This is a genomic window from Rhodococcus sp. SMB37 (assembly GCF_004345605.1).
In the GTDB taxonomy this organism is placed as follows: domain Bacteria; phylum Actinomycetota; class Actinomycetes; order Mycobacteriales; family Mycobacteriaceae; genus Rhodococcus.
The window spans coordinates 634,388-692,058 of record NZ_SLVY01000001.1; the positions used below are offsets into that span (position 1 = coordinate 634,388).

Sequence of the window (57,671 nt, forward strand, 5' to 3'; positions counted from 1 at the left end):
TCGTTACAGCGACAGAACCACAAATAAGCCCTGACCAGGCGATTTGGCGCGATCTTCCAAGGTGTGTAATCTTCTCTTCGTCGCCGGGACAACGGCCCGGAGACAGAAACACCAAGCGCCATTAGCTCAATTGGCAGAGCAGCTGACTCTTAATCAGCGGGTTCGGGGTTCGAGTCCCTGATGGCGCACAGCGAAGAGCCCCATACCCGGAAACACTACCGGGATGGGGCTCTTTCGGCATTGTCGAATGAATCACCCCTCCACGATCACCGGATCCCCGAGTTTGACGTTCCCGTAATACCAGCCGGCGTTCTCGGTGCTGAGATTGATGCAGCCGTGGCTGACGTTCGCGTACCCCTGGGAGTCCACCGACCACGGCGCAGCGTGCACGAAGATGCCGCCCCATGTGAGCCTCACCGCATATTCGGTGTCGATGCGGTACCCCTCGGGCGCGTCGATCGGCACGCCGTACGTCGACGAGTCCATCACCAGGTGCCGGAACTTCTCGAGCACCGTGAACGTGCCGACGGGCGTTTCGTAGCCCGGCTTACCCATCGACGTCGGCATCGTCCGCACGACCTCACCGTTCAGACTGACCGTGAACTGATGGGTCGAGCGATTCGCCACCGCGATGAACGAGTCTCCGGTCTGGAAGTGAGTCCGCGCCCCGCCGGCGAGGACGGTGACGTCAGTGTTCCCAGGCCAGAAACCGTCGGGCACCCATTGCAGCTCCTGATCGTTCACCCAGGAGAAGTGCCCGTCAACGGGCGTGGGGGTGGAGATCTGCACTGCGCTCTCTGCCGCTGCCCGGTCCGTGACGGGTGCGGTGAATCGCACGATCACCGGGTGCGCGACACCGACCACCGCCCCGACGGCCGGCTCCACCGCCGCGACGCCGACACCGCCGGGCGGCGCATCGGCGACCGTCCCCGCGGCGGCTGCAGCTCCGGATCCGAACCACACGACGGTGGCAAGAACCGTGGCCAGGAGCAGTCGTGCACTCCGCTGAAGATCCCGCATGACGGTCGCCTCCTTCGAACAAAGACAGACCCCGACCCATCCAGTGAAGCACGTCACAGTTATCGGCGCGGCACATGGCGGACGGTCGTGCACATACAGTGAGTGCCCGCGTCGAGAACGACGCGGGCACTCACCGGAACGCATGAATCAGCGCAGAACCTTGCGCAACACCAGCAGCCCCACCACTGCACCCACCGCGATGACCGCGTACTTCTTCACCTGAGGCTGGTTGACCTTCGCGACAAGAGTCTGCTTGGTGTTCGCCACCAGGTTCTTCGGATTCGCGCGGAGGCTCAGTTCGTCGAGCGTGCTCGCGAGCTGGTTGCGGGCCTTTTCGATGTCCCGCTCGATGTCGCCGGTGTCCCTAGCCACGTGATCCTCCAGAAAGTCGCTGCAGTGTGCTGCGACCACGGTAATGGACGAACGGTCTACTACTGTCGCGGACATGACGGAAAACAGCAGACTCTCTCCCGGTGACACCGCGCCCGACTTCACACTTGCCGACGCCGACGGCAACGAGGTGTCGCTGTCCGACTACCGCGGACGCAAGGTCATCGTCTATTTCTATCCCGCCGCGAGCACGCCCGGCTGCACTAAACAGGCCTGCGATTTCCGCGACAACCTCGCCGAACTGGGCGACGCCGGACTCGACGTGGTCGGCATCTCCCCCGACAAGCCCGCGAAACTGGCCAAATTCCGCGACAGCCAGGAGCTGAACTTCCCGCTGCTCTCCGACCCCGAGAAGACCACGCTCACCGCATGGGGCGCGTTCGGGGAGAAGAAGATGTATGGCAAGACCGTCACCGGCGTGATCCGTTCGACCTTCCTCATCGATGGGGAAGGCAAGATCGAGGTCGCCCAGTACAACGTCCGAGCGACCGGGCACGTCGCGAAACTGCGACGCGATCTGTCGGTCTGACCTACTCGGCCGGGCCGGACTGTGACCACTCGGCCGGGCCGGCCAGGGTGCACAGCAACACCGCCTCCGCAACGGCAAGGTTCTCGATCTCGGACGGATCGACACTCTCGTTCGGTGCGTGGATGACGCAGCGAGGCTCCTCGACCCCGATCAGCGCGATCTCCGCCGACGGCACCGCGCGTTGCAGTGCTGTGCACAACGGGATCGATCCGCCTTGGCCGGCGGTGCCCACCTCACGTCCGTACGCGGCTTCGAGCGCCGAGCGCAACGCGGTGTAGCCGGGCCCGTCGGTCACGGCGCGGAACGGTTCGCCGACGGCTTCGCGCTCGATCCGCAGGTGGGCACCCCACGGCACATGCGCTTCCAGGTGCGCGACGAGCGCGTCCTGCGCGGTGGTCGCGTCGATCCCGGGCGGCACCCGCAGGTTCAGTCGCGCAGACGCGCGGGGCACGATCGCTGCGGCCGAGCCGACGACCGGCGGCGCGTCGATTCCGAGCACGGTGAGTGCAGGACGTGCCCAGACGGCGTCGGCGACCGTCCCGGAGGTCGGCAGCGAGACTCCGTCGAGGACCCCGGCGTCGTCGCGGAATCTGTCTTCGGGGTACGGCACGCCGCCCCATGTCGCGGTGGTGTCGAGACCGTCGACGACCGTGTTTCCGTCGGCATCGCGCAGGGTGCCGAGAAGATGAACCAATGCGGCAAGAGCGTCGGGCGCTCCCCCGCCGTACATGCCGGAGTGCACTTCTCCCTTCAGCGTCTCGATATGGATGTCGACGTTCGCGATCCCGCGCAGCGTTGTGGTGAGTGTCGGTTTTCCCACTTCGGCGTTGCCACTGTCTCCGATGATGATGAGATCTGCCTGGAACAGCTCCGGTCGCTCCTCGACCAGGTGGTCGAGCCCCTCACCGCCCATTTCCTCGGATCCCTCGATCACGATCCGCACGCCCACCGGCAGGAGCCCGTCCGCGAGGACCGCCCGCAACGCGAGCAGGTGCATCATGATGTTGCCCTTGCAGTCGGCTGCGCCGCGCCCGTGCCAGCGGCCGTCGCGCTCCGTGAGCGTGAACGGCGGGCTGTCCCAGAGGTCTTCGTTGCCCGGGGGCTGCACGTCGTAGTGGCTGTAGAGCAGGATGGTGGGGGCGCCGGCCGGAGCGGGGGTGTACCCGAGTACGGCGAGCGACCCGTCGGAGGTCTCGATGAGTTCGACGTTGTCGATTCCGGCTGCGGCGAACGCGTCGCGCACCCACGTTGCGGCCCCGGAACATTCGTCGACGGGAAACTGCCGTGGGTCGGCGACCGAGCGGAAGGCGACCATGGTCGCGAGTTCGTCCCGGGCAGCCGGCATCGCTGCGCTGACGCGCTCGCGCATCCGTTGGACCAGATCTGTCACCGTTTCTCCTCCGAACGTCCGATGAGTACGTCGATTCCATCGAGCAGCCGCTCGAGTCCGAACCGGAAATCCTGTTCGTGCCATGCCGCGGGGTCGTCATCCTCGTCGTCGTCATCGAACGCTCCCGCGGCGACCGCAGCGAGAACCCACGGGTACTTCTCCGGGTCGAGAATGCGCGGCATCACCGTGGGGTAGTCCAGCCGGTGGTCCACGACGGTGGATTCGAGTTCCCAGGAGAACCGCGCACGGCTGATGACATACAGCGAGATCGTCAGGACGATCTGCACTTTCGCGTCCTCGTCCAGGGGTGTCTCGGAGAGGGCACCGAGACCGGCGTCGAGCCAGCGCATGTTGTTGGGCCAGTACGGAGCCGTACGGATCGGATGCTCGGTCAACCACCTGTAGGCGCGCAGGCCCCGATATTCGGCTGTTGCCCAGGCGTCGAGCCGTTCCCGCCAGGAGCCCTCGGATGGCAACTCGGGCGGCGGCCCGATCGCGCGGTCCCACGCGAGTTCGACGAGTTGATCCTTGCTGTCCACATAACGGTAGAGCGACATCGTGGTGAACCCGAGTTCCTTTGCGACCCGGCTCATCGAGAGTGCCTCGAACCCTTCCGTGTTGGCAACGGCGATCGCGGCGTCGAGCACCTGATCGAGCGTCAGGCCCCGGCGCGGCCCCCGGGTACCGGGGCCGCTCAGACCCCATGCCAGCCGCACGTTACGCGGTAGCTCGTCTTCGGATCCTGGACTACTCATACTTCTCCGTCTGTCGGGGTCTTGTCGCAATCCTAAAACTGTGTACTGTATAAACTTACGTATATTCCATACACAGTTAAGGACCGGCACATGTCCGATCTTCCAGCCGCTCTCCACGTGCAGTCACTGCACAAGACATTCGGTTCCATCGCGGTGCTCGACGGCATCGACCTCCGGGTCGAGCAGGGGTCCGTCTTCGCCCTGCTCGGCGCGAACGGCGCCGGAAAATCCACAACCGTGCGGATCCTCACGACACTCCTACCGTTCGACTCCGGCACCGTCGAGGTCACCGGACTCGCCCTACCCGCAGACGCGCGCGGTGTGCGAGAACGAATTGCTCTCACCGGCCAGTACGCTGCAATCGACGACGTCCTCACCTGCGCCGAGAACCTCCGTCTTGCGGCGCGGCTGGCCCACCTGCCCTCGGCGACGATCCCGGACCGCGTCCGCGAACTGATCGAGCGGTTCGATCTCGGACACGTCGTCGATCGGCGCGCAGGCTCCCTCTCCGGCGGCACAGCCCGTCGGCTCGATATCGCGATGAGCCTCATCGCGGCACCGCAACTGCTGTTCCTCGACGAACCCACCACCGGCCTCGACCCTCGAAGCCGGCTCGTCATGTGGGACGTGATCCGGGAGCTCGCTGCCGACGGAGTCACCGTCTTCCTCACCACGCAGTACCTCGAGGAAGCCGACCGCCTCGCCGATCGGGTTGCTGTCCTCGACGCCGGGCGCATCGTCGCCGAAGGCACTCCGGACGAGCTCAAGGCCTTGGTGCCGGGTGGTCACCTGGAACTGCGCTTCGGTACCGAACCCGACCTCGATCGGGCAGCCGCGGTCCTCGGCGGCGACAGCGATCGGGTCACTCTCACCCTCGAAGTCCCCACCGACGGCGATCTCCCCCACGTGGCCGCACTGCTCAACCGCCTCGCCGACGAAGCAGTTCCGATCGAGAAGTTCGGTCTGCACTCCCCCACGCTCGACGACGTCTTCCTCACCCTGACAGGCACGACCGACCGAAAGAAGGTCTCGCAGTGACACTCACCGACACATTCACCCGTCCGGTCGGCTACCTGCCCCGCGACTATGCGGCGGTGACCGGCAGAAACCTCAGACGCATGCTCCGCAGCCCCGACGCCCTACTCATGGGTCTCGCGCTTCCGGTGCTGCTGCTCGTGCTGTTCGTGTACGTGTTCGGTGGCGCCATCGACACGGGCACCGACTATCTCAACTACGTCGTCCCGGGCATCGTGCTGCTGTCGGCATCGTTCGGCGCCGCACAGACCGCAGTTGCCGTCGCATCCGACATGCAGCGCGGCATCGTCGACCGGTTCCGGTCCATGCCCATCGCACGTTCGGCAGTCCTCACCGGCCACGTCGTCGCGAGCCTGGTCCGCAATCTGGCCAGCACCGCCGTAGTGTTCGCCGTCGCCGCACTGATGGGATTCCGGCCCGATGCCGCCCTCGTCGAATGGGTTGCGGCCGTCGGGATCATCACACTGTTCGTCCTCGCGATCTCCGCGGTCTCGGCGGCGCTGGGCATGCTCGCCGGAAACGAGGAGGCTGCAAGCGGCTTCACGTTCTTTCTGCTCTTCCTTCCTTATGTGAGCAGCGCATTCGTACCGCCGGACACGATGCCTGCATGGTTGCGCGGATTCGCCGAACACCAGCCGGTGACGCCGGTCATCGAGACGGTACGCGGCCTGCTCACCGGCACGCCGGTCGGTAACTCCGCGGTTATCGCGGTGGGCTGGTGTGTGGCGTTCATCGCCGTCGGACTGGTCGCGGCAACGGCATTGTTCCGCCGTCGAACCGCGCGGTGAGCCCGCCGTGCCGATGGGCCATTCCCCGTTTGATGACACCCCATTTCACACTCATGTTCGGCTTTCGTACAGTGTGCCGCTAGCCTGGGCGCGTGGAGTCAGCAACGAACGGCCGCCGCGCCCCGCAACGGATCGACCCCGCACTCGAGGTCCAGGCGGAGCCGCAGGAACTCGTGCCCAGACGACGTCCGACGCAGGAACGCAGCCGACGCAAGTTCGACGCGCTGCTGGCAGCCTCCCGCGACCTGCTCACCGAGGTCGGGTTCGAGTCGTTCACGTGTGAAGAGGTCGCGTCCCGCGCCGACGTCCCCATCGGCACCCTCTACCAGTTCTTCGCCAACAAGTATGTGATCGTCTGCGAACTGAATCGGCAGGACCTGGTCGGCGTCCAGAACGAACTCGCCACCTTCAACGGCCGGATCCCGTCGGTCGACTGGCTACGTTTCCTCAACAGCTTCGTCGACCACATGGCGGGTCTGTGGACCACCGATCCGTCACGACGCGAGGTATGGCTCGCGATGCAGTCCACCCCATCGACTCGTGCCACCGGAGCCATCCACGAGAAGGAATTCGCCGAGCAGGTCGCGCGGATGCTGGCGCCACTCACCCCGGACACCCCGCGGGCGCGCCGCAAACTGATGGCCGAGGTGCTCGTACACATCGTGTATTCGATGTTGAACTTCTCGGTGCAGGACGATCAGACCCACGCCGACGCCGTGGCCGAACTCAAGCGGATCATGGTCGCGTACCTGCAGATTGCCGAACAGGAGTCGCGAGCGCAGGCGAAACGTCAGAAGCGACGTGCGGATTCCGAACGCGCACGTGCCGCCGCATCCGACCGTGGCGGTCCCGAAACGAACCAGGCCGAGGAAGCGTCCGCTCCCTCGGCCTGATCTCGTGTAGCTCCCCGCTGCTACCTGTCGTCCTCCCCGGACGAGGTCTTCTGGACGGCGTCTTCCAGCACCACGAACGCGCCGGCCATATCGCCGTCGTGTGTCAGCGACACATGGATCCGCCTGGTACCGAGATGCTCGGCAACCTCGCGATGCAGCCGGATACTCGGCCGGCCCCACGCGTCGGTCACCACCTCGATCTGCTGGTGGATCGTCTCCGGCAGCACCGGCGGACTCCCGAACAACGACGCCGACCACGCCTTGATCACGGCTTCCTTCGCCGCCCATCGGGCGGCGAAGTGCCGAGCAGGATCGGAGCTGCGGGTATTCGCGTCGCGACGCTCACCCGGTGTGAAGTTCGCCAGCATCGTCGTGCCCGGTCGGCGCAACTGCTCTGCGAACTCCGGCACCGACACGAGGTCGAACCCGATACCCGCAACTCCCATTCTGCTGTTACCTACTTGCAGCCGGGCAGACCCGAGCTGTACACGTCACCGTCGCCGAGGCGTGCCTCGTCGCTGAGCAGCACGTCCGCTTCGAGCTGACGCGCGGCTGCCGCCGGAACCGCATCTCCACCGAAGCGGCGATCCGCAGGACGCTCGTACAGTGCCGCACCACCGGTCATCGCCGACGCCAGGCGACGCTTACCCGCGACCGTGCGCTCCGCAGCCTGCGCGAGGTACGCCTCACGACGATCGGCCGGCAGCGACTCGACGAACGCCTGCGGGTGCACCACCGCGATCAGGCCGGACACGTGACCGAAGCCGAGGCTGGTGAGCAAGCCCGCCTTGAGCGAGTACTGCTCGCCGAAACGGATCGGCGTGCGCGCCCACACGAGGTGCTCGTACTCGGCCATCTTCTCGTCGACGCAGTCGAGGCTGCGGTTCGGCGGGACGACACCCTGGCTGAGCACCTGGCACAGGCCGACCAGCTGGAAGGCGGCAGCGCCGCCCTTGGCGTGTCCGGTCAGCGACTTCTGCGAGACCACGAACAGCGGGTTGCCCTCGCTGCGGCCGAGCGATCCGGCCAGACGCTCGTGCAGTTCCGACTCGTTCGGGTCGTTCGCCGCGGTCGACGTGTCGTGCTTGGACACCACCGCGATGTCGTCGGCCGTGACGCCGAGCTTGCGCAGTTCCTTCGCCAGAGCCGACTCGCGACCGCCGCGACCCGCACCGAGCGCACCGATGCCGGGAGCCGGGATCGAGGTGTGGACACCGTCCGCGAACGAACCGGCGTACGCCACGACACCGAGAACCGGCAGGCCCATCTCCAGCGCGAGATCACCGCGCGCCAACAGGATGGTGCCGCCGCCGGCCGACTCGACGAACCCGCCGCGACGGCGATCGTTGGCCCGCGAGAAGCGCCGATCGTCGATCCCCTTGGCGGTCATCTCGTCGGACTTCGCGGTGGCCGACATGTCGCCGAACCCGACGATGCCCTCGATACCGAGATCGTCGAAGCCACCGGCGACGACCAGCTCGGCCTTGCCCAGCTTGATCTTGTCGACGCCCTCTTCGACCGACACCGCAGCCGTGGCGCACGCCGCGACCGGGTGCACCATCGCACCGTAACCACCGACGTACGACTGGACGACATGCGCGGCGATGACGTTCGGCAGGGCCTCCTGCAGGATGTCGTTCGCGCGGTTCTCACCGAGCAGCGTGTCGATGTACAGCGACCTCATCGAGCTCATGCCGCCCATGCCGGTACCCTGCGTGTTCGCCACCATCGACGGGTGCACCCAGCGCAGCAGCTCGGACGGGGTGAAGCCGCCCGTGAGGAACGCATCGACCGTGGACACGATGTTCCACAGACCCACCCGGTCCACCGCATCCGCCATGTCGGCGGGGATACCCCAGCGGGTGACGTCGAACCCGGTCGGGATCTGGCCGCCGACCGTACGGGTCAGCTTCGCCTTGCGCGGCACGCGGATTTCGGTGCCCGCCTTGCGGGTGACCGTCCAGTCTCCGGACTCGGCGTCGACCGCCGCGACCGTGTTCTCCGGGTCGGAGTCCACGAACGCGCGGGCCTCTGCCTCGGACCCGACCACGAAGGACAGATCCTTGTCGAGGAACACCGAGGTCATCAGCGGAGCCGTGTTGTCGACCATCGCTCCGTCGTCGGCGTAGCGGCGGATGCCGCAGCGCTCGACCACGGCGTCGTTGTAGCGGTCGGCGATCTCCGACTCGGGCACGAATTCACCGGTCTCGGCGTCGTAGAAGCCGGGCTTCGGCTCGTTCTCCCACTCGATCAGGCCCGTGACCCACGCCAGTTCGAGCACACCGGCGGCTGACAGCTCCTCGTCGACCTCCATCTCGAACCGGGTACGCGACGAACCGTACGGGCCGAGCTCGCCGGCACCGACGATGACCACGAGGTCGGCCGGATCCGCGGTGACCTGGCTCCACTCGGGAGTCGGGGTCGCATCGAGGCGCGGTGCCGCAGGCAGCGCCGCGATGGTCGCGGAGTCGTCCTCATCCTGCTCGTCCGCGTCCTCGGCCGCGTCCTGCGCCTGCTTCGCGAGCGCGGGCAGATCGAGTCCTGCGTCGGCGAGTCCGCCGGTGAGGTCGGCGACGAGCGGCTTGTCGGTGGCGAGACGCTTGGCCTCGACACTGACCAGCTGCAGCAGCTCGGTCGCCATCTCCTGCGTCGACCACGTGCGGACACCGGCTGCTTCTGCGGCCTCGACCAGCGGATCGTTTCCGCCCATCAGACCCGTACCGCGCACCCAGCCGATCAGGGCGTGCGCCAAGGTGACGCGCTCGGCCCAGATTCGCTCGGCGCTCCAGCGGGTGACGATCGCGTCGAGCGCGGCCTTCGACTCGCCGTACGCACCGTCACCACCGAACATGCCGCGGTTGGGCGAACCCGGAAGCACCACATGCAGGTGGGTGTCGACGTCGTTGTCGGCTCCGATGCCGGACAGACCGGCGATCAGCCGCTCGACCGACCAGAGCAGAACCCGCATCTCCATCTCGGCGCGTGCACCGGCGTCGGCGAGCGAACCCGCCACACGGGGCGCGGCGAACGGGAACAGCAGCGTCGGGGTCAGTGCATCCTTGATGAGCTTCTTGGCGCCGCCCGCGTTCTCCACGGTCTCGGTGCCGAGCCACTCGATCAGGGCGTCGACATCGGAGTAGGACGCCATGTTCGCGGGCACGACCCACAGGGCCGCACCGGCGCGAGCGTGGCTCGCGTACATATCCTTGTAGAACCCGAGGCGCTTCGAATCGAGACGCGAGGTCGTGACGACGACCGTCGCGCCGCCCGCGAGCAGCTTGCCCGCGACCGCGGCACCGATACCGCCCTTGCTGGCACCCGTGACCACGGCGACCTCGCCCGCGTACTCGGCGTCGCCGGTGTTCGCGGCGGCCGCCGCGATGCGGCTGTAGGTCTCGGCGAGCACCGTGCGACCGGCGTCGGCGGCCTTGGCCTTCCAGAATGCAGCGTGCGCGGCGACCGTCCGGCCGGCACCCTCGAACCGCTCGACCTTCAGGTCTTCACCGAGCCAGACGCGAGCGAGATCCTCACGTGCCGTGGCCCAACGATCGTCGATCAGTACGGCCTTGCGAGCGTCGAACGACGGAGCCACCAGACGCGGCCAATCGGAGCCGAGTTCCGCCGAGACCAGGTCGACGAGTTCGTCATCGGCCTTGTCTGCAAGTCCGGAGACCTGCTCGTTCAGGCCCAGCTGCTCGAGCACCAGACGAGCGGCGCTGGCGAGCACCCCGTCGCGACCGGTGATCTGCTCGGTGAACTCACCGAGCGCAGCCGCGTCGACGGTCGCTCCCCCGCCACCACCGGCCGACGGCATCGACACGGTGATTCCGCGACGTGAGCCGACCGACTGCACGGCAGCGTCGATCAAGGCGTCGACCGCGGCGGTGTCGCCGAGCGCTCCATGCGACAGGCCACCCAGGTCGCCACCGCGGATCGACGATCCGTCGCGGCTACCGAGGGCGACCTCGGCGGTCACGTGCTGGGTCCAGCCTTCGCCCAGACCCCACACCTTGGTGACACGGTCGGCGACGTAGCCGGGACGCTTACCCGACGGGCCGAACACCTTGCGCAGGTGATCGTTGATCGAATCCGACAGCACCGGGCCGAACGGGCGGTAGGTGCGGGCAAGGCGGTCGACCGTGCCGGCCAGCGCGCCCATGTCGGCGTCGGCGGCACCGTCGATCGCGCCGAGCGACAACTCGGAACCGAGGTCGACGAGCAGCTGGTTCCGACGCGAGGACACGCCGTCGCACAGTGCCTCGATCGTGTCGACGGGACCGATCTGATCGGGACGCAGCTTGGTCCACAGTGCAATGAGCACCTGGGTTGCGTCGGCCGCCTTGAATGCGATGTCGTCCGGGGTCGGGCCACCGGTCGGCGCTGCCGGAGCAGCAGCCGGAGCCGCCGCAGCGGCAGGCGCGGCAGCATCGGCCGACGGAGCTTCCGGCTCGTCGTCCTCGACAGGAGCCGGATCCACATCGGTCGAGTACACGACCGACGCTTCACGCTCGATGTTGAGCACCTCGACCGGCTGACCGAAACGACCCGGCAACTTCAGGGTCTGCGACGCGAGGTTCGCGACGGTCGGGGCAGCACCGAGACCGACCTCGACGAAGCGCTCCACACCCAGGCCGCCGACGGCCTCGTCGGCGAACAGCAAGTCCTGCGTCTCGATCCAGCGGACCGGCGACGCGAACTGCCACGCGAGGAGTTCGGCGAGCACCACGCGGGTCAGCGCGACCGGCTTCGCGGCCCACGCATCGAAGTCCGCGAGGACCTCGGCGAGCGGCTGCGACGGCACCAGATCGGCGATCTCCTGGATGAAGTCACGGCCCAGGTTGAACGGCTTGGGCACCAGGTTCGGGATGTAGCGACCGATGAGGATGTTCGGGTCGATCTCCTCGGGCAGCAGGTTCAGCAGCCGCTCACGGAAGTCGTCCACGCCGCCACGCAGAACGGTCGAGTGGAAGGGCACGTCGATACCCGGAACCAGGATGAACGCACGCTTGCCACCGAACTCGGCGACCTTGCGCTCGATGACGGTCTCGAGGGCCTCGAGGCCCGCGACCGTGCCCGCGATCGCGTACTGCGAACCGCGCAGGTTCAGGTTGACGATCTCGAGGAATTCTCCAGCGTCTTCTCCGACTCGTGCGATGAAGTCCTGCAGATCCTCGTCGGCAACACCGAACTGCGACGGCCGGATTGCGGCCATGCGGTAGTTCGAGCGGCCCTGCTCGTCACGCGGCACGAGAGCATGCATCGCCGAGCCGCGCTGGAAGACGACCTCGAGCACGGCTTCGAGCGGGAGCACACCGGCAACCGCGGCGAGAGCGTTGTACTCACCGACCGAGTGGCCGGCCAGCAGCGAGCCCTCGACGAACGCGCCGGCCTCGCGGAGCTCCGCGATCTGCGCGACACCGAGCGTCGCCATCGCGACCTGGGTGAACTGGGTCAGGTGCAGCACACCGTCCGGGTGCTTGTGAGTGACACCGCGAGCCTTGAGGACCGTCGGGTTGTCGCGCACCACAGCGAGGATCGAGAAGCCGAGCGCCTCGCGGGTGTGCTTGTCGGCGCGCTCCCAGATCTCGCGGGCAGCCTTGCTGCGGGCCCGTGCGTCCAGGCCCATGCCGGGGCGCTGGATGCCCTGGCCCGGGAATGCGTAGATGGTCTTCGGGGCGGCGATACGGCCCGTTGCGACCATGACCAGGTCACCGTTGACACGGCAACCCACCTCGACGATCTCGGCGCCGCGATCGGTCGCGATGCGGTCGACGCGCACGTCGATCTTCGCGCCCGGGCGCACCATGCCGAGGAACCGCGTGGTCCACGCGGTCATCCGGCGGACAGGCAGCTTCGCATCGGACTCGATGGCCGTCGCGACCTGCTGCGCAGCGGCAGACAACCACATGCCGTGGACGATCGGGCTTCCCAGACCGGCCAGCAACGCGGCGTTGTCCGACGTGTGGATCGGGTTGTGATCGCCCGAAACGCGAGCAAACGCGCTCATGTCGGTCGGGGCAACGATCACGGCGTCGCGGCGACGGCGACGCGGAGTCTCGATGACATCGTCGCTCAGCGAACCACCCGCGCGGACCGGATCGGCCAGCTCGGCGGTACCGGTGCGGCCGCGGATCGCGAAACGCTCGATCAAGGTCGCAACCGTGTTGTCGCCCGAGCCGTCGCCGTTGTCGGCGGAGATGGTCACGTGGACCTCGACGACACGGCCCAGATCGGTATCCACGACGTTCTCGACCTGCGCCTTGACACCCAGGATCGACGGGTCGGTGGACAGACCGTTCTTCACGTCGATCGCGTGATCGAGGTGGACGAGATCGAGCATGCCCTCGATGACCGACAGGTTCTCGTCGGTTCGGGCAGCGCCCAGCGCGGCGAACACGGCCGGCCAGCAGGCGCCGACGAGGACATCGGGCACACCGTTGGTGCTCGGGCTCAGATTCTCGGGCAGACCCGCACCGGTGACACCGGCGTGGTCGGCGATCTTCTCCGGCAGCCAGCCGAGAGTGATACGCGCGGCGCCCTTCTTCACAGTCGGAAGTTCCTGGCCGGCAGCCACACCGAGCAGCGCCGACATGGCGGCGTCGGCGTCGGCCTCCGTGATGACAGGTGCGCCACCGGTGCTCACGGATGCGGGCACGGTGATGCGGATCTCGACGGCGCGATCGTTGCCGAGGGGCACCCGCAGGCCGACGTGCTCGTCGTCGAGAACGGTCAGGGTCGCACCGGTCGGAGCATGCGCGGCGGCAGTCTCCGACTCGACGGCCCACTCGTCGAGGTCGCCGAGGCGATCGATCGGGTTACGCGTCTGGCGGCCGGCCCACGCGACATCGGGCGACGACAGGACAGCATCGAGCAGACCGGTCGCGACGTCGCGGTGGCGGCGAGCGACCACCGGGGTGGGCTCGACTCCGGACTCGACCAGCTCGTCGACCGTGGCCTTCTCGAAACGGTCGAGCAGTTCACCGACCGGCTCGTCGACGCGGGTGATGCCCGCGACGGCGACGGTGCCCGGGATGACGCAGACCTGATCGGCGGTGTAGCGCGGATCGTGTGCCTGCCACAGCGAGTCGGACCGCCACCAGCGACGCACGTCCTGGTCGACGACCGGCACGAAGTTCACCGGCTTGCCGGGGGTCTTGCACAGGGAGACGAAGAACGGGACGTCCGCGGGGTGCAACACGACGTCGCCGGCGTCGGAGTACTGACCCGTGAGCGACTTGATCGCTGCGTACGGGCGCTCGAGCACCGCATCGTCGTCGAACAATGTCGGAATGGGACCGCGGTCCACCGGGTGCAGTCGAGCTTCGGCGCGCTGCAGCATCTCGCGGAAACGCTCACGCCACGACACGTCCAGCCACGGGCTGACATGTGCCTCGGCGACGGCGTCGCCCAGGTCGCTGCCGCAATCGAACTCGGTAGCGCAATCGGAACCGATGGCCAGCTCGAGGTAGCGGGACAGCCACTGCAAGTACGTCATCTCGGCGACGTCACCGAAGTACGGCTTCGCGGTGATGTCGAGCGCGGCAATGATCTCGTCGCGACGTGCGGCCACGGCGTCGGCGTCACCGGCGACCTCGTCGAGGAGGCGGCCCGTACGCGACGCGGCGTTGTCGATCTCGTGGATATCGGCACCGAGCTGGCTACGGCCCGACGCCATGCCACCGCTCGCGGTGCCGGCTCCGACCCAGTCGGGGGTGCCGGGAGTGTCGACGAGCAGCTGCTTGACCTCGGGGGCCGTGGTGGCCTCGAAAGTCGCCATCGCGGCGGTGCCGACGAGGATGCCGTCGAGCGGCATCGCCGGGAAGCCGTACTCGGTCGACCAGCGGCCGGTCAGGTAATCGGCGGCCCGCTCCGGTGTACCGATACCGCCACCGACGCACAGCACCAGGTTCGAACGGGTGCGCAGCTCGGCGTAGGTATCGAGGAGCAGGTCGTCGAGGTCCTCCCACGAGTGGTGGCCACCAGCGCGGCCGCCCTCGATATGGACGATGATCGGGTAGCTCGGGACCTCGTTCGCGATGCGGATCACCGAACGGATCTGAGCGACCGTGCCCGGCTTGAACGCGACGTGCTCGATGCCGGCGTCACGCAGATCGGAGATGATCTGCACGGCCTCTTCGAGCTCCGGGATACCCGCGGTGACCACGACACCGTCGAAAGGTGCGCCTGCGGCACGGGCCTTGGGCACGAGACGCTTGCCGCCCACGTGCAGCTTCCACAGGTACGGGTCGAGGAACATCGAGTTGAACTGCGCAGCGCGACCCGGCTCGAGCAGATCGGTCAGCTCCGCGACGTGATCGGCGAAGATCTGCTCGGTGACCTGGCCACCACCGGCCAACTCGGCCCAGTGACCCGCATTCGCAGCGGCGGCAACGATCTTCGGATCGACAGTGGTCGGCGTCATGCCGGCCAGCAGCATCGGCGAACGACCCGTCAGGCGGGTGAAGGACGTCTCGACACCGACACGGCCGTCAGGCAATGCGACCGGCTTCGGGGCGAACTCCGACCATGCGCGCGGCACCTCGGGCTCGGCACCCGGGGTCAGCAGGTTGCGCTGACCGCCGCGGGTCGCGGCGGCGATGATCCCGACGCCCTGACCGCGCAGGCCGGACTGAGTGAGGCGGGTGAGCAGCTCACCCGGGCCCAGATCGAGAATCCAGGATGCGCCGGACGCCACAGCGCCGTCGACCTGCTCTACCCAGTCGACCGGAGTGACGAGGATGGACTCGGCCAGCTTGCGGGCGAGATCGGCGTCGAGGTCGCAGCGCGACGCCCAGTCCGCGACCTGCTCGACGGCGGCGGCGAACGCGGGGTGATGGAAGCCGACCTCGGCCGGAACCGGCTCGAAGGTGGGCGCGAACACGGCGCCGCCACGCTTCTTGGAATCACGCTCGCGGGTCTCCGTTGCGGAAATCTGCTCGCAATGCTGCTGCACGCGCTCGAGCGCGGCCGGCGGGCCGGACAGCACGACACGGCGACGGCCGTTGCGGATGGCGACAACCGCGCTGCGCTCGGGGTCCTGGCCCTCGAACACCTCGGCGACGATGGCGCTCAGACGCTCCGCGTCTACACCGGACACCGCGAGCATCGGGAACTTACCGGCACCGGCGATCAGCCCGCGACGACGGCCGACGAGCGAGGCAGCGGCACCGATCAGCTGGGCGATTGCGAGGATCTCTGCATCCTTGCGGCCACCGGCAGCAACGGCCTCGACGGCGAGAACGCCCTGCGAGTGGCCGATGACGGCGCTCGGGGCGTGGGTTGCAGCATCGAGACCCTGGTTCGCGAGTGCGCGCAGCGCAGCGATCTGTGTGAGGAAAACACCGGGCTTGGACACCGCAGCGGAGGTGAGGGTCGCTTCGGACGGGCCGGCCGCGGGAGCGTCGTCCTCGTCGTCGACGAGTTCCTGCTCGAGGATCCACGCGATGGGATCGAACCCGGCCGGGCGCACAACCATGAGATCGCCGGCGACAGGAGCGAGGTGTGCGGCCGCAGCGTTGACCAGTTCGGTCAGGACCGGCTCGAGGCCGTTGTCGCGGCTGAGTTCTTCGAGAGAACTGAGCCAGGGCGCACCCTGACCGCCGAAGGCGAGCGCGTAGGGCTCACCCGCGAGAAGCTTGTCGACCAGTGCACCGTTCGGGGCGGTTGCCGCCCGCCGGCCGGTGCTTCGTGATGCCTTCGAGTTCCGTCCGTTGTCGCCTGGTGTGGTCTCGTCGATCGTCACGCGTGTGGTTCCTCTCCTGAACACCCCTGCGTGGAGGCATTTCGTGTTGCAGCGCTGCCCGCGCCGGTGTGTTGCATGGACTGGTGTTCTGCTCTTACGGGCACGCCAAGGTTCGCACAAAATCATGAGGACTTCCTCATGTTTCGTTTCGTGCAGATTGCCGCACGAACCCCCTACCAGTGATTTCACTCACACCCGCCAATGAAGTGACCGACGAGTAACCCGAATTGACGCAGGCCGCACCGATGCGTGGACGTCCACGAACCCGAGGAACCCTCACGTTTTATTGTTATCAAAACGTTACCTCTTGACGGCACGCCGTGGTCATGCGTTGCCGCGGTCGGAAACATGTCGGACCTTCCCGCTAAATTTCTTCAAGTTCGAACATTCATTCGACACTGGGGGCAATATGAGCAGGGCGGTCAAGTACACGAAGGAGATGCTGGAGGAGGCCGTGCGAGCGTCCTCGAGCCTGTCAGACGCACTCCGCTGGATGGGGGCAAGGACGGATGGTGGCACACATACGCACATCAGTAGACGCATCAAGAAGCTTGGAATCGATACGTCGCATTTCACAGGTAGGGACTCCCAAAAAGGCAAGCCTCCACGAAACCGCCTCGATTGGACCGAGATACTTGTACTCAAGTCGGCTGGATCAAACCGCCAGGCGCCGAAGCGCTTGCGCCGAGCACTGCTCGAGTCCGGGCGGCAACACAAGTGTGAAGGATGCGGGATGGACCCGGTTTGGCGTGGGGATCGCTTGATCTTCCACGTCGACCACATCGATGGAAATCCACACGACTCCCGCCCCGAGAACGTCCGTTTCCTGTGCCCGAACTGCCACAGCCAGACGCCCACATGGGCGGGACGGAACCGCTTCCGCGTCAACTCGGATCTGTCGGAGTCTTGACGTATTGTGTCCGTGACGCGCGAGTGGCGTAATCAGGCAGCCGCGCCAGGTTTAGGTCCTGGTGCCCTTACGGGCGTGGGGGTTCGAGTCCCCCCTCGCGCACCACGGGTACTTCACGTACCAGCTCGAGTTGCCGAACCCCCGTCCCGAGTTTTCGGGGCGGGGGTTCGGCTGTTCCAGACCCACCCTGGAGGCCGGATCGGAGAAGTCCGTGGGCAGGCTCGTCGCGGAGTCGTTCGCCCATTCCCATGCTGGCACCTGAGTCTCGACGATTCGAGTCCGTACTGCCTCACAAATCACCTGTATGCTGGCTCTCTTCGTCCCACGGGACGGAATACCCGGGAGCTACACCGATGACCGAACACACCGCGCAGCTACGTCCACACCGGCAGTTGCGGCTGCTGGCAGGACAGGACGCCATCCTCGACGGACAGATCCCCGCCCAACGGTCGGGCAGGTCGGGGTGTTCTTGCTGGTGTTCGCAGAAGTACCCGCCGACCCACAGGATCTGACGCTATCGACGATCGAAGCCAACGCCGAACCGCTCGCACCCCCAGCCCTCGAACCCGCTGCCGATGCGCCCCGGGCGATGTCGCAGTCGTGGGTCTGGCGGATCCTGCTGCGCGGAGACGGCTGGTCGGCGACCTGGTACAGCCCCCGCCCCGCTATCGGCCGTGTTCAGCTCACCGGCCGGCTCATCGGCGACTTCGCCTACGCCACCACCGGCTCGGTACGCGGACAAGTCCTCACGGCCAGGGTTCTCGATGGGGCAGGGAGCGCAGGCAGGCACGAACCCGGAATACTGGCCGCACTCGACCTCGACGACGTGCCACCACTCCCGATACGTCCCTCGTTCACCCCACGGGCGATCTCCGCCGCCGGGCGGGCGCTGTGGGCAGCCGACGAACAACTACCACTGATCGTGCGGGTCAATCTCGACAACCCCGCGGATGTATGCGAGATTGTGCTCCCCACACCGATCGCCCCAGAACCGGGACGTACCCCCTGGCAGCTGCATGCTGACCCAAATGGATGCTGGATCGCCGGATGGTACGGAACCTTCCGGGCCGCTGACACCGGAGCGGTGCAGCGGCTCGACGACTGCTGGGTGGACGCGTCCGCAGCGTACAACGGAACACTGTTGACCTGCACCAGCGACAAGACCGCGACACGGATCAGCCTGCGGTATCCCGACGATCGTGAGCCCCACCACGACGACACCACACTTCCTGCCGGACCCATCAGCGCGGTCATTGCGCACGACGACGGATTCCGCATCCTCATGCGCCGCCGGGACATGATGCCGACCACCACATTCGTCGTCGACGTCACCGTCGACGGGCACGTCACCGTCGGGCCGCCCCTCGACGACATCGACGACTACGCCATCCTCACCACCGAGCCACCCGCCATCATCGACTTGCGCGGCACCATCCGCACACTGCGGTCCGACCTGCAGACTGATTCCCCGGCACGCTGGCCTCTTCCCGGCCTGTCCGGCGGCACCGTCGGCAACCGGATATGGATCGAGCACCACGACCGTGACCGAGACCTTCACGACAACCGCGAGTACTGGCTTCTCAGCCTCACCGACTTCACGGGGCAGGTCATCGCCCGTGCCGAAATCCAGAACCGCGAACCCGGAGTCACGATCGACAGCAGTGGCACCGCGTGGATCACCGACGGGCACATCACCGCCGTGCACACCCCCAACGGCACTCTCCCGCCACCCTTACCTCTCGCCGACCTCCTCGACCACAACCGGTCTTATCCACCACACACCAAGTAGATCTCGACACCAAGTAGATCTCGGCGGCCACTGCACCCGAACAGCAGCCGCGCCGTGTGCGCCAGGATCTGGGCCGCTCGCGATCCCGTCAAATCACTCGCCGCGGCCGGGCTCATCGAGATCTCGGCCCGATTCATCGTCCTTCGCGGATCCTGACGGGACTGTCCGTACGATGTGGTGGATGCGCGATCGCTCGAAGAGTCGAAGCTCGCAGGTCCGCAACACGTGGCTGTGGCTGGGGTGCGGGGTGGTAGTGGTTGCTCTCCTCATCACAGGTATGTTCAGCGTTCCCCGGGGTCTTCATAATGACCCGTGCGACTCTGCTCTCCCGTTCGCGTCCGAGCTAGGACTACATCTTTCCGGTGACGATGATGTTGTTTCCTGCGAATGGCACTCGAGCTTCCCGGACTCCTCCGGAACTGTCGTGGTGCGTACCGCATCACACGCCACGCGAGAGGCATTGCTGGAACGATCCGGTGTCAGCGAGGAGATTGACCGATGGAGGGTAAGTCTGGACGACGGCCCGTTTCGCGAAGAGATGCGTAGACCGAACCTCGAACGCAGCGAGCAGGTGTACACGGCTACCGCACCTGATGGTCACCAGCTGAGAATCAGCTACGACGAGGGGGTGGAGTCTGGACTTCTGCTCACAGTGCGGGCCGTCCAGGTGTGACTACTCGTCCAACCTTCGACACGTTCTGTTACCGGTTAGCAAGTGCAACAGCATATTCGGAACCTTGCCGGAGGGCCACGCGAGCTGTTCTCACCCGGATTTCATCCTCCAGAGGTGAAGCGGATACGGCCGATGCCGTGGAACCTCGTGAGTATCGGTGCGGGGCCGACTCCGGCTCTCCGGCCGGCGCGCGAAGGTAGGCACCCACATGGCAGAGCCCGACCACTCGCCCGACGATGCTCCGCTGAGCTCCGACGAGCGCGAGGAACTCGAACGGCTGCGCAAGGAAGTCGCGGAGTTGCGCGGCGAAACTCCTGCCGTACAGACCGATACGGAGCCTCCCACGCGCGGACACGCACTCCGCTGGACCGCGGTGGTCATCCTGCTGGTGCTCGTGGGTCTGCTCGCCATCAGCTCGGTGGCCGCCCGTTTCGCGCGCAGCCAGATCCTCGACACTGATCGCTACGTGACCATGGTGACACCGCTGGCCTCCGATCCGGTGATCCAAGGCGCGGTCACCGACCGGGTGACGGACGAGATCTTCGCCCAGGTCGACGTCGAGGGACTCACCACGGATGCATTGACGGCGCTGACCGAAGACAGACCGCGGCTGGAACCGGTCGTGGGTTTGGCACCGGTCATCGCCGGCCAGGCAGAGAACTTCGTGCACGACACCGTCGGCAGCCTGGTTGCATCGGACCAATTCGAAACCCTGTGGATCCAAGCCAACCGCACTGCGCACGACAGGCTCGCGGCGGTGTTGACCGGTGACACACGCGTGGAGGCCATTGCGATCGACGACAGCGGGACGGTGAGCCTGAATCTCGCTCCGATCATCGAGCGAGTCAAGGCGCTCCTGGTCGAACGCGGTTTTTCGTTCGCCGACCAGATCCCGGAGATCGACAAGCAGTTCGTGTTGTTCGAATCTCCCGAACTCGTGAAAGCCCAGCGCGCCGTCAACGCTCTCGACAATGCCTCCGGCGTCCTTCCATGGCTGACGCTGCTCGTCGCTGCCGCCGCGGTCTGGGCCGCCCCACGGGGTTCGCGCCTTCGCGCACTGTCCGCAGTGGGCGCGACCTTCGTCGTCGCCATGCTCGCCCTCGCATCGGCGATCCTCATCGGCCGGTCGCTGTATCTGGACAACCTGCCGACCGAGGTGCGTTCGCCGGCCGCTGCGGCGGTGCTGTTCGACGCCGCCGCGACGCCCTTGCGGACGATGCTGCGCGCGGTGCTGGTCACGGGACTGGTGGTCGCGGTCGGCGCCTATCTGATCGGTGGCTCGCCCTCGGCGATGGCGGTGCGTCGCGGGTTCGGTTACGGGATGAACAAGCTGAGGAACCCGGACAGCACCCGCACGCCCAGCACCGTCGAGGTGTGGCTGGCGCACGCCCGTGTTCCGGTCCGCGCGGCGATCGTCGCCGTGGCCGTGCTGGTGATCGTGTTCTGGAACTACCCGACGGGCGCGGTTGTCGGATGGACCGTGGCGATCGCCCTGCTCGCGCTGCTCCTGGTCGAGGTCGTGGTCCGACCCATCGTCGCGAAGGAACAAGAGGCGGTCGATACGGCGTGACCTCCCCCACCGCCCCGGATCCCGTCTTGGCAGGTCGGTGCGGTGCTCAGGTACCGTCGAGGTCGTGTCCGAATACCGTCCCCCGCGCCGCGTGGCTCTGATCGTGTTGGTGATCGTCGCCGCGGGCGGATGCCTGGCTCTCGGCTATTGGCAATGGACTCGCTTCGAAGCGGTCGGCGGTAACGGACAGAATCTCGGCTACGCGTTCCAGTGGCCGGCCTTCGCGTTCTTCTGCATCTACGCGTACCGGCGATTCGTCAAGCTCGAGGCCGAGGAGTCTCAGGCCGACGACCCGGGCGGCGCCCCGGCATCGAAGCCCGAGGAACCCACAGAGATCCCGGCGGATCTTCTGCCGAGCCGCCCGAAGGTCGCGATCGGCGAGTCCGACGACACCGCGAACGACCTCGAGGCGAAGCAGGTCCAGGAGTACAACGAGTACCTCGCGCAGCTCTCGCGCGGGTCCGATAGGAGCGGTCAGTGAGCACCACCCCCGAGGCGTCCGATCAGGCAGCCGCGACCCCCCGCAACGTCAGCGACGCAGATCGCAAGAAAATCGGCTCCGCGTTGCTGCGGTACCGCGTCCTCGCGTACGCCACCGGTATCTGGCTGCTCGTCCTCACCGGCGAGATGATCGCGAAGTACATCATCGGCATCGAGAACGTGCCGTCGTGGATCGCGATCGTGCACGGCTGGGTGTACGCGGTCTACCTGGTGCTCACCTTCGACCTGTCGATCAAGGTGCGCTGGCCCGTCTCGCGCACCATCGGAACCCTGCTGGCGGGCACCGTTCCATTCCTGTCGTTCTATGTCGAGCACCAGCGCACCAAGCAGGTCAAGGCCGACTTCGGGGTCTGATCTCCTGTAGCAGCCGCGCGGCTCAGCGGGTAGGCAGCCGCACTACCTGCACGAAGAACTCGTCGATCTGCTTGACCGCCCGAATGAACTGGTCCAGGTCGACGGGCTTGGTGACGTACGCATTGGCGTGCAGTCGGTAGCTGCGCAGGATGTCCTCCTCCGCCGACGAGGTGGTGAGTACCACCACCGGGATGTGTGAAAGTTCCGGATCCGATTTGATCTGTTCGAGCACCTGCCGGCCGTCGTACTTGGGCAGATTCAGATCGAGCAGGATCAGATCCGGACGGGGAGCGTCGGTGTGTTCCCCACGCTGGTACAAGAAGTCGAGCGCCTGCTCGCCGTCGCGTACGACGTGCAGATTGTTTCCTATCTTGTTGTCTTCGAACGCTTCCCTCGTCATCAATTCGTCGCCGGGGTCGTCCTCGACCAGAAGTACATCGATCGGCTTACCGGTCGGGGTCATGCGGGTGCTCCTTCTGGAACTTCATCGGTCTCGGACTCGGCCTCACGCAGCACCGGAATCGTAAAACAGAAACGGCAGCCGTCCGTATACGCGCGGTCGATCCAGATCTCCCCGCCGTGGTACTCGACGATCTTGCGGCAGAGCGCGAGTCCGATTCCCGTACCGCCGTATGCGTCGCGACCGTGGAGTCTCTGGAAGATCACGAAGACTTTCTCCGCGAATTCGTCGGCGATGCCGATTCCGTTGTCGCTGACGCTCATGTTCCACGTTGCATCGTCACCCTCACCGGTCTGCGAACACTCGATTCTCACAACGGGTGCCTGATTCGGTTTCCGGAATTTGATGGCGTTCCCCACCAGGTTCTGCCACAGCATCGTCATCAAGGTGGGGTCGCCGGTGATCCGGGGCAACGACTCGGGCCGCTCGATGCGAGCGCCGGATTCGTCGATCGACTCGGAGAGGTTCGCAAGAGCCGAATCGAGCGATCGCCCGAGTTCGACGCTGACGTGGGTGTCACCGACCCGTCCGACCCGCGAGAACGTGAGCAGGTCGTTGATGAGAACCTGCATCCGTTTGGCGCCGTCCACTGCGAAGTCGATGTATTGCTGCCCTCGTTCGTCGAGTTTGTCGCCGTAGCGCTTCTCGAGTAGCTGACAGAACGACGCAACCTTGCGGAGCGGCTCCTGAAGGTCGTGCGACGCGACATACGCGAACTGTTCGAGCTCCGCATTGGACCGACGCAGTTCCACAGCCTGGGCCTGGACCTGATCGTGGTGTTCCTTCGATACTTCGAGTTCGTGTGCGAGATGTGCGCGCATTCCGTCCACATCGATCGCGAGCGCACGGATGTCACTGGGACCGTCGACACTGATGCGCTGGTCGAAGTTGCCTCGTGCGACCTTGCGGGTTTCCTCACCCAACCGTGACAGCGGACGGACGATGAGGAGGTGGACGAGGAAGGCCACACACATACCACTCAGAAGGAACACCGCAATCATCGTGACGAACAAGCGGTCTCTCGTGACCCGGGCGTCGTCGAGTGCAGCAACAGCATCGTCCCGCGCTTCCGCGAGGTCGACGCGCTGGATCTCGAACAGCTCTCGCAGCCGGTCGAACGCCGACCCGCCTGCTTCGACGACGGCAACATCGACGGGGCGTGGCTCCCCGGGTACCACGGCGTTCACCAGTGGAAGTGTGTACACCCTGCGCCATTCGTCCGCTGCATCGTCGATCGCCTCGAGGTCGGCGAGTAGTTGTTCCCTGACGCCGGGCACTGCTTCCTGCTTCGCAATCAGTGATCGAAGAGCATCGGATGCGCGAGTCTCTTCCTCGCGGCCTGCCTCATACGGCTCCAACAAGGAGGGATCGGCCGCGATGATGTATCCGCGTGCGCCGGTCTCCTGGTTCAGGAGCGCGCCTTGGAGGCGCTGCGCCTCGATCTCTGCGGGCTGGATCACTTCCTGCAGGTAGTTCGATACCTCTGCGGTGCGACCCAGCGAGCGGGCGCCGACAATGCTCGCGACAATCACCCACGCAATCATCAAACCCAGGACCAGAACCACCCATCCTCGCACCGTGAGTCGCGACCAGAATGGCGGTCGATCACGCGTCGTCATTCGTTCGCATCCCCGTTCCATCGCACATGCACCACCGCGACGTCGTCGGCCAGGCCGCCGTGAGCCTCGGCGAGTTTCTCGGCATCACGCACCAGTGCGTCGGCGAACTCGTCGGATCCGAGGCGCCCGCCGTTGCGCGCGAGTTCCAGAAGGCCCGACTCTCCCAGGCGTTCGTGCCCACCGCCGGTGTGCCCTTCGAACAACCCGTCCGTGAAGAGCACGACAGCACCTTCCGGCGGTAGGTCGAAGGTGTGGATGGGCCAGTTGGCGGCACCCGGAATCAGCCCGAGTGCGGGGCCGCCGGGTGCTTCGACCCACTCGACCGCGCGCCCGGTACGCAGGAGCAATCCGGGGTGCCCCGCGCGCATCACAGACACTGCGACCCGGTCGGGCGCCATGACCATGGTCGTCACCGTGGCGAAAACGCGATCCGTCGCCCGTTCCGCGAGAAGGATCTCCTCGAGCTTCTCCATCTGGGGTTCGCCGACGATGCCGGCCAGGACGAGCGTGCGCCAGGCAATGCGCAGTGCGACACCGACGGCAGCTTCGTCGGGGCCGTGTCCGGAGACATCCCCGATGAGCGCGTGTACCGCACCGTCTGCGGTCTGGACCACGTCGTAGAAATCTCCACCCAGCAGCGCCGCCGCTCGGCCCGGCCGATAACGCGCAACGACTTCGACGTCGTTCGTGCTCACGAGTGGCGACGGCAACAGGCCTCGTTCGAGTCGCGCATTCTCCTGGGCATGGAGTTCGCTCGCCTGCAGTGCCGCAGCGTGTTGTTCCGCTTGCTTTCGTTGGATGGCGTAGCGCACGGCACGACCGAACAATTCCGGCTCGACGCGGCCTTTGACGAGGTAGTCCTGAGCACCGACGGCAACCGCAGCAAGGCCCGTCTGTTCCTCCGCCAAACCGGTGAGCACGACGATCGGCACGGTCTCGGCGTAATGGTGCACTCGCGCAACGGCCTCGAGGCCGTGCGCATCGGGCAGGTGGAGGTCGAGCAACACACAGTCGGGCGCGGTGTTCGTCAGCGCATCGCGTGCATCGGCAAGCGATTGCACCCACACGACCTTCATTTCCGGCGCGCTGTCGGCGACGAGTTCCTCGACGAGCAAGGCGTCGCCGGCATCATCCTCGATCAGTAACAGCAACGGCGCATGCGCCACTTCCCCTGGTCGATGCGCATCCACGGCGGTCGTCCCTCCCTGATCACGGCGGCCCCCGGGAAATCGGCATTTCATGCCGACACCCTCGCGGAACAATACCCACAGGTGTGTTCTGCTGCGCACTCCACGACGTCGCAGCCGGGCACGCTCGCATCATCTGAAGTGTTCTTGCATGATGGGCACTGTGAATGAGCGATCAACGGAGCACCCCCACATGGGCATGTCTACGACACAGTCCGGGTCCATCACGGTGTTGTCCGTGAGCGGGGATGTGGATCTGTCCAGTGCACCACTGCTGGAAGAGCAGGCTCTCGGCCTGCTCACCGACAACCCGTCCGGCCTGATTGTCGATCTCACCGACGTGAATTTCCTCGCGTCGATGGGTATGGCCTTACTCGTCGACTTGTCGAAGCGCACAGCAGGCAGTGTCGAATTCGCAGTGGTGGCGAACGGAAATGCCACCGCACGACCACTCGAGCTACTCGGCCTGGGAGACGTCCTTGCGATCCATCCGGAACTCGACGATGCGCTTTCCGCGTTGAGCGGCAACCCGGCAGCACCGCCGGAATAACGCTGTCCGCCTCGACGAACAGAGGGAGCCATGCCGACTCATACTTCAGGGTCCGCGTCGTTCGCGTCCGGTGGAATCTTCTTCCACGGGGTGCGTGCGGATCCGTCCGACATTGCCGATGTACGCCGCTCCATGCAGCAGTGGCTGGGCAATCTGCATCTCGGACCGGAGCACGAGCAGGACGTGGTGCTGGCAAGCTATGAGGCCCTGGCGAACGCGGTCGAACATGCCTACGCCGCGAACGATCCCCAGGCCACGGTGGACCTCGAGGCCGTCTACAGGCCATCCGACCGCCACCTCGAGGTGACGGTCGCGGATCACGGCAGATGGCGCGATGTCATGGATCGGACCGGGTACGGATCTCGCGGACACGGTCTCACCCTGATGCGCAGCCTGTCGACGGAGATGGTGGTGACGCCTGGCCTGGACGGAACTCATGTGGCCATGCGCTGGTCGCTCTGAATCAGATCTCGAGTTTCCCGACATCGGCGCATTCGCGTCCGAACTTCGAGCGGAGTTCCCGGCGCGCGGCCCGGTCGCCGAGATACTCGAGGAACCGGCGCCCCTCCGATGTTCGCTTGATCAACACCGATTTCACAATGTTCGCCGCCACGACCGGTACCACCGCCACAGGCGGGACCGACGGCAGTCCCAGATCGTCCAGTCCTCGTTTGCCGAGGAAGAACCGAAGCATGCTGAGCAGGCGCAGCCGCTCGTACCGGCCGAGGAGACCCGAGAACCTTCCGTAGTCCAGCGTGCGCTGTCCGTCGACGAGTGCGCGTGACAGGGCAGCGCCCGCGGATGTGACGTCACCCTGCACCAACACCACGTGGTAGTTGAAGTTGTGTTGCTCACGCTCGGTGTCGAACAGGAAGTCGTCGTCGACGCCCATGAGCCACCCGACGTACTTCCACATGTGCATGATCGCGAGAGATTCTTCGCGGGTCACGAAGTAGCCGAGGGCGCGCGCCCCGATCAGGAGCGTGCCGTTGAACAACCCGAGCGTTCCGGCCTGATCGGTCTGATTGATGGGCAGACCCCAGCGCGCGACGTCCCACCGACCGTTCGTCTCGAACCGTTGGTTGACGAGGGCGTGCATGGCACGCACGTGCACGGTGAGCTTGAATCCGTCGCCGTCACGGCGCATGCCGCCCGGCTCCCCCACTGCGGTTCCCCATTTCTGGGTTTCACCGAGACGTCGCATCGCGGTGGATCCGGTCAGGCCTCCGGTCTCGACGAGGAGATCGGGCGGCCCGCCGAATCGGTAACCGCCGATGAGCGCCAGTTGCAGCAGCACGTCGTTGCGCGTGCGTCCCATCCTTCGGAATGCGCGTGCACCTTTCTCCAGGAGGTTCCAGTCCACCCAGTCGGGAATCTGTTCGACGTGCGCGAAGAAGGTACGAAGCGCCTCGGGGGCGTTCGGAACGGTACCGACGCCGTGCTCGAGTGCCTGGTGGAACTGCCGCATGGTGACGCGCTCGGGGTCGTCGCGATCGAAGCGCATGGCCTGCACGAGGGCGGCGCCCACCTCATCGCGAGCGTACATGCGGCGTCCGATCCGATCGAGCAGTTCGTCGTCCACCTGTCGAATCTTCGCGAAACGCACCAGAGGTCTGCCGATCGCTTCGTTACGAGGCCGGTTGCCCTCGTAGCGGCTCGGGTACGGGAACACTTCGAGATCCCGGTTCAGCTCCTGTGTCGTCATGTCGATATGCTCACACGAGTGATTACTCGCATTCAATTCGCATTTCGGCCCCCGCGATGACCTCACCCGACCGGCGTCGAACCCGGCGCGCACCGCAGCAGGAACGCTCGCGCGCGATGGTCGAACGCATCGTCGACGCCGGCCGCACTGTACTACTGGAACGCGGCTACGACGGCGCTTCCACCAATCGCATCGCCGAGAAGGCACACATCAGCCCGGGATCTCTGTACCAGTACTTTCCGAACAAAGACGCGATCGTCGCCGAGGTCGTCGACAGGTGGACCTCGGAGTTACATACTCGCATTTCGCGTGTGTTCACGACGGCCCTGGAAAGTCCTGCGGAAGATCTGTCGGTGCGCGGGACCCTCCTCGAACTGTTGGACGCGCTCGGCGAGAATCCACGATTGCTCCGCGTGCTGATCGAAGAACTGCCCAAGAACTCCGACAGTCGCCTCTCCGATTTCGAGAAGCGCATCGACGCCCTTCTCGGCATGTGGCTGCGATTCCACCTCACCGATCGTGGTGGACGCCCGGTAGACGCGATCGCGTGGATGCTGGTGCGGACGGTCGAGAACGTCGCGGTGTCCTATGTTCTCGAACAGCCGGACATCGCACGGGAGCAGGTGGCAGACGAGCTCACCGCGATGGTTACGGCGTACCTGCGTGAGATGACGTCCCTCTCGTAGCTTCTCGTCATCGAACTCACGCAGCCGCGACGCAAGGAGGCAGGCGCGCTCCGTCGACGGCGCGCGCCTGCCTTCTTCGTTCGCGTACTGCGGCCCTCGGGTCAGCTGCCTGCGAATGCAGCGAGCGCGGGCACCAACAGGGTGAGCGCGCGACCACGGTGCGACGCATCGTCCTTCTCCTCGGCGCTGAGCTCCGCAGCGGTGCGGTCCCCCGCTTCGGGCACGAAAACGGGGTCGTAGCCGAACCCGTTCTCGCCCCGGGGCGCACGCGCGATCGCGCCGCGCCACTCGCCGCGCACCACGGTGACGGCGACGTCGTCGCCGTCGACGCCGGGGACAGCAAATGCACAGGCCGACACGAAGGCGGCGCCACGACGTTCATCGGGCACATCACTCAGCTGGGCAAGCACCAGCGCGGTATTCGCGCCGTCGTCACCGTGCGTGCCACTCCACCGCGCCGACAACACACCCGGCATACTGTTCAACGCGTCGATTTCGAGTCCGGAATCGTCGGCGATACAGGCCATCCCGGTTGCGAGGGCACCGTCGCGTGCTTTCGCAGCCGCGTTCTCCTCGAACGTCGCACCGGTCTCGGGAGCTTCGGGGTACGGCGGGACGGCGTCGAGGCCGACCAGTTCGATTCCCGCGATGTCCGCCGCATCGAGGACCCGCTGCAACTCCCGGAGCTTCTTCGCGTTCCGGCTCGCGACAAGTACTCGTGTAGCCACGTCAGGCACCGAACTTCTTCTTCGCCGGCTCGGCGACGACAGGTTCCGGCAGGACACCGGGGTACGGCTGTTCGAGGACCTCACGCTGGATGCGGCACAGCTCCTCGATGCCGCCGAGCGCCGAGTCGAGCAGTTTGTCGAGCGTCGTGCGAGGGAACGTGGCGCCTTCGCCGGTGCCCTGGATCTCGACGAGCGTGCCCGTGTCGGTGGCGATGACGTTCATGTCGACCTCGGCGCGCGAATCCTCCTCGTACGGGAGGTCGAGCCGGACACGGCCGTCGACGACACCGACGCTGATGGCTGCGATCTGGCACGAGAGCGGCTGCGGATCAGCGAGACGACCTGCCGCGCGGAGCCAGGTGACCGCGTCGGCGAGAGCCACGTAGGCACCGGTGATGGCCGCGGTTCGGGTTCCTCCGTCGGCCTGCAGGACGTCGCAGTCGAGGGCGATGGTGTTCTCACCGATGGCAGCGAGGTCGATGCACGCGCGCAGGGAGCGGCCGACAAGTCGGCTGATCTCCTGGGTGCGGCCGCCGACCTTGCCCTTGACGGATTCGCGTCCGCTGCGGGTGTGGGTTGCGGCGGGCAGCATCGCGTACTCGGCGGTGAGCCAGCCAAGGCCCGACCCTCGACGCCACCGCGGAACCCCTTCTTCGACGCTCGCGGTGCACATCACGCGGGTCTGTCCGAATTCGACGAGGACCGAACCCGCGGGGTGGCTGGTGAACCCTCGGGTGATCTTGATGTTGCGGAGTTGGTCGTCTTCCCTGCCGTCTGCTCGTGTCGTCACCCGAACGAGCCTAGGGGATGCGTCCCGGACGGACTCGGACGACCGACTCAGATGCGGTAGACGTCTCCGGAGGTCACTGCGTGGACCGGACCGTGGAACTCGGCCTTCGCCTCCGCGATGACGTCCTCGCGAGACGTCCACGGCGGGATGTGGGTGAGCAGCAGTTCGCCGACACCCGCGCGGGCGGCCACCTGTCCTGCCTCGGTTCCCGACAGGTGGATGCCTTCGGGTCGCACTGCGGGTGCGTGGGTCCAGGATGCTTCTGAGAGCAGGACGTCGGCGCCGCGCGCCAGCTCGACCACCTGGTCGCACATGCCGGTGTCGCCCGTGTAGACGAGTGTGCGTCCGGAGTCGCTGGTGATGCGGAATCCGTAGGCCTCCGGGGGATGGTTGACCTTCATGGGGCTGATAGTGAGCGCACCGAAGCGGAACGTTCCGCCGTCGCTCAGGGGTTGTACGTCGAGCGTGTCGGAGACGTCATCGACCTCTCCCGCCACCTCGGCCGATGCGACACCGAGACGTTGCGCAGTACCGGCAGGACCGTAAACGGGAACCCGCCCTGTGGGCGCGTTCGGGGAGTAGCGGCGCCACACGAGGAGACCGGGAATGTCGAGACAATGGTCGGCGTGCAGGTGCGACAGGAGCACGGATACCTCGCCGGGATCGGCGTGGCGTTGCAGGGCTCCGAGCACTCCCGGACCGAAGTCGATGACCAGGGGCGGGGTGTCGGGCGCTGTGAGCAGGTACCCGGATGCGGGAGAATCCGGCCCGGCCACACTGCCCGAGCACCCCAGAACGGTCATGCGCATAGGGGTCATGCTGCCATGCCGAAGGTCCCCGATGAAGCCAACACCGGTTTTCGTGGTGGACTCACAGTTACAACAATGCTGTGACCCACGGATCGTCACCCGGCCCGGACGTGACCCCGGTCGCTGAGTTCAGCGCAGCGGATCGGCTGTCTTGACCGCCCGTGCCCGGCGCGTGTCGGACGAGAGCAGCCATGCCGCGACGACACCACCGAGCGCCCCGAAGAGGTGTCCTTGCCACGACACGAACGGGTCGCTGGGGAGGACTCCCCACAGCATTCCGCCGTAGAAGAACAGTACGACGAGTCCGAGCACGATCTGCCCGCCCTTGCGGGTGAAGATTCCGCGAATGATCAGGTAGGTCAACCAGCCGAAGATGAGCGAGGACGCGCCGATGTGGTTCTCGCCGGAGCCTGCGAACAACCACGTTCCGACGCCTGCGACCACCCAGATCACTGCAGTTGCGACGATCCCGCGGGTGATGCCGGACGACAGCAGGACCAGGAAGCCCAGAACGAGCGCGGGCACCGTGTTGGCGGTCAGGTGTGTCCAGTCACCGTGCAGGATGGGAGCGAACAGAATCCCCCACAGGCCGTCGCCGGTGCGCGGTTCGATTCCGGCGTTCTCGAAGTTCGCGGGCAGGATCCGGTCGATGATCTCGACTACGTAGAGGAACGCAACGAAGCCACCGACCCACAGTCCGGAACGCAGCCACGTCGGCCGTTCGGTCGGTGGTGTACCTGTCGGGATGGTCATGCGTCCATTGTGACGTCTGTCCGGGTTCCGTGTGGGTCTGTCGTGGTCACAGCGTCCGAGCGGACGGGAAGGTATCGAAGTAGGACGGGATTCCGGCGACGGATTCGGCGGAGAGCACCGCGTCGACGATGGCGCGTTCGACCGCGTCGGCCGCGGCGACGCACGCGGCCGCGAGTATCGGCAGTTCGGTGGGGAATGCGTCGGGTACGCCCTCCGGTACGGGGAGTTCGGCGTTACCGGTGGACAGGGCGAAGAGCGTGTCGCCGTCGAGGGGCGAGTGTGCAGGTCGGATCGCGCGGGCCAGACCGTCGTGTCCGGCGACTGCGACCCGGCGGCACGCAGCTTTCGACAGCGGCGCGTCGGTCGCGACGACACCGATGGTCGTGTTCAGCACGGTGCCCTTGTCGCCGCGCCCGTTGGCGGCGGCAAGTTCCTCCTCGTTCGGGGGGCCGAGGCCGAGTCCGGCCGTCGTTCCCCACGGCAGCCCGGTCCGGGGATCGAAGACGGATCCGACGGGATTGGCCACGACGAGCGCGGCAACGGTGGCGCCTGCTGCCGGCCCGTCCGTCAGTCGGATGCTCGCGGTTCCGATACCCCCTTTGAGGACGCCCGCGCGCGCGGCGGTGCCTGCACCGACGGATCCTCGTGGGAGCGCCGAGTCGGTGGCTGCCGCCGCCGCTGCGTATCCGCTGTCGGCAGTGGGTCGGGTGTGCCAGTGTCCGACGGGCAGATCGAAGATCACCGCGCCGGGCACGATCGGCACCACGGCGCCGGGCGCACCCATCGGGATACCGCGGCCTTGTTCCTCGAGGTAGCGCATCACACCGTCGGCGGCGGCCAGGCCGAAGGCGCTTCCCCCGGTGAGCAGAACGGCATCGACGTGCCGGACCGAGTGGCTCGGATCGAGCAGATCGGTTTCGCGGGTGCCCGGCCCACCGCCTCGCACATCGACCGCGCCCACAGTGGGCCGGTCCGTGAGGATCACGGTGCAGCCGGTGGCGGCACCGGTGCCGGGTTGTTCCCCGGCGACGGTGACGTGGTCGTCGAGTTGCTGCCAGTGGCCGACGCGCAGGCCCGTCACGTCGAGCAGGGAATCCGTGGGTCCAGCAGTCACGGCAGCAACGCCTGGACGAGGGAGTCCTGCATCCAGGTCAACCAGTGGTAGACGTCGAGGTGCGGCGCGCGGGGATCGTCGTCGTCGAGGGTCTCGGGGGTGTCGTCGTCGATGCCGAGGGTGGTGCCGAGCGCGAGTCGCACGTCGTTGAGCCCGTAGAGCCAGGCTTCGGCCTGTTCGGGGTTGAGGACGACTTTCCCGCCGTCCTCGGGAACGGTCCGCAGGATGACGGCACCGGCGGCCAGCTTGGCGTCGATGATGCTCGGTTCGTGGAGGCTGCGGAGCGCGCCGTTGAGGTCCCCGGCCTCGTCGTCGGGGTTGACGGACGCGTCCGCGTCGGGTCGGTGGAAATCGGGGAGCAGTCGCTCGAGTGCGGGAATCTCGGGTGGGGTCGAGTTACCCGTGCGCAGCCCGGTGAGTTCCGCAAGGTCGTCCTGGGGTGCCTGCGCGGAGCGGTCTTCCAGCATCCCGAGCACCGAGGCGACGAGGGAGCGCAGGACGGAGGCCTCGTGGCCGTCCATCTCCGAGCGAAGTTTGGGGCCACTCAGCGAGTTCTTCCGGGTCCACTGCCGCACGTCGGTCGGATCCTCCTGTAGGCGCCTTATTCGTCCCGTTGCATCGTGGCCCACAGCCCTGCGGCATGTAGACGCTGCACGTCGTGTTCCATCTTGTCACGGGATCCGCTCGACACGACGGCTCTGCCTTCGTTGTGCACCTTGAGCATGAGTTCGGTCGCCTTGGCCTTGCTGTATCCGAACAGCTTCTGGAAGATGAATGTCACGTAGTGCATGAGGTTGACGGGGTCGTCCCACACGACCGTCACCCAAGGCCGGTCGACCGCCTCGACTTCTTCGACGACTTCCGCTTCGGCAGGCATGGCCTGGCCCGCGGTGATCACGTGGACGTCGAGGGGGGTTGTCCTGGAACACGGCGCCATGCGTCCAGGGTACGGCGTTCTCGCGGCTCGAAAAACCCACCGTCGACATGCTCGCTCTAGAGTGAGCGGATGGCTGTCACATCCGCCGGTACGAAGCCGGTGAGCACCGCACTGTTCACGGACAAATACGAACTGACGATGCTCGAAGCTGCGCTGGCCGACGGCTCCGGCGCTCGCCCCTGCGTCTTCGAACTGTTCGCCCGCAAGCTTCCGGCCGGTCGCCGGTACGGCGTGGTCGCAGGCACGGGGCGTCTCCTCGATGCGCTCCCCGCGTTCCGATTCGGCGACGCCGAACTCGCGGTGGCCGCGGAGTTCCTCGCACCCTCGACCGTCGAATGGTTGCGCAACTTCCGGTTCAGCGGCGACATCGACGGCTACCGCGAGGGCGACTTCTACTTCCCCGGTTCGCCGGTCCTGTCCGTCCACGGCACGTTCGCCGAATGCGTCTTGCTCGAGACACTGGCCCTGTCGATCTTCAATCACGACAGCGCCATCGCATCCGCCGCAGCGCGCATGGTGAGCGTGGCCGACGGGCGCACCCTGATCGAGATGGGCTCGCGCCGCGCACACGAGGAAGCGGCGGTGTCTGCAGCCCGCGCGGCATACCTCGCGGGATTCGATTCGACGTCGAACCTCGAGGCTGCGCGCCGCTACGGGGTTCCCGCCGCGGGGACGGCCGCACACGCGTTCACTCTGCTGCACACCACTGCGCACGGCCGCAACGAGGCGTCGGCGTTCCGCAGTCAGATCGAGTCGCTCGGTGTCGGTACGACCCTGCTCGTGGACACCTACGACATCACCCAGGGCGTGGCCACAGCCATCGAGGTGGCGGGCCCCGAACTCGGTGGCGTCCGGATCGACTCCGGCGACCTCGGAGTGCTCGCACGTCAGGTACGCAGGCAGCTCGACGACCTCGGTGCTCGGCGGACGAAGATCGTGATGTCCGGCGACCTGGACGAATACGCGATCGCGGGTCTGCGTGCCGAACCGGTCGACGCGTACGGGGTCGGGACCTCGGTGGTCACCGGTTCGGGTGCACCGACCGCAGGCATGGTCTACAAGCTCGTCGAGGTCGACGGCCTTCCGGTCGAGAAGCGCAGCACGGCCAAGGAATCGCGGGGCGGGGCGAAGCGCGCGGCCCGGTACGCGCGCCGCACCGGCACCGTCGTCGAAGAGGTCGTCTACCCCGAACACCTGGAGGTTCCGACGGGTGAGGGGCAGACGGCAACGGCCCTGACGGTCCCTCTGGTGCGCGATGGCGAGCCGGTCCCCGGTCTCCCTACCCTGGAGGACAGCAGGCAATACCTGAAGAAGTCGATGGTGAGTCTGCCGTGGGAAGGGTTGACGATATCGGCCGGCGACCCGGCGATTCCCACCCGTTTCGTGACTGGAGCGACGGGGAGATGAGGTCGATTCGGGCGCTGCTGGTGGTCGATGTGCAGAACGATTTCTGTGAGGGCGGCGCTCTCGCAGTGACCGGTGGCAACGCGGTCGCGGCCGCCATCACACGTTTCCTCGCCGAACGGGGTGAGGACTACTCCCATGTGGTCGCGACACGCGACCACCACATCGATCCCGGCGAGCACTTCTCGGACGAGCCGGACTTCCTCGACACCTGGCCGCCGCACTGTCGCGCCGACACCGCCGGAGCCCGGTTCCATCCGGATCTGGAGCTGTCGCGGGTCGAAGCGGTGTTCTCGAAGGGTGCCTACGAGGCCGCGTACTCCGGTTTCGAGGGGGTCGACGAGTCGGGGCAATTCCTCGCACAGTGGTTGCGCGAGCGCGGTGTGACGGACGTCGACGTCGTCGGGATCGCCACCGATCACTGTGTGCGCGCGACCGCGTTGGATGCCGTCGAGGCGGGCTTCGGGACCCGGGTGCTGCTGTCTTGTACAGCGGGCGTCGCCGATGCGACCATCGAGTCCGCACTCGATCGGATGCGCAGCGCAGGTGTCGACCTGGTCGAACGGGTCGGCGCCGAAACCTGACGGTGGGTCCCGCTACCCTGGCCCGGTGCCCGAACTTCCCAACGTCCCCGAATTGTTGCGTACCGCGGTGCACGCCCTGGGCGGCAAGGAGCGGCGCACTCAGCTGACCATGGCGTCCGCGGTAGCGCACAGCATCGACACCGGCGAGCATCTCGCGGTGCAGGCCGGCACGGGCACCGGCAAGTCGCTCGCCTACCTCGTCCCGAGTATCCGGTACGCGGTACAAACCGGCCGCACGGTGGTGGTGTCCACCGCGACCATCGCTCTGCAGCGCCAGCTCGTCGACCGTGATCTCCCGCGTCTCGCCGAGGCGCTCGAGAAGACCCTCGGACGGCGGCCGCGCTTTGCGATACTCAAGGGCCGCGGAAACTACCTCTGCCTGAACAAGATCCACACCGGTCTCGCGGAGGAGGCACCGGCCGAGGCCCAGCTCTTCGACGCGTTCACTCTCTCGCGCATCGGCCGTGAGGTGCGACGCGTGACGGAATGGTCGTCGAGCACCGACACCGGCGACCGCGACGACCTCTCCCCCGGCGTCTCCGACCAGGCGTGGCGCCAGCTCAGCGTCACCGCGCGCGAATGTCTCGGCAAGGCGCGCTGCCCGGTGGGCGACGACTGCTTCGCGGAGATCGCACGCACCGAAGCGTCGAAGGTCGATGTGGTCGTCACCAATCACGCGCTCCTCGCGATCGATGCCATCACGGGGATCGCGATCCTGCCCGAACACGACGTGGTGGTCATCGACGAAGCCCACGAGCTCGTCGACCGGGTCACGGGTGTCGCCACCGCCGAGTTGTCGGGCAGCACCATCTCCGCAGCCGCGCGGCGCTGCGTCAAGCTCGTCGAGGACGAGGACGTCGACCGGCTCGAAGGTGCTGCCGAGAACTGGGAGTCGCTGCTCGAGGAGCTTCCGGCCGCTCGATGGGATTCGATGCCCGAGGGTGCAGCGGCCGCGCTCGCGTCGATCCGCGACGCGGCGTGGGCCGTGCACACCGCCATCGGGCCGGCCAAGCCCGGCACCGACCCGGAGGCCGCGGCCGCCCGCAGTCAGGCGCTCGCCGAGATCGACGACGTGCACGACTGCGCGGTCCGGGCGCTGACCACCTTCGAGCAGGCCGACCCCGCGCAGCGTCAGGATGTCGTATGGCTGGCGGCCGACGAATTCCGAGGCAATGTGCGCCGCACGGTGCGGATTGCACCGCTGTCGGTCGGGGGTCTGTTGCGGTCACGTTTGTTCGGCGAGTCGACGGTGGTGCTCACCTCGGCGACGCTCACGGTCGGAGGGTCGTTCGATGGTCTGGCCGTCAACTGGGGGCTCCCTCCGCAGGCACCGTCGCGCAGCGAGACCACGGCCGCCTCGGGAGCCGAACCGCCCGCCGACAAGAGCGAACTGAGGTGGAATGCCGTCGACGTCGGATCGCCGTTCGACCACGCGAAATCCGGGATCCTGTACATCGCGAAGCACCTCACACCGCCCGGCCGCGACGGGCTCGCGTCGTCGCATCTCGACGAGATCGCCGAACTGGTCACGGCGGCGGGTGGTCGTACCCTGGGCCTGTTCTCGTCGATGCGCGCCGCGAAGGCCGCGACCGAAGCGCTGCGAGACCGGGTCGACACCCCGATCCTGTGCCAGGGCGACGATTCCACGGGTGCACTGGTCGACAAGTTCGCGGCCGACGAAGCGACGTCGCTGTTCGGGACCCTGTCGCTGTGGCAGGGCGTCGACGTGCCGGGCAGGTCGCTCTCGCTCGTCCTCATCGACCGGATCCCGTTCCCCCGGCCGGACGATCCCCTGCTGGTCGCCCGGCAGCGCGCCGTCGAAAGCCGGGGTGGCAATGGCTTCATGGCCGTCGCCGCGAACCATGCCGCGCTGCTTCTGGCCCAAGGTGTCGGGAGATTGCTGCGGGCCACCGACGATCGAGGGGTCGTCGCCGTGCTCGACTCTCGTCTGGCCACGGCCCGCTACGGCGGTTATCTGCGTGCGTCGCTCCCACCGTTCTGGGAGACCGCCGACCCGGCCGTCGCCCGGAAAGCCCTCTCCCGACTCACTAGCTGACGAAAGTGTGTATCCGAGCCCGGATTCCGGGCTCGGATACACACGATTTGCTCACCGAGGACGGTTCAGGGCCGCGCGGATCTGCCGGACGACCTCATCGGGTTCTTGGGTGAGCGTATGCCACGTGAACCGCAGGACGTGCCACCCCGCATTGACCAGGATGTTCTGCCTCTCTGCGTCACGGCGGTGCCGGTGTGCATCGCGATGCCACGCCCACCCATCGACCTCGATCGCGACCCGTGCATCGTCGAACACCACATCGATCTCGAATCCGCAACTCATGGCGTGCGCGCGCCACCCGGTGAGGCCGGCGCCGCGCAGCAACCGGTACAGAACACGTTCGGCCTCGGAATGTCCCCCGGCACGAGCGACGCACAACAACCGGTGAGCCGATCGAGCACCGCGGCGACCCGAGTTTCGGACGTGCGCTGCTTCCAGCGCGGTCAACGAGGTACGTCGTTGCAGCGCGCGGTCCATGAGCACCGAGCCGTCCGGCAGTTCGACCGCAGCCTCGAGAACGGTCAAGGGCAAGGAGGTCACAGCCAACGACCTGACGGTCACGACGTCGCGCTCGTCGAGGTCGCGTCGACGAAGTGTGACCTCACGACCGCGCCCGAGTGTTCGGTGGTGCGGAATCGTCACGAAAGCGCGTGCCGGGGGACGTTCGCAGAGCCCGTGCCACCATGCCGCACTCGGGCCCCATGCAGTTGCGCCCGGACCTGCGCCATAAACAGATGCCCGTAAGCGAACCGCCGCGGTGTGCGGGCGGTCTGCACGTAGGTAGACACCGTTTCCGAGGATCCGCCATTCACCCGACCGGACCCTACGGTCGATCGCCGAGGTACTGACTCCGTGCGCACATGCTTGGTCGCGGGTGATGACGCCGTCCTGCCGCGCCATGATCTCGTGAATCACTCTCCGGCTCATACCCTGTTCGACGCAGTCGCTGCCGATCAGGTTCCCACCCGAAAATAAGGTGTATCCGAGCCCGGATACCGGGCTCGGATACACACTTTCTCGACTTACGGCAGCGCGACCATGCCGAACTCCGCGGGGGTTGCCATCAGGTCGTGGTGCGGGAGTACCCGGACGGTGTATCCGACCGCCCCTGACAGCGGCAGCGGCACGTCGACGGTGAACTCCTCCCCGAGGGGATCGGATCCCGAGTGCCTCATCGGCACCGTCACCGTGTCGCTGAGGGTGTCGTCCGATCCGACCTTGCCGAATACCGCCTGCACCTGCACATCGTCGGGGGCCAGGCCTCCGAGTTGGACATGTGCGATCAGTCCGAGGCTCGAGCCGATCACAGGGCTTTCGGGAAGTCCGTGACTGTCGACCTGCGCGACGCGTACAGCCGGCCACGCGGAGTCGATGCGGTGTCGGTATTCGGCGAGTGCCTTGGCTCCCGCGAAGTCGTCGGCGACGATGGTCCGCGCCGCTTCCGCAGCGGGTGTGTAGTAGTCGACCGTGTAGTCGCGGACCATGCGTGATGCGAGGACCTTGGGCCCGAGGTTCTCGAGGGTGTGGCGCACCATCTCGATCCATCGGGTGGGCACGTCGCGATCGTCGCGATCGTAGAACCGCGGCAGCACCGAACGTTCGAGCAGTTCGTAGAGGGCGCCTGCTTCGAGATCGTCGCGTCGCACGTCGTCGACGCCGTCGGCGGTGGGGATGGCCCACCCGTTCTCGCCGTCGAACATCTCGTCCCACCATCCGTCGCGGACGGACAGGTTCAGGCCGCCGTTGAGTGCGGACTTCATGCCCGACGTTCCGCATGCTTCGAGCGGACGCAGCGGGTTGTTGAGCCACACGTCGCATCCCCAGTACAGGAAGCGTGCCATCGACATGTCGTAGTCGGGCAGGAACACTATGCGGTGCCGCACGTCGTGCTGGTCGGCGAACCGCACGATCTGCTGGATCAGTCCCTTGCCCCCGTCGTCGGCGGGGTGGCTCTTGCCCGCAACGACGAGTTGCACCGGTCTTTCCCCATCGAGCAGCAGTGCGCGCAGGCGTTCCGGGTCGCGCAGCATCAGCGTCAGCCGCTTGTAGGTGGGCACGCGGCGCGCGAAGCCCACCGTGAGTGCATCGGGATCGAAGACGGTGCTGACCCAGCCGAGTTCGGCCTCGGTGGCACCACGTTCGAGCCACGAGTTGCGCAGGCGGCGCCGAACCTCGTCGACGAGCTGTCCGCGTAGCACGTTGCGGGTGGACCAGAGTTCGGCCGGGTCGACCGTCTGCAGCAGTTCCCAGCCGCGGGATTCCTCGACGCGGTCCGGCCCGGCGAGCCGATTCGCGAGCGTAATCCATTCGCGGGCCGCCCATGTGGGGGCGTGGACGCCGTTGGTCACCGACCCGATCGGCACCTCGGCGGCATCGAACCCGGACCACAACCCCTCGAACATCCCGCGGCTGACCTCACCGTGCAGCTGGGACACCCCGTTGGATCGTTGTCCGAGACGCAGACCCAGGTGGGCCATGTTGAACACGTGGGGATCGTCCTCGCGGCCGAGCGCGAGGATCCGGTCGACGGTCAGGCCGGGCAGCAGAGCCGACTCGTTCTCGCCGTTGGAACCTGCGAAATAGTGCCGGACGAGATCGATGGGGAAACGGTCGATGCCTGCGGGCACCGGGGTGTGGGTGGTGAACACCGTTCCGGCCCGCACCGCGGCGAGGGCTTCGTCGAAGTCCAGGCCGGTGGTGGTGACCAGTTCGCGGATTCGTTCCGCTCCGAGGAACCCCGCGTGGCCCTCGTTCATGTGGAACACCTCGGGGTCGGGCAGCCCGTGGATGCGGGTGTAGGCGCGCACGGCCCGTACCCCGCCGATCCCCGCGAGGATCTCCTGCTTGATGCGGTGGTCCTGACCGCCGCCGTACAAGCGATCGGTGACCTTGCACATGTCCTCGTCGTTGCTCGCGATGTCGGAGTCGAGCAGCAACAACGGCACACGACCCACCTGCGCGATCCACACCCGCGCGTCGAGGGTGCGGGCGCCGGGCACATCGACGCGCACGAGCGCGGGCGTGCCGTCGGACTCGGTGAGCAGACGCAGCGGCAGGCCCTGCGGGTCGTACGAGGGGTAGTGCTCGAGCTGCCAGCCGTCGGCGCTCAGGGACTGTTTGAAGTAGCCGGAGCGATACAGCAATCCGACGCCGATGAGCGGTAATCCGAGATCGGAGGCGGCCTTGAGATGGTCGCCGGCAAGGATGCCGAGGCCGCCCGAGTAGTTTGGAAGGACCTCGGTGACACCGAATTCCATGGAGAAATAGGCGATGCCGTCCGGCAGGGCGGCGCCGCGTTCCCGTTGGACCTGGTACCAGGCCGGGCGCGACAGGTAGTTGTCGAGATCTGCGGCAGCGGCTTCGAGCCGCGCCAGGAATTCGCTGTCGGTCGCGAGTGCGTCGAGGCGCGACGGGACGATCTCACCGAGCAGGCGGACCGGGTCCTCGTCGACCTTCGCCCACAGCTCGGGGTCGATGGATTCGAACAGATCCTGTGTCTGCGGGTGCCACGACCAGCGCAGATTGGTTGTCAGTGCCTCCAGCGCGGCGAGCGGCTCGGGCAGATGGGCGCGGACGGTGAACCGACGCAAGGCTTTCACCCCGCGAATCCTACCCAGGTTCGCTCGTGTGCGACGGGTGTGGATCCGGCGCACCTGCAAGCGCACGGCCTGGAGTCCGGTCCACACGTGGGACGGCCCCGCGGCGCGAACGCCACGGGGCCGTCATTGCTTCTACGGTCAGAGTCCGCCGAGCAGAAGGTGCAGCAAATCCCCGACAACCCCGATCAATCCGGCAACCAGACCCATGATGTTCATCCCTTCGTCAGCGTCCTGTCGGACGTTTCTCTGCTGTGCGAATTCGACGCTAGGGGGCGCCGTATTGCCGTTCGGTCAACCGAGGTAACCCGCGAGTAACGGATACGGACAGTTACAGCAAAATGGACGTTTCGCCTTTACGGTCTCCATGACCGGAACTCTGCCGCCGCCTGGAATAGGGTTGTGGTCGAACACCCGGTTCATTTCGGCGCGGGCCACCCGCCCCAGCGAACGGAGAGCACGTGACAGGCCGTCTCGCCATCGACGACGTTCGGCCCTCGATCGACGGCGGGAGATATCCGACCAAAGCCGTCGTCGGCGAGGTCGTTCCCGTCTCGGCCGTGGTGTGGCGCGAGGGCCACGACGCACTCGCGGCGACTCTGGCGGTGCGCGGTCCGGCCGCGGACCCCGAGACCATGGGCAAGCTGGTGCGGATCCCCATGACACCGGGCTACGAACCCGACACGTTCAACGCAGTGTTCACCCCTACCAGCACGGGCAGGTGGACCTATCGGATCGAAGCCTGGAGCGATCCGATCGCCACGTGGCGGCACGCTGTCGAAGCGAAGATCGATGCGGGTCAGGGCCCGGAGGATCTGGCCAACGACCTGGAGATCGGCGCCCAACTGTTCGAGCGCACCGCCAAGGCGGCCCCCCGAGGCAGCCGCCCCGCCCTTCTGGCCGTGTCCGCCGCACTACGGTCGCACCGCACACTTCCCGAACGTGTCGCGCCCGCCTACTCCCCCGACGTCACCGAGGTCCTCCGCGCGCATCCACTGCGCGAACTCGTCACCCGCGGTCGCGCCTACACCACGATCGCCGAGCGGCGCCGCGCTCTGTTCGGGTCGTGGTACGAGTTCTTCCCCCGGTCGACGGGCGGCTGGAACGACGACGGCACCCCGCGGCACGGCACCTTCGCGACGGCTGCGGCCGACCTTCCGCGCATCGCCGCGATGGGATTCGACGTGGTGTATCTGCCGCCGATCCACCCGATCGGCAAGATCAACCGGAAGGGTCCGAACAACACGTTGGTCGCCGGTCCCGACGACGTCGGGTCCCCGTGGGCGATCGGATCGGCCGAGGGTGGCCACGACGCCATCCACCCCGATCTGGGCACCGATGAGGACTTCCGCGACTTCGTCACGCGCGCCCGGGAACTCGACCTCGAGGTCGCCCTCGACCTCGCGCTGCAGTGCGCACCGGATCACCCGTGGGCGCAGTCGCATCCCGAATGGTTCACGGTGCTGCCCGACGGAACGATCGCATTTGCGGAGAACCCGCCCAAGAAGTACCAGGACATCTACCCGATCAATTTCGATCTCGACCGCGACGGTATCTACGCCGAGGTGCTGCGCGTGGTCCGGCATTGGATCGCGGCGGGGGTCCGCATCTTCCGAGTCGACAATCCGCACACCAAACCTCCGGACTTCTGGGAGTGGTTGATCGAGGAGGTCCACAAGACCGATCCGGACGTGCTGTTCCTCGCCGAAGCGTTCACCCGTCCCGCACGGATGTACGGTCTCGCGCGACGCGGATTCGCGCAGTCGTACACGTATTTCACGTGGCGGATCGCGAAGTGGGAACTCACCGAGTTCGGATCGGAGATCGCCGGCAAGGCCGACGAGGCGCGGCCGAACCTGTTCGTCAACACCCCCGACATCCTCCACGAGTCGCTGCAGCACGGGGGGCCCGGAATGTTCGCGCTGCGAGCAGCATTGGCCGCAACTCTGGCTCCGACGTGGGGTGTGTACTCGGGCTACGAACTGTACGAGCATGTACCGCTGCGACCCGGCAGCGAGGAGTATCTCGACTCGGAGAAGTATCAACTGCGCCCACGGCGGTTCGACGACGCGCGGCGTCGCGGCGAGTCCCTCGAACCATGGCTGACCGAGCTGAACCGGATCCGGCGGGCACATCCGGCGCTACAGCAACTCCGCAACATCACGTTCCACCACATCGACAACGACGCATTGATCGGATACTCGAAGTTCGACCCGACGACAGGCGATGCGGTGCTCACCATCGTCAACCTCAATCCGTATGCTGCTGAGCAGGGCACGATCTGGCTCGACATGCCGGCGATCGGACACGACTGGCACGACCAGCTGCCGGTCTACGACGAAGTCAGCGGCGAGCAGTATCACTGGGGTCAGGCCAATTTCGTGCGGCTGGAACCGTGGCGCGCGGTCGCGCACATTCTGGTGTTGCCCCGGATCGGCATCCCCGTCCGCACGACCCTCGCGTACAGGAGGCAGCCGTGACTGTGCCACCGTCATCACCGGAGCCCACGCCGGAACCGGGCGGAGCAACACTGCCGGAACCGGGCGGAGCAACACTGCCGGAATCGGGCGGAGCAACGCCTCCGCCCGGCCGGTCGAGTGCGTCCGCCCCGCGTCACGCGCCGAATCCCGACGACCTGGCACGCCTCGCGGCCGGCGAACACCACGACCCCCATTCGCTTCTCGGTGCCCATCCACATCCCGAGGGCACCGTGTTCCGGGCGCTGCGCCCGGGTGCAGAGGCGGTGGCGGTACGTGTGGGCGGAACCGATCATCCGCTCGAACCAGTGGGCCACGACGTGTTCAGCGCGTTGCTGCCCGTGCACGACCCCGCCGACTACCGCTTGGTGGTGCGGTATCCGTTCGACCACACCGTGGTCGTCGCCGACGGCTACCGGTTCCTGCCCACCCTCGGCGAACTCGATCGTCATCTGATCAGTGAGGGGCGGCACGAACGACTGTGGGATGTGCTCGGTGCCCACCCCCGTTCGTACGACACACCCGACGGCACGGTGACGGGAACGTCGTTCGCGGTGTGGGCGCCCGGCGCGCGCGGCGTGACGGTGCTCGGCGAGTTCGACATGTGGGGCGGGACCACCGCACCCATGCGTGTCCTGGGTTCGAGCGGCGTGTGGGAGTTGTTCGTTCCGGGTGTCGAGCCGGGCGGGCTCTACAAGTACCGGGTCCACGGGCACGACGGTTCGGTGCGCGACAAGGCCGATCCGATGGCGTTCGCTACCGAGGTGCCCCCGGCGACCGCATCCGTCGTCACGCGCAGCGCGCACGAGTGGCACGACGAGCAGTGGCTCGCCGCGCGCGCCGAGGCTCAGCCGTGGCAGGAACCGATGAGCGTGTACGAGGTCCATCTCGGTTCGTGGCGACCGGGACTGACCTACCTGGAGCTCGCCGACCAGCTGGTCGAGTATGTGCACGAGACCGGGTTCACGCACGTGGAACTCATGCCCGTTGCCGAGCATCCGTTCGGCGGGTCGTGGGGCTATCAGGTGACCTCGTATTACGCGCCGACCGCGCGGTTCGGCACTCCCGACGACTTCCGTGAGTTCGTCGACCGCCTCCATGCCGCAGGAATCGGCGTGATCATGGACTGGGTGCCCGCGCACTTCCCGAAGGACGACTGGGCACTCGCGCGGTTCGACGGCAGCCCCCTGTACGAGCACGCCGATCCGCGGCGCGGTGAGCAACTCGACTGGGGCACCTACGTGTTCGACTACGGGCGCAAGGAGGTACGCAACTTCCTGGTGGCCAACGCGTTGTACTGGATCGACGAGTTCCACATCGACGGGCTCCGCGTCGACGCGGTGGCGTCGATGCTCTACCTGGACTATTCGCGGCCCGAAGGTGAGTGGACCCCGAACGAGTTCGGTGGACGCGAGAATCTCGATGCCGTGGCGTTCCTGCAGGAACTCAACGCGACGGTGCACAAGCACCACCCCGGTGTCGTGACGATCGCCGAGGAGTCCACCGCGTGGCCGGGGGTGACGCGCCCGACGAACGTCGGCGGCCTGGGGTTCTCGATGAAATGGAACATGGGCTGGATGCACGACACCCTCGGATATCTGATGCACGACCCGGTGCACCGCACGTTCCACCACCACGAGATCACGTTTTCGCTGATGTACGCGTGGAGCGAGCATTTCGTGCTGCCGATCAGCCACGACGAGGTCGTCCACGGCAAGGGCACGCTGTGGACGCGAATGCCAGGCGACGACCACACCAAGGCCGCGGGGTTGCGCGCGATGCTCGCGTACATGTGGTCGCATCCCGGTAAGCAACTGCTGTTCATGGGACAGGAGTTCGGGCAGGTCGGCGAGTGGTCGGAGGAGCGCGGTCTCGACTGGTGGCAGCTCGACGACCAGCACACCGGCGCATTGCACAGGGGTATCCGCGCGCTGGTCACCGATCTGAACTGCACGTACCGCGAGCATCCGGCGCTGTACACGCTCGACACGACGCCCGGTGGATATTCGTGGATCGATGCCAACGACGCCCACAACAATGTGCTCAGCTTCCTCCGTTACGGCAGTAACGGTTCGGTGATCGCGTGCCTGTACAACTTCTCGGGCAGTGTCCACGCCGACTATCGTGTCGGGTTGCCCGAACCGGGCACCTGGGAGGAGGTGCTCAACACGGACGCGATCGCGTACCAGGGAAGCGGCACCGGTAATCTCGGCGCGGTGATCGCCACGGCTCATTCGTGGCACGGTCGCCCGGCTTCGGCTCGGGTGACGCTCCCTGCGCACGGCGCGATCTGGCTGTCGCCGCGGCGGTGAGCGCCGACAGCGACGAGTGGAGAGTGGATCGACGTGACACGACACCGATGGTTCGCCCCGCTTCTCCCTGTTCTCGCGGCTGTGTTGGTGGCCGGTTGTACGCAGGAGATCTCCGGGACGGCGGTGTCGATCTACGACAACCCGTTCACCGTCGCAGGTCTACCTGTGGTGTCGGGTCCGACGGGGCCGCGCAGCGGTGTCCCCGATGCCGACGTGACGATCGAGAACACCGACGGCGGCGACATCGACATCCTTGCGGGAAACGCGATTGCCGACATCGAGGAGTACTGGAGGCAGGAGTACAGCTCGATCGCGCGAGGCGACTTCGAACCGGTCGGCACGATAATCTCGTGGGATCCCTCCGAGCGCCGCGGCCCCCGCTTCTGCGGCGCATCCACCTACGACTTCATCAACGCCGCCTACTGCAGTGGTGGGGACGTCATCGGTTGGGACCGTACCTATCTCATGCCCCAACTCGTCGAGGATTTCGGGCCCATGTCTGCGGTCACCGTGCTTGCCCACGAATACGGGCACGCCATCCAGTACTCGACCGGGATCGTCGCCGACGACGATCCCGGCATCGTGTTCGAGCAGCAGGCCGACTGCTTCGCCGGTGCCTTCATGCGGCACGTCGCCGAGGGCAACTCCGAACACTTCGAACTCAACACTGCGGACGGCCTCAACAATGTGCTGGCGTCGATGGTGTTGTTCCGCGACAGCGACCCGAACGATCCGGATTCCATCCACGGCTCCGCGTTCGAACGCGTGACGGCGGTGCAGATCGGGTTCACGGACGGTGCCGCGACCTGTCCGCGTATCGACGCCGCGGAGATCGAATCGCGGCGCGCGGATCTGCCACAGTATTTCGACAGCAGCGATGACGGCGAGCTTCCTGTCACCGCGGATTCCGTGGAGACGATCTTCGAGTCGTTCAACCACGTGTTCGACCTCGAGTCGCCGCCGGAACTGGATCTGTCCGGCGCCGACCTCGGCTGCTCCGACGCGAAGACGACCGCGCCGGTGTCGTATTGCCCGTCGTCGAACACGGTGGGCGTCGATCTCGAGGAACTCGCTGCTGTCGGCACCCCCGACCGTTCTCGGCGCGACGGTTTCAGCGCCGATGTGCGCGGTGACTACAACGCCTACATCCTCGTCGCGTCCCGCTACGCACTTGCGGTGCAGCAGGACGCGGGCCAGGTCCTCACAGATGCCCGCACCGCATTGCGCGCCGCATGCCTGTCGGGTGTGATCAGTGCAGCTCTGAGTCCGTCGAGCACCGTCGCCGCGGAGCTCGACCCCGGCACTGAGATGGTATGGCTCTCCCCCGGCGATCTCGACGAAGCCGTGTCGGGGTTGCTCCGCGACGGGCTCGCTGCGAGCGATGTCAACGGCAACACCGTGCCGAGCGGATTCGCGCGGGTAGATGCATTTCGGACCGGGGTGCTGGGCGGCGAAGGTGCGTGCACCGGCCGTTACCGCTGAGGCAACGACCGGTGGGCCCTCTTCGGGAGGGACGCGTCAGTAGAGTGCGGCCGCAAGCTTGCGACGCGCGGCGATCACGAACGGCTCCGCCGTGTCGAACAGCTCGAACAGTTCCAGCAGCCGAGTGCGTGCCGCGGTACGGTCGTCGCCGGCGCTGCGCTTGACGAAGGCGATGATCCGTTCGAAAGCGGCTTCGGGATTCTGCGCGAACAGCTCGGCGTCGGCCGCAGCGAGTTGCGCTTCGAGATCGGCGGGGGCAGCGTCCGCACGCGCGACCGCATCTGCGGGAACGTCCTGTGCCCGTGCCAGGAACTTCACCTGTCGCAGCGCAGCCTTGGCGTCGGCATTGTTCGGCTCGGAGTTGAGGATCAGATTGTAGGCGGCTTCCGCGCCCTCGAAATCGCCCTGTTCGAGAGCCTGCTCGGCGGTGGTGAATCGTGGATTCGCCGGCTGCTCGGCCGGCTCGCCTTCGGCAGAGGGAGGGCCCGACAGTTTGCCTTCGACAGCCTGAGCGATCGCGTCGAGCCACTGCCTCAGAGCCGGTTCGGGTTGGACGCCCTGGAAGTCGGCAAGCGGCTGTCCCGCGGCGATCGCGACGACGGTCGGCACCGACTGCACTCCGAAGGCCTGGGCGATCCGGGGATTGGCATCGACGTCCACCTTGGCGAGCACCCATGCGCCGGCCGCCTCGGTGGCGAGCTTCTCCAGAAGAGGCGAGAGCTGTTTACAGGGTTCGCACCAGGTGGCCCACAGGTCCACGATGACGGGGACCTGGGTGGACCGCTGGAGCACTTCGGTTTCGAAGGTGGCCTCGGTGACGTCCACGATCGGCGCGAATGCGCCTTGTGTGCCGTCACCGGACGGAGGCGGAGGAGGCGGCGTGGCAGCCCGCTCCTTGAGGGGCGCGAGATCCACCGCGCCGGACAGCGCCGCGGCCGCGGCGGCGGAACGTACAGGACGGGAACCGGGTCGAGTCACGTCCTCCAGTTTGGCATGCCACGGCCGCGGAAGCTGCGGACGGTCAGGCAGCAGCGGGTGCGTTCTCGCGGCTGCCGGGCTCGGAGAGTTCCGCGAGGCGGCCCGTCTTGACTGCCCAGCGCTCGAAGACGATGGTTCCGAAGGGCGGGACACTCGATACGAGCGCAAGGAACGTGGTCTTGATGTCCCACTTCAGTGCCCACGCGGTCACGAAGGTAACGACGATGAACAGCATGAACCCAGCGATTCCGTGCACCATGCCGGGGATTCGGATCGCTTCCTCGTACCCGAGAACCCATTTGAAGAACATCGCGATCAGGAGGGCCAGCCAGGTCACGGCTTCCCAGATGGCCACGAGGCGGAACCTCTTCGCGGGAGTGGACAGGTCGAAGATCGTCGTCATAGGGCCATTGTGCCCACTAATCTACGACGACTCGTAGTGCAGTGAGAGACATCACGGCCCTCGACGTTGGACGTCGAGGGCCGTGATGTTTCCGAGTTCGTCGATCAGGCCCGGTGGGTGCCCGGTCGTCGACTATCCCTTCGGCACACGCACGATCAGGGCGTCGCCCTGCCCGCCACCACCGCACAATGCAGCCGCGCCGACGCCGCCACCACGACGCTTCAGCTCGAGCGCGAGATGCAGTGCAATCCGAGCACCGGACATACCCAGCGGGTGGCCGAGCGCGATCGCGCCGCCGTTGACGTTGACCTTGTCCGCATCGATACCGAGCTCACGCGCCGACGCGATACCGACCGCGGCGAAGGCCTCGTTGATCTCGATGAGGTCGAGATCCTTCGGATCGATGCCCTCGCGCTCACAGGCCTTGGCGATCGCGCGGGCCGGCTGCTGCTGCAAGGTCGAATCAGGGCCCGCGACGACACCGGATGCGCCGATCTCCGCGATCCAGCTCAGGCCGAGCTCTTCGGCCTTGGCCTTGCTCATCACGACCACCGCGGCGGCACCGTCGGAGATCTGCGACGCCGAACCGGCAGTGACGGTGCCGTCCTTCGAAAACGCCGGCCGGAGCTTGGCGAGCGATTCGACGGTGGTGTCGGCGCGGATGCCCTCGTCGGCGGCGAACACGATCGGATCGCCCTTGCGCTGCGGAATCGAGACGGGCACGACCTCGTCGTCGAACAGGCCGTCCTTCCAGGCGCGCGCGGCCCTCTGGTGCGAGGCGGCCGAGAAGGCATCCTGCTCTTCCCGGGAGACGAAATCGGCATCCTTGTTGGCAGACTCCGTGAGGTTGCCCATCCCCTGGTCGGTGAAGATGTCGTGCAGGCCGTCGTAGGCCATGTGGTCGCGCAGGGTGACATCGCCGTACTTGAATCCGGCGCGGCTCTTCTCGAGCATGTGCGGGGCCTGGCTCATCGACTCCTGGCCACCGGCCACGATGATGTCGAACTCCCCTGCACGGATCAGCTGGTCGGCCATCGCGATTGCGTTGATGCCCGACAGACACACCTTGTTGATGGTCAGGGCGGGGACATCCATCGGGATACCGGCAGCGACAGCAGCCTGACGTGCGGGGATCTGGCCTGCGCCGGCGGTGAGCACCTGGCCCATGATCACGTACTCGATCTTCTCCGGCGCGACCCCGGCCTTGTCCAAGGCGCCCTTGATGGCGACCCCGCCGAGATCGGATCCGGAGAAGTCCTTCAACGAACCCTGCAGGCGGCCCATGGGTGTACGGGCGCCGGCGACGATGACAGAAGTGCTCACGGAAATGTCCTTCGAATAGACAACGCGGACGCTCACTCGGTGGAATACCTGGGGACCCGATATGAGCTTGACCAACGGTACCGCTACCGTCAGAGGCATGACCGAGACCTCTCCCACATTGTCGCCTGTCGCGGCCGCTCTGTCCTCCGGGCTCGTCACGGCGATCGACCACGTCGGCATCGCCGTGCCCGATCTCGACGCCGCCCTCACGTGGTACGCCGAGAATGTCGGGCTCGTGTCCACGCACGAGGAGATCAACGAGGAGCAGGGCGTCCGGGAGGCCATGCTCTCCGTTCCCGGCAGCCCCGACGGTGCCACCCAGATCCAGTTGCTCGCCCCGCTGAACGAGAACTCGACGATCGCGAAGTTCATCGACCGCAGCGGTCCCGGCCTGCAGCAACTCGCCTACCGGGTCACCGACCTCGACGCGATCTCCACCCACCTGCGCGAACGAGGCGTCCGACTTCTGTACGACGCACCGCGCCGCGGCACCGCCGACTCGCGCATCAACTTCCTCCATCCGAAGGATGCGGGTGGCGTTCTGGTCGAACTCGTCGAGCCCGCCGCAGACCCCGCACACTGACGCAGGCTGCGAGAACAGCTCCAGTGCCTGTGGTACTGGAGCTGCCCAAGTGATTCCGTATTCGAGCGAGTAGATTGTCTTCATGGTCTTCGATCGTGATCGCGCCCCCAGTCACCTGCCGTTCTCCATCGTGCGGAAGGGCTTCGACCGCGACGAGGTGACCAACTACTTCGCCCGATTCGAAGCCGAGCTCCGCGTGACGGCAACCGACCGAGACGCGGCATCGGCACAGGCCCGCGACCTCGCGCGCCAGCTGGAGAACGCCCGTAATGAGATCGACGATCTACGCAAGGATGTCGATCGGCTCTCGGTGCCCCCGACCACTGCGGAAGGCATGAGCGACCGCATCTCCCGGATGCTTCGGCTGGCGTCCGACGAGGCGTCGGAACTGCGAGCCCGGGCCGAGAGCGATGCCGCCGAGATGATCTCCCTCGCCGAACAGGAAGGCATCCGCCTCCGCGGCGATTTGGAGAAGCGCCTCGAGGACCTCGAGAACCGGCGCCTCGCCTGCGAGGAAGAGCACGCCCGTACGATGGCCGCCGCGCGCGCCGAAGCAGACCGGATCATCGCTGCCGCGCGCGCCGAGGCCGACCGTCGTGCCGCCGAGGCCGAGAGCAAGCGCGAGCAGGTTCAGCAGGACTTCGAGATCACGATGTCCGAGCGCCGGTCGAAGCTGCTCGGTTCCCTCGACGAACTCGAACGCTCGAGCAAGGGTGAAGCAGAACGTCGCCTCGAACAGGCCACTTCCGAAGCAGCTCGACGCCTCTCGGTGGCCACCGAGGCCTCCGAGCGCAAGATCGCGAGCGCCAAGGGACTCACCGAGGAGCTTCTCGTCCTGCGCGGACGCATCCTCGGTCAGCTCGACGCCGTACGTGAACAGCTCGACGGCGTACCCGAGATGCTCGCCGCGGCAACCGAGGAAACCGACCTCCTGGGACGCGGTCTCTCGGACGACGCGACACCCCCGTCGGGCTCCGAGGGCGACTCGTCCGACAGGTCCGAAGAGAAGACCGAGGCCGACAGCACCCGAGGCGGACACAATAACGGCGGCGGCCCCGGCATCACGAACTCGGGAACAGAATCCGAGAGCTCCCGTGCGGGCGCCGGCGAGTCCACGAGCAAGCGCAACGACTCCGACGATGCCGACGCGAACGAGAGCAGCCGCGGTGCTGCCGCGCCGACCCCGAAGCAGACCCGGTCCCCGGCCTCGCCCCGGGGCGAGGCTCCGCGTCCCGGCAGCGGTCGTTCACCAGCGGTGGCCAGCCGGGTTCGACGGTAGTCGCACCCCCGCCGGTCAGGACCACCGTCGGGTCGGTCCCCGCCTCGCGCGGGCCGACCAGCACCCGTTGTGCCAGTGTCGACGATCGTCGGCACCGCCGGGGAGATCGGTCGGCCACGCCACGATGTGCGGCGTCCCCGGAGCGATCTCGTGGTCGCATCCGGGGCACCGATACGGTTTCGTCGCTCGGGACCCCGGCACCGTGCGCACTGTGAACTGCTCGGATTCTGCGCCGGTCGGTCCCGACTCGGTCCGCGTGGTCGCCCAACCGAACGGCGAGGACCCGGGTCCCGACCGCCCGGCCTCCGCCTTCGCGCGCTTATGCGACGCCTGGGGGCGATTCCGGCGTGGCATGGCTCAGAACAGCCGGAATTCGGTGCTCTCGGTTCCGCGCAACGCCTCGTAATCGAGTACGAGGCACCGGATACCGCGGTCGGTCGCGAGTGTCTTGGCCTGCGGCTTGATCTGCTGGGCGGCGAACACTCCGGTCACAGGCGCGAGCAGCGGGTCTCGATTGAGCAGCTCGAGATAGCGCGTGAGTTGTTCAACGCCATCGATCTCACCGCGCCGCTTGATCTCGACCGCAACCGTGGCGCCGTCGGCGTCGCGGCACAGCAGGTCGACAGGTCCGATGGCGGTGGGAAACTCGCGGCGAACCAGGCTGTATCCCGCACCCAATGTCTCCACGTGTTCAGCGAGCAGTTCCTGCAGGTGCGCTTCGACACCGTCTTTGATCAGGCCAGGGTCGATTCCGAGTTCATGGCTCGAGTCGTGCTCGATCTCCTCGATGGTGATGCGCAACTGCTCCCCGGCCTTGTTCGTGACCACCCAGAGCGCCTCTACATCCTCCTCGGGTGTCTCTTCCGACAGCCAGCACGGCGGGCTCATCCAGTTGAGGGGTTTGTAGGCACGATCGTCGGCATGCACGCTCACCGACCCATCCGCTTTCACCAACAACAATCGGCGTGCGGTGGGAAGGTGTGCGGTCAGACGTCCGATGTAGTCGACACGGCAACGAGCAATCACTAGGCGCACACAGCCCACCCTAAAGGATGACCTCGTCTACTCTCGAACGACCATGTCAGCACGCAACAGTCGCACCGCGCCGCTCGGTTCCGCGATTCTGGGACAACCGGAGGAACCGGTCCGGCGACTCCGAATTCGGGTTCAGTCGTTGCTGACACTCTCACTTGCCGGCACCCACATCATCGGAGCATTGATCGCGGCGACCCTCATCAATGTGGTGATTCCAGGGCCGTCATTGCTGACCTCCGAGTTCCTCATCGTGATCGCTGTCCTGGCACCGGCGTACGTGGTCGTGGCAATCGTGGTCGGCACCATCCTCGGCACCCGCTACGGCGTGGATCGTTTGGGCTGGGCTCTCGACGGTCGCCGCCCCACTCCTCGAGAGCAGCGGACGGCCCTGAACCTGCCCCTGCGCATGACCATGCAGCAGGGCCTCCTCTGGATCATCGGGCTCGTCCTGTTCACGACGTGTCTCGGTATCATCGATCCCGACACCATTCCCAAGGTATCGATCACGATCCTGCTCGCGGGTCTCACCGTGTGCGGATTCGTCTACCTCTTCACCGAATTCGCACTTCGCCCGATCGCGGCACGAGCGCTCGAAGCAGGCGCGCCACGCCGTCATCGCTTCGCCGGAACCACCGGGCGCGTGATGCTCGCGTGGGCACTCGGCAGCAGCATCCCCGTGATCGGCCTGATGCTGATCGCGGTGTTCAGCTTCATCCGGCCGGTCACCCCGGTCCGGTTCGCGGTGACCATCCTCGCGCTCGGGAGTATCACTCTGCTCGTCGGTTCGTTGCTGCTGTTTCTCAGCGTGCGCTCGAGTATCGCCACGATCGAATCGGTGCAGTACGGCATGTCACAGATCGAGAAGGGCGACCTGGACACCAAGGTCGTGGTGTACGACGGGACCGAACTCGGCGAACTCCAGGCGGGGTTCAACCGCATGGCCGAAGGACTGCGGGAACGCGAGCGCATCAGAGAGGTATTCGGCAGGCATGTCGGCCGCGATGTCGCAGCCGAAGCTCTCGACAGCGCCGGCATTCTCGGGGGCGAGGAACGCGATGTCGCGGTGCTGTTCATCGACATCGTCGGGTCTACGACCCTCGCGACCGAGAGACCTCCCGTCGAGGTCGTCGCTTTGCTCAACCGTTTCTTCGCGGTGGTGGTCGACGAGGTCCACCACGCCGGCGGGTCGGTCAACAAGTTCGAGGGCGACGCGGCGCTGGCGATCTTCGGTGCTCCGGTCCGGGTCGACGACGCGGCCGGTCGTGCCTTGCGGACCGCACGCACGATGGCACAGCGGCTCGCGGTCGAGGTCCCCGAGTGTCGCGCCGGAATCGGGGTCGCCGCGGGCCGCGCGGTGGCAGGAAATATCGGCGCCGCAGAACGTTTCGAGTACACCGTCATCGGAGATCCGGTGAACGAGGCCGCGCGCCTCTCCGATGTCGCGAAGACCGTACCCGGCTACGTGGTTGCATCGGGCCGTGCCCTCGATGCCGCGACGAGCGACGAAGCATCCGCATGGAGCATGCGCGACGAAATCACCTTGCGCGGAAGGTCGGAGGTCACTCGGCTGGCAGTACCGGCCGAGTGACCTCGCTCCCTCACTCCCCTGCGAGGACTGCGTCGAGGAACTTACGGGTACGTTCCTCTTTCGGGTTCGTGAAGATGACGTCGGGCGGTCCCTGTTCGATGATCCGTCCCTTGTCGAACATCATGACGCGGTTGGAGACGTCCCGGGCGAAGTTCATCTCGTGCGTGACGATCAGCATCGTGATGTCGGTGGTCTCCGCGATCTGGCGCAGAACGTCGAGCACGTCGGCGACCAGTTCCGGGTCGAGCGCCGACGTCACCTCGTCCAGCAGCAGAATGTCCGGGTCCATCGCGAGTGCGCGAGCGATGGCCACGCGCTGTTGCTGGCCACCCGACAGCTGAGTGGGATGCGCCTTTTCCTTGTCCGACAGGCCTACCATCGCGAGCAGTTCCCGTGCACGCGTTTCCGCATCGGACTTCTTCCGACCCAAGACGTGAATGGGAGCCTCGGTGAGGTTTTCCATGACGTTCATGTTCGGAAACAGGTTGAAGTGCTGAAACACCATGCCGATGCTCTGCCGCACCTTACGCAGATGCTTCTCCGACGCGGGAACGAGCTTCGAACCTTTGCGCTCGTGACTCAAAGGCTCCCCCTTGACCCACACGACGCCGCCGTCGATCTTCTCCAACGTCATGAGCAGCCGCAGGATCGTGGTCTTGCCCGAGCCACTCGGGCCGATCAGGGTGACACGGTCGCCGGCTGCGACCTCGAAGTCGAGGTGATCGAGCACGACGTTGTCGCCGAACTGCTTCACCACGGACTCGAAGCGGATCATCGGATCGCCCGAGGGATCCTCGGTTCCCCCGATGTCTTTGGTCAGGTCAGTAGGCAAGACGACGCTCCAATCGGCGGATCAGCAATGAGGTCGGGTAGCTCGCGATCAGGAAGATCAGCCCGGCCAAGGTCAGCGGCTCGAGATACTGGAAGTTCCTGGCACCGAACTGCTGAGCTGCGGTAACCATCTCGACCACCGTGATGGTGAAGAGGAACGGAGTGTCCTTGAACATCGAGACTGCGTAATTTCCGAGCGCCGGGACCACCCGTCGCACGGCCTGCGGGAGGATCACCGCCCGCCACGTGCGAGTGCTCGGCAACGACAGCGCCCGGGCCGCTTCCCACTGACCCACAGGTACCGCTTCGATTCCTGCTCGGTACACCTCGGCCATGTACGTCGAGTAGTGGATGCCCAGGACAGCGATACCGATCTGCAACGCAGAGAACTGGGGAAGCATGTAATACACGAAGAGCAACTGCACAACCAGCGGTGTCAGGCGGATGAACTCCACGACACCGCCGAGCACCATGGCGAACGGTCGCGGCAACGTGCGTCGCGCGATCGCCACGACCAGGCCCAGCGCTGCGGCGAGGACGAAACCGAGGACGGTGGCGAGCAGCGTGATCTTGAACCCGTCGAGCAACACCGGGAGCGCCTCCCAAGCGCGTTGCCAACTCCAGTCGACGGTCACGTCTTCACCTCCTCCGGCTTATCGATCACCGGCGCAAGACCGAAGATCTCACGCATCGACGGCCCCGTGCCCAGCCTGCTCTTGGCCCGCACCTCGAGTGCATTCATCAACAGCGTCAACACATATCCCACGATGAAGTACAGAACGAGCCCGACGCCGAAGGCGAAGAGGGTGTCGCCGGTGGTACGGCGCAACTGCTCGATCTCGAATGTCAAGTCGTGCAGGAGGATATAGCTTGCAAGCGCGGTGCCCTTGAGCAACTGGATCAGCAGGTTCGTCAACGGCGGGATCATCTCGGCCCACGCCTGAGGAAAGATCACCCGCCTGAGACGCTGCCAGTAGCTGAAATTCAACGCGGTCGCAGCCTCCCATTGGGGACGCGGAACCGAAGCTATGGCGCCACGTACAACCTCCGCGCCGTAGGCACCGTAGTTCAACGACAGCGCGAGGATGCCACACACGATCGGCTCGAGCCGATACCCGAACAGCGGCATGACATAGAAGAACCAGAACAACTGCACCAGGAGCGAAGTGCCCCTGAAGAACTCGATGACAACCCTGGAACTCCCCCTCAGGATCAAGTTCTTCGCGCCGGCCGCCAGTCCGAGACTGACGGCCAGCAGAAATGCGAAGAACGCGCTACCGACCGTGAGGTAGAGAGTGACCAGGATTCCGTCGAGTATTCGAGGAAACGCGCTTGTCAGCGCCTCGATATTCGAACCGAAATCCATTCTGGAGAACCCGCTCTCAGGACACGCCCTCGCAGAGGATCTCTGTGGTCAGCTCAGGATCGGGCAGCTCGTTCTCGGTGAACCCGAATTCACCCACGATCGACAGGTACTTGTCCGGGTCGGACGTGATCTTCGCGAGTTCCTCGTTGTATGCGTCCCGGAGCTCCTCGTCGCCCTGACGGAACACAGTGCCGCCGGCACCGACCTGAGGAACACCGTTGATCTCGGCGACGAACGACTCGGTGACGTCGACCGGAGCCGACTCGTTGTTCTGCTTCATCCAGTTGAGCGAGATACCGGTCAATGCGAACACATCCGAACGTCCGTTGATCACTGCATCCATGCCGTCCTGAGCCGATGCGACCTGAGTTGCATCGATACCCGACGCCTCGGCGTAGTCCGACTCGATCGCACCGGTCATGGTCGCCATACTCGCGCCGCTGTCCTTGATCGACTGGATGTCCGACAGGTTCTGAGGGTTGCCCTCAGGCACCATCAACGCGGTCGTGTAATTGAACTCGGGCTCGCTGAACAACGCTTGCTCGCAACGCTGGGGCAGGATCGACATGCCTGCGCTGACAACATCGAACCGGCCGGCCTGCAGCCCTGGGATGAGCGCACCGAAGTCGGTGGCGACGCCCTCCACATTGTCGATGCCGAGATTCTTGAAGATCTCGCGGTGCAAGGCAACCGTTGC

General features: G+C 66.3%; 49 protein-coding genes, 2 tRNA genes and 1 pseudogene (1 of these 52 cut by a window edge). 23 read left to right on the top strand and 29 right to left on the bottom strand.

What is annotated here, in order from left to right; genetic code table 11:
• Positions 1-115: 115 nt before the first annotated feature.
• Positions 116-188 (top strand) — tRNA-Lys (locus tag EV641_RS03055).
• A 64-nt stretch (positions 189-252) separates the two neighbouring features.
• On the opposite strand, the gene EV641_RS03060 is transcribed toward EV641_RS03055, so the two are convergent.
• Positions 253-1,020: a L,D-transpeptidase gene (locus EV641_RS03060; RefSeq protein ID WP_132470708.1), complete on the bottom strand. Its 768-nt coding sequence runs from the start codon at positions 1,018-1,020 to the stop codon at positions 253-255.
• Between the two features lie 147 nt (positions 1,021-1,167).
• Complete coding sequence (locus tag EV641_RS03065) at positions 1,168-1,392, bottom strand: DUF3618 domain-containing protein (RefSeq protein WP_054720792.1); 225 nt, start codon at positions 1,390-1,392, stop codon at positions 1,168-1,170.
• Positions 1,393-1,465: 73 nt separating this feature from the next.
• Between EV641_RS03065 and bcp the strand changes: the two genes are divergently transcribed.
• Positions 1,466-1,939, top strand: coding sequence for a thioredoxin-dependent thiol peroxidase (gene bcp / locus EV641_RS03070; RefSeq protein ID WP_054720790.1), 474 nt, complete (start codon positions 1,466-1,468; stop codon positions 1,937-1,939).
• A gap of 1 nt (position 1,940) precedes the next feature.
• On the opposite strand, the gene EV641_RS03075 is transcribed toward bcp, so the two are convergent.
• Both EV641_RS03075 and EV641_RS03080 read right to left on the bottom strand, forming a co-directional pair.
• A complete protein-coding gene (locus tag EV641_RS03075; RefSeq protein ID WP_132470793.1) occupies positions 1,941-3,308 on the bottom strand; it encodes a dipeptidase in 1,368 nt (455 codons plus the stop codon).
• Between the two features lie 17 nt (positions 3,309-3,325).
• On the bottom strand, positions 3,326-4,084 hold the full coding sequence (locus tag EV641_RS03080; protein ID WP_054717347.1) for a TetR/AcrR family transcriptional regulator: 759 nt from the start codon (positions 4,082-4,084) through the stop codon (positions 3,326-3,328).
• Positions 4,085-4,174: 90 nt separating this feature from the next.
• Here EV641_RS03080 and EV641_RS03085 point away from each other — a divergent pair, with 90 nt between their 5' ends.
• The 3 genes from EV641_RS03085 to EV641_RS03095 all read left to right on the top strand — a co-directional run bounded on the left by EV641_RS03085 (position 4,175) and on the right by EV641_RS03095 (position 6,800).
• The gene (locus tag EV641_RS03085) at positions 4,175-5,122 is read left to right on the top strand and encodes an ATP-binding cassette domain-containing protein (RefSeq protein WP_132470709.1); all 948 of its coding nucleotides are present in this window, start codon (positions 4,175-4,177) and stop codon (positions 5,120-5,122) included.
• A gap of 56 nt (positions 5,123-5,178) precedes the next feature.
• A complete protein-coding gene (locus EV641_RS03090; protein ID WP_132470794.1) occupies positions 5,179-5,907 on the top strand; it encodes an ABC transporter permease in 729 nt (242 codons plus the stop codon).
• Between the two features lie 92 nt (positions 5,908-5,999).
• Positions 6,000-6,800, top strand: a complete 801-nt coding sequence (locus EV641_RS03095; protein WP_132470711.1) for a TetR family transcriptional regulator — start codon at positions 6,000-6,002, stop codon at positions 6,798-6,800.
• 20 nt (positions 6,801-6,820) lie between these two features.
• On the opposite strand, the gene EV641_RS03100 is transcribed toward EV641_RS03095, so the two are convergent.
• Positions 6,821-7,246 (bottom strand): holo-ACP synthase, encoded by a 426-nt coding sequence (locus EV641_RS03100; RefSeq protein WP_054717344.1) that lies wholly within the window; start codon positions 7,244-7,246, stop codon positions 6,821-6,823.
• 11 nt (positions 7,247-7,257) lie between these two features.
• On the bottom strand, positions 7,258-16,542 hold the full coding sequence (locus EV641_RS03105; protein WP_132470713.1) for a type I polyketide synthase: 9,285 nt from the start codon (positions 16,540-16,542) through the stop codon (positions 7,258-7,260).
• Between the two features lie 493 nt (positions 16,543-17,035).
• On the opposite strand from EV641_RS03105, the gene EV641_RS03110 reads away from it, so the two are divergent.
• The 6 genes from EV641_RS03110 to EV641_RS03140 all read left to right on the top strand — a co-directional run bounded on the left by EV641_RS03110 (position 17,036) and on the right by EV641_RS03140 (position 22,339).
• Complete coding sequence (locus EV641_RS03110) at positions 17,036-17,452, top strand: HNH endonuclease (RefSeq protein WP_347238208.1); 417 nt, start codon at positions 17,036-17,038, stop codon at positions 17,450-17,452.
• Between the two features lie 17 nt (positions 17,453-17,469).
• Positions 17,470-17,557: transfer RNA gene (locus EV641_RS03115), tRNA-Leu, on the top strand.
• A 358-nt stretch (positions 17,558-17,915) separates the two neighbouring features.
• Positions 17,916-19,241, top strand: coding sequence for a hypothetical protein (locus EV641_RS03120; RefSeq protein ID WP_054718461.1), 1,326 nt, complete (start codon positions 17,916-17,918; stop codon positions 19,239-19,241).
• An 881-nt stretch (positions 19,242-20,122) separates the two neighbouring features.
• Positions 20,123-21,484 carry a hypothetical protein gene (locus tag EV641_RS03130; protein WP_132470717.1) on the top strand — a complete coding sequence of 454 codons (1,362 nt, stop codon included), beginning with the start codon at positions 20,123-20,125 and terminating at the stop codon, positions 21,482-21,484.
• 64 nt (positions 21,485-21,548) lie between these two features.
• Positions 21,549-21,965, top strand: a complete 417-nt coding sequence (locus EV641_RS03135) for a hypothetical protein (RefSeq protein WP_054716938.1) — start codon at positions 21,549-21,551, stop codon at positions 21,963-21,965.
• Positions 21,962-22,339: a DUF3817 domain-containing protein gene (locus EV641_RS03140; RefSeq protein WP_054716934.1), complete on the top strand. Its 378-nt coding sequence runs from the start codon at positions 21,962-21,964 to the stop codon at positions 22,337-22,339. The genes EV641_RS03135 and EV641_RS03140 overlap by 4 nt, the downstream gene beginning before the upstream one ends.
• A 22-nt stretch (positions 22,340-22,361) precedes the next feature.
• Here the strand turns inward: EV641_RS03140 and EV641_RS03145 are convergent, their stop codons facing one another.
• The 3 genes from EV641_RS03145 to EV641_RS03155 are packed head-to-tail and all read right to left on the bottom strand — an operon-like array spanning position 22,362 to position 25,608.
• Positions 22,362-22,802, bottom strand: coding sequence for a response regulator (locus tag EV641_RS03145; protein WP_054716931.1), 441 nt, complete (start codon positions 22,800-22,802; stop codon positions 22,362-22,364).
• The gene (locus tag EV641_RS03150; RefSeq protein ID WP_054716928.1) at positions 22,799-24,418 is read right to left on the bottom strand and encodes an ATP-binding protein; all 1,620 of its coding nucleotides are present in this window, start codon (positions 24,416-24,418) and stop codon (positions 22,799-22,801) included. The genes EV641_RS03145 and EV641_RS03150 overlap by 4 nt, the downstream gene beginning before the upstream one ends.
• Entirely contained in the window at positions 24,415-25,608 is a 1,194-nt protein-coding gene (locus EV641_RS03155) for a fused response regulator/phosphatase (RefSeq protein WP_054716925.1), read from the bottom strand. Before EV641_RS03155 ends, EV641_RS03150 begins: the two co-directional genes overlap by 4 nt.
• 196 nt (positions 25,609-25,804) lie before the next feature.
• On the opposite strand from EV641_RS03155, the gene EV641_RS03160 reads away from it, so the two are divergent.
• Both EV641_RS03160 and EV641_RS03165 read left to right on the top strand, forming a co-directional pair.
• Positions 25,805-26,155, top strand: a complete 351-nt coding sequence (locus EV641_RS03160) for an STAS domain-containing protein (RefSeq protein ID WP_277874473.1) — start codon at positions 25,805-25,807, stop codon at positions 26,153-26,155.
• A gap of 30 nt (positions 26,156-26,185) precedes the next feature.
• Complete coding sequence (locus EV641_RS03165; RefSeq protein WP_054716921.1) at positions 26,186-26,617, top strand: ATP-binding protein; 432 nt, start codon at positions 26,186-26,188, stop codon at positions 26,615-26,617.
• 1 nt (position 26,618) lies between these two features.
• Here EV641_RS03165 and EV641_RS03170 read toward each other — a convergent pair whose 3' ends face one another.
• Positions 26,619-27,860, bottom strand: coding sequence for an oxygenase MpaB family protein (locus tag EV641_RS03170; protein ID WP_132470723.1), 1,242 nt, complete (start codon positions 27,858-27,860; stop codon positions 26,619-26,621).
• A gap of 56 nt (positions 27,861-27,916) precedes the next feature.
• Here EV641_RS03170 and EV641_RS03175 point away from each other — a divergent pair, with 56 nt between their 5' ends.
• A complete protein-coding gene (locus EV641_RS03175; protein WP_241996770.1) occupies positions 27,917-28,546 on the top strand; it encodes a TetR/AcrR family transcriptional regulator in 630 nt (209 codons plus the stop codon).
• A 101-nt stretch (positions 28,547-28,647) separates the two neighbouring features.
• Here EV641_RS03175 and rdgB read toward each other — a convergent pair whose 3' ends face one another.
• The 7 genes from rdgB to clpS form a co-directional block, all read right to left on the bottom strand.
• Positions 28,648-29,274, bottom strand: a complete 627-nt coding sequence (rdgB, locus tag EV641_RS03180) for an RdgB/HAM1 family non-canonical purine NTP pyrophosphatase (protein ID WP_132470725.1) — start codon at positions 29,272-29,274, stop codon at positions 28,648-28,650.
• 1 nt (position 29,275) lies between these two features.
• On the bottom strand, positions 29,276-30,064 hold the full coding sequence (gene rph, locus EV641_RS03185) for a ribonuclease PH (protein ID WP_132470727.1): 789 nt from the start codon (positions 30,062-30,064) through the stop codon (positions 29,276-29,278).
• A 47-nt stretch (positions 30,065-30,111) separates the two neighbouring features.
• Positions 30,112-30,873 carry a cyclic nucleotide-degrading phosphodiesterase gene (locus tag EV641_RS03190; protein WP_054720020.1) on the bottom strand — a complete coding sequence of 254 codons (762 nt, stop codon included), beginning with the start codon at positions 30,871-30,873 and terminating at the stop codon, positions 30,112-30,114.
• Positions 30,874-31,002: 129 nt separating this feature from the next.
• Positions 31,003-31,626, bottom strand: coding sequence for a rhomboid family intramembrane serine protease (locus EV641_RS03195; RefSeq protein ID WP_132470729.1), 624 nt, complete (start codon positions 31,624-31,626; stop codon positions 31,003-31,005).
• Positions 31,627-31,672: 46 nt separating this feature from the next.
• Positions 31,673-32,740 (bottom strand): P1 family peptidase, encoded by a 1,068-nt coding sequence (locus EV641_RS03200; protein WP_241996772.1) that lies wholly within the window; start codon positions 32,738-32,740, stop codon positions 31,673-31,675.
• Positions 32,737-33,315: a DUF2017 domain-containing protein gene (locus tag EV641_RS03205; protein ID WP_132470731.1), complete on the bottom strand. Its 579-nt coding sequence runs from the start codon at positions 33,313-33,315 to the stop codon at positions 32,737-32,739. The genes EV641_RS03200 and EV641_RS03205 overlap by 4 nt, the downstream gene beginning before the upstream one ends.
• Positions 33,316-33,341: 26 nt before the next feature.
• Complete coding sequence (gene clpS / locus EV641_RS03210) at positions 33,342-33,617, bottom strand: ATP-dependent Clp protease adapter ClpS (protein WP_241996799.1); 276 nt, start codon at positions 33,615-33,617, stop codon at positions 33,342-33,344.
• 129 nt (positions 33,618-33,746) lie between these two features.
• Between clpS and EV641_RS03215 the strand changes: the two genes are divergently transcribed.
• The 3 genes from EV641_RS03215 to EV641_RS03225 are packed head-to-tail and all read left to right on the top strand — an operon-like array spanning position 33,747 to position 37,721.
• Positions 33,747-35,084: a nicotinate phosphoribosyltransferase gene (locus EV641_RS03215; protein WP_054719633.1), complete on the top strand. Its 1,338-nt coding sequence runs from the start codon at positions 33,747-33,749 to the stop codon at positions 35,082-35,084.
• Positions 35,081-35,665 (top strand): nicotinamidase, encoded by a 585-nt coding sequence (locus EV641_RS03220; RefSeq protein WP_054719630.1) that lies wholly within the window; start codon positions 35,081-35,083, stop codon positions 35,663-35,665. The genes EV641_RS03215 and EV641_RS03220 overlap by 4 nt, the downstream gene beginning before the upstream one ends.
• Before the next feature lie 25 nt (positions 35,666-35,690).
• Positions 35,691-37,721: an ATP-dependent DNA helicase gene (locus EV641_RS03225; RefSeq protein WP_241996774.1), complete on the top strand. Its 2,031-nt coding sequence runs from the start codon at positions 35,691-35,693 to the stop codon at positions 37,719-37,721.
• A gap of 51 nt (positions 37,722-37,772) precedes the next feature.
• Here the strand turns inward: EV641_RS03225 and EV641_RS03230 are convergent, their stop codons facing one another.
• The 3 genes and pseudogenes from EV641_RS03230 to glgP all read right to left on the bottom strand — a co-directional run bounded on the left by EV641_RS03230 (position 37,773) and on the right by glgP (position 41,320).
• Entirely contained in the window at positions 37,773-38,363 is a 591-nt protein-coding gene (locus tag EV641_RS03230) for a DUF559 domain-containing protein (RefSeq protein WP_347238209.1), read from the bottom strand.
• A gap of 144 nt (positions 38,364-38,507) precedes the next feature.
• A pseudogene (locus tag EV641_RS30240) lies at positions 38,508-38,648 on the bottom strand (type IV toxin-antitoxin system AbiEi family antitoxin domain-containing protein); the annotation flags it as partial.
• A gap of 95 nt (positions 38,649-38,743) precedes the next feature.
• On the bottom strand, positions 38,744-41,320 hold the full coding sequence (gene glgP, locus EV641_RS03235) for an alpha-glucan family phosphorylase (RefSeq protein WP_132470733.1): 2,577 nt from the start codon (positions 41,318-41,320) through the stop codon (positions 38,744-38,746).
• A 458-nt stretch (positions 41,321-41,778) separates the two neighbouring features.
• Between glgP and EV641_RS03240 the strand changes: the two genes are divergently transcribed.
• The 3 genes from EV641_RS03240 (at position 41,779) to EV641_RS03250 (ending at position 47,588) form a co-directional block, all read left to right on the top strand.
• Positions 41,779-43,797, top strand: a complete 2,019-nt coding sequence (locus EV641_RS03240; protein WP_132470734.1) for a maltotransferase domain-containing protein — start codon at positions 41,779-41,781, stop codon at positions 43,795-43,797.
• A 155-nt stretch (positions 43,798-43,952) separates the two neighbouring features.
• Positions 43,953-46,106, top strand: coding sequence for a 1,4-alpha-glucan branching protein GlgB (glgB, locus tag EV641_RS03245; RefSeq protein WP_241996801.1), 2,154 nt, complete (start codon positions 43,953-43,955; stop codon positions 46,104-46,106).
• A 33-nt stretch (positions 46,107-46,139) separates the two neighbouring features.
• Positions 46,140-47,588, top strand: a complete 1,449-nt coding sequence (locus EV641_RS03250) for a metallopeptidase (protein ID WP_132470735.1) — start codon at positions 46,140-46,142, stop codon at positions 47,586-47,588.
• 36 nt (positions 47,589-47,624) lie between these two features.
• Here EV641_RS03250 and EV641_RS03255 read toward each other — a convergent pair whose 3' ends face one another.
• The 3 genes from EV641_RS03255 to EV641_RS03265 form a co-directional block, all read right to left on the bottom strand.
• Positions 47,625-48,515, bottom strand: a complete 891-nt coding sequence (locus EV641_RS03255; protein WP_132470796.1) for a tetratricopeptide repeat protein — start codon at positions 48,513-48,515, stop codon at positions 47,625-47,627.
• A gap of 94 nt (positions 48,516-48,609) precedes the next feature.
• The gene (locus tag EV641_RS03260) at positions 48,610-48,969 is read right to left on the bottom strand and encodes a DUF3817 domain-containing protein (protein WP_054719967.1); all 360 of its coding nucleotides are present in this window, start codon (positions 48,967-48,969) and stop codon (positions 48,610-48,612) included.
• Positions 48,970-49,101: 132 nt separating this feature from the next.
• Positions 49,102-50,292 carry an acetyl-CoA C-acetyltransferase gene (locus EV641_RS03265; RefSeq protein WP_132470736.1) on the bottom strand — a complete coding sequence of 397 codons (1,191 nt, stop codon included), beginning with the start codon at positions 50,290-50,292 and terminating at the stop codon, positions 49,102-49,104.
• 97 nt (positions 50,293-50,389) lie between these two features.
• On the opposite strand from EV641_RS03265, the gene mce reads away from it, so the two are divergent.
• Positions 50,390-50,875, top strand: coding sequence for a methylmalonyl-CoA epimerase (gene mce, locus EV641_RS03270; RefSeq protein WP_054719970.1), 486 nt, complete (start codon positions 50,390-50,392; stop codon positions 50,873-50,875).
• A gap of 82 nt (positions 50,876-50,957) precedes the next feature.
• Positions 50,958-52,154: a hypothetical protein gene (locus EV641_RS03275; protein WP_132470737.1), complete on the top strand. Its 1,197-nt coding sequence runs from the start codon at positions 50,958-50,960 to the stop codon at positions 52,152-52,154.
• A 15-nt stretch (positions 52,155-52,169) separates the two neighbouring features.
• On the opposite strand, the gene EV641_RS29635 is transcribed toward EV641_RS03275, so the two are convergent.
• Entirely contained in the window at positions 52,170-52,508 is a 339-nt protein-coding gene (locus EV641_RS29635) for an ATP/GTP-binding protein (RefSeq protein ID WP_132470738.1), read from the bottom strand.
• A gap of 3 nt (positions 52,509-52,511) precedes the next feature.
• A complete protein-coding gene (gene nucS / locus EV641_RS03285) occupies positions 52,512-53,189 on the bottom strand; it encodes an endonuclease NucS (protein WP_132470739.1) in 678 nt (225 codons plus the stop codon).
• Between the two features lie 43 nt (positions 53,190-53,232).
• On the opposite strand from nucS, the gene EV641_RS03290 reads away from it, so the two are divergent.
• Positions 53,233-54,777, top strand: a complete 1,545-nt coding sequence (locus EV641_RS03290; protein WP_132470740.1) for an adenylate/guanylate cyclase domain-containing protein — start codon at positions 53,233-53,235, stop codon at positions 54,775-54,777.
• Positions 54,778-54,787: 10 nt separating this feature from the next.
• Here EV641_RS03290 and ehuA read toward each other — a convergent pair whose 3' ends face one another.
• The 4 genes in view from ehuA to ehuB are tightly spaced (at most 46 nt apart) and all read right to left on the bottom strand, a layout consistent with a single transcriptional unit that may run on beyond the window.
• Entirely contained in the window at positions 54,788-55,552 is a 765-nt protein-coding gene (ehuA, locus tag EV641_RS03295; protein WP_132470797.1) for an ectoine/hydroxyectoine ABC transporter ATP-binding protein EhuA, read from the bottom strand.
• A gap of 46 nt (positions 55,553-55,598) precedes the next feature.
• Positions 55,599-56,243 carry an ectoine/hydroxyectoine ABC transporter permease subunit EhuD gene (gene ehuD, locus EV641_RS03300; RefSeq protein WP_132470741.1) on the bottom strand — a complete coding sequence of 215 codons (645 nt, stop codon included), beginning with the start codon at positions 56,241-56,243 and terminating at the stop codon, positions 55,599-55,601.
• The gene (ehuC, locus tag EV641_RS03305) at positions 56,240-56,974 is read right to left on the bottom strand and encodes an ectoine/hydroxyectoine ABC transporter permease subunit EhuC (protein ID WP_054719495.1); all 735 of its coding nucleotides are present in this window, start codon (positions 56,972-56,974) and stop codon (positions 56,240-56,242) included. The genes ehuD and ehuC overlap by 4 nt, the downstream gene beginning before the upstream one ends.
• A gap of 16 nt (positions 56,975-56,990) precedes the next feature.
• Positions 56,991-57,671, bottom strand: the 3' portion of a protein-coding gene (gene ehuB, locus EV641_RS03310; RefSeq protein ID WP_132470742.1) for an ectoine/hydroxyectoine ABC transporter substrate-binding protein EhuB. Its footprint extends 222 nt past the window's final position; 681 of the gene's 903 nt are visible here — the last part of the coding sequence; its start codon lies off the right edge, out of view — the gene reads right to left on this strand; its stop codon occupies positions 56,991-56,993.

Bases quoted from the DNA above. Each gene is read 5' to 3' on its own strand.
- EV641_RS03215 (WP_054719633.1), top strand. From the start codon at position 33,747: ATGGCTGTCACATCCGCCGGTACGAAGCCGGTGAGCACCGCACTGTTC.
- EV641_RS03220 (WP_054719630.1), top strand. From the start codon at position 35,081: ATGAGGTCGATTCGGGCGCTGCTGGTGGTCGATGTGCAGAACGATTTC.
- EV641_RS03110 (WP_347238208.1), top strand. From the start codon at position 17,036: ATGGGGGCAAGGACGGATGGTGGCACACATACGCACATCAGTAGACGC.
- EV641_RS03160 (WP_277874473.1), top strand. From the start codon at position 25,805: ATGTCTACGACACAGTCCGGGTCCATCACGGTGTTGTCCGTGAGCGGG.
- EV641_RS03130 (WP_132470717.1), top strand. From the start codon at position 20,123: ATGGCAGAGCCCGACCACTCGCCCGACGATGCTCCGCTGAGCTCCGAC.
- EV641_RS03175 (WP_241996770.1), top strand. From the start codon at position 27,917: ATGACCTCACCCGACCGGCGTCGAACCCGGCGCGCACCGCAGCAGGAA.
- EV641_RS03275 (WP_132470737.1), top strand. From the start codon at position 50,958: ATGGTCTTCGATCGTGATCGCGCCCCCAGTCACCTGCCGTTCTCCATC.
- EV641_RS03190 (WP_054720020.1), bottom strand. From the start codon at position 30,873: ATGCGCATGACCGTTCTGGGGTGCTCGGGCAGTGTGGCCGGGCCGGAT.
- EV641_RS03080 (WP_054717347.1), bottom strand. From the start codon at position 4,084: ATGAGTAGTCCAGGATCCGAAGACGAGCTACCGCGTAACGTGCGGCTG.
- EV641_RS03060 (WP_132470708.1), bottom strand. From the start codon at position 1,020: ATGCGGGATCTTCAGCGGAGTGCACGACTGCTCCTGGCCACGGTTCTT.
- ehuC (WP_054719495.1), bottom strand. From the start codon at position 56,974: ATGGATTTCGGTTCGAATATCGAGGCGCTGACAAGCGCGTTTCCTCGA.
- clpS (WP_241996799.1), bottom strand. From the start codon at position 33,617: ATGCCTGCCGAAGCGGAAGTCGTCGAAGAAGTCGAGGCGGTCGACCGG.
- ehuA (WP_132470797.1), bottom strand. From the start codon at position 55,552: ATGATCCGCTTCGAGTCCGTGGTGAAGCAGTTCGGCGACAACGTCGTG.
- EV641_RS03150 (WP_054716928.1), bottom strand. From the start codon at position 24,418: ATGACGACGCGTGATCGACCGCCATTCTGGTCGCGACTCACGGTGCGA.
- EV641_RS03075 (WP_132470793.1), bottom strand. From the start codon at position 3,308: ATGCGCGAGCGCGTCAGCGCAGCGATGCCGGCTGCCCGGGACGAACTC.
- EV641_RS03290 (WP_132470740.1), top strand. From the start codon at position 53,233: ATGTCAGCACGCAACAGTCGCACCGCGCCGCTCGGTTCCGCGATTCTG.
- EV641_RS29635 (WP_132470738.1), bottom strand. From the start codon at position 52,508: ATGCCACGCCGGAATCGCCCCCAGGCGTCGCATAAGCGCGCGAAGGCG.
- mce (WP_054719970.1), top strand. From the start codon at position 50,390: ATGACCGAGACCTCTCCCACATTGTCGCCTGTCGCGGCCGCTCTGTCC.
- EV641_RS03145 (WP_054716931.1), bottom strand. From the start codon at position 22,802: ATGACCCCGACCGGTAAGCCGATCGATGTACTTCTGGTCGAGGACGAC.
- EV641_RS03170 (WP_132470723.1), bottom strand. From the start codon at position 27,860: ATGACGACACAGGAGCTGAACCGGGATCTCGAAGTGTTCCCGTACCCG.
- EV641_RS03165 (WP_054716921.1), top strand. From the start codon at position 26,186: ATGCCGACTCATACTTCAGGGTCCGCGTCGTTCGCGTCCGGTGGAATC.
- EV641_RS03085 (WP_132470709.1), top strand. From the start codon at position 4,175: ATGTCCGATCTTCCAGCCGCTCTCCACGTGCAGTCACTGCACAAGACA.
- EV641_RS03260 (WP_054719967.1), bottom strand. From the start codon at position 48,969: ATGACGACGATCTTCGACCTGTCCACTCCCGCGAAGAGGTTCCGCCTC.
- EV641_RS03195 (WP_132470729.1), bottom strand. From the start codon at position 31,626: ATGACCATCCCGACAGGTACACCACCGACCGAACGGCCGACGTGGCTG.
- EV641_RS03100 (WP_054717344.1), bottom strand. From the start codon at position 7,246: ATGGGAGTTGCGGGTATCGGGTTCGACCTCGTGTCGGTGCCGGAGTTC.
- bcp (WP_054720790.1), top strand. From the start codon at position 1,466: ATGACGGAAAACAGCAGACTCTCTCCCGGTGACACCGCGCCCGACTTC.